The sequence below is a fragment of the Tatumella sp. JGM118 genome (assembly GCF_018257515.1).
GTDB lineage: Bacteria > Pseudomonadota > Gammaproteobacteria > Enterobacterales > Enterobacteriaceae > Tatumella > Tatumella terrea.
Genome location: NZ_JAERJR010000008.1, coordinates 1 through 57,671, shown reverse-complemented (window position 1 = coordinate 57,671; position 57,671 = coordinate 1). Strand labels below are relative to the sequence as shown.

Here is a 57,671-nt window from a genome sequence, read left to right as displayed (position 1 = left end):
ACGATCACTTTTGCTGGCATCACTGTTGAGGCCATTTGCCTGCATCGGTTTGACCCGCACGCTGGCCTCCGGAAAAATTTTATGCACCCGGCGGGTCAGTTCTTCCAGGATAATCTCTTTCGCGTTTTCTAAACCTTCGACATTGCGCTTATCGTATACTAATTCCACAAACATGATCACTGCATCCGCTTACTGGTTATATAACCAGTAATTTAGCAGGAAATAGCAGCGTTAGCAGCTTTTTTATCCGTGCGGGCGGAAATAAAGACAGAAACGGGGATAGCGCCGGCACGGGAGGCCGGCGTTGGCATATCAGCGGCGGACGTCGCAAAAAAAACATGGGTTTTCGCAGCGACGCCGGTGTCCGCCTGCTGTGCTAAGACCCTGGGCCGTCTGAGGCAACGGCAGTCCGGCGCTATTTCTCAGCAAGTGTTGCCAGAAAATCATAGCGTCTTTGTAAATCTTCTGCCGCGTCTTTCCAAAGCTGTTCAGCGATTTCCGGCTGCTGCTGATTGAGACGCCGGAACCGCTGCTCATTGCCCAGCGTTTCTGCCAGTGCATCTGACGGAGGACGTGAGTCCAGGCTCAGTGGCGGCTTACCGTTTTCACTGCGACGCGGGTCGAAGCGGTACAGGGGCCAGAAGCCGGTGGCTGTCAGTTGACGCATCTGGTCATGGCTCAGTGCCAGATCATAGCCGTGCTCCTCGCAGGGACTGTAAGCGATAACCAGAGACGGTCCCGGATAGGCCTCTGCTTCCTGTATGGCTTTGACTGTCTGATTAAGCTGGGCTCCCAGCGAAATCTGAGCCACATACACATGTCCGTACATCATAATATTGACCCCGAGATCCTTGCGGGCCTTACGCTTGCCGTGCTCTCCGAACTTCGTCACCGCACCCAGCGGTGTCGCTTTTGACGCCTGCCCGCCGGTATTGGAATAACACTGCGTATCCAGTACCAGCACGTTGACGTTCTCATCCATGCTAAGCACATGGTCCAGTCCGCCATAACCGATATCATAGGCCCAGCCATCGCCGCCGATAAGCCAGACAGACTTATCCACCAGCGCATCCGCATCCCGTTGCAGTTCTGCTGCCAGCGGATCCTGCACCCCGTTGAGTGCTGCCTGCAGTGCGGTTATCTGCTCACGCCGCTGTTCTGTGTCCGCCGGTTGCTGTAATGCGGCAAATAATGTCTCCGGGACCAGCTTACGGCACTGGTCAAGTAAGCGTAACACCCGGTTTTTACGGTGATCGGTCGTCAGCCTGAACCCCAGACCAAATTCTGCGTTATCCTCAAACAATGAGTTAGCCCAGGCCGGTCCGCGCCCGTGACGATCGGTGGTATAGGGTGTGGAAGGGAGGTTACCGCCGTAAATTGATGAGCAGCCGGTGGCATTGGCAATCAATAGCCTATCCCCCCACAACTGTGTTAGCAGCTTGATATAAGGGGTTTCGCCACACCCGGAACAGGCTCCGGAATATTCCATCAACGGCGTCAGTAACTGTGACGTGCGTATATCAATCCGCTCCAGTTGCTGGCTCTGCATTTCCGGCAGTTGCAGGAAGAAATCAAAGTTTGTTTTTTCTTCGTCAGCATGTTCAAGGTGCGGTCGCATATTGATGGCTTTAATCTCCGGTTGCTGGCGATCTTTAGCCGGACACACCTCCACGCAGAGATTACAGCCGGTGCAGTCCTCCGGAGCCACCTGCAGAATATATTTCCGGCCACGCATATCCCGGGACTTAACATCCAGTGATTGCAGGGAGACCGGGGCCTCATCCAGCGCTTCCGGTGCGACCACTTTGGCCCTGATCGCCGCATGAGGGCAGGCAGCGACGCAGTGATTACACTGAGTACAGAGGTCTGGCTTCCAGATGGGAATGTCGCTGGCAATGTTCCGTTTTTCCCACTGCGTGGTGCCGGAAGGCCAGGTACCGTCGGGGGGTAGGGCGGAAACCGGCAGTTTATCCCCCAGACCGGCAAGCATGGCGGCAGTCACGGTTTTGACAAAGTCAGGCGCGGCATCAGAGACCACCGGCGGACGTGGCCTGCCTGCGTCAGAGACCGGCTGCAACGGAATTTCATGCAACGATCCCCGTGCCAGAGCGAGTGCCTGCCAGTTTTTTTCGACCAGTTCCTGCCCTTTGCTGCGATAACTGCGTTCGAGGGCCGCTTCCAGAGCCTGGCTGGCCTGCTCCTGCGGGATAACCCGGGTCAGACTGAAAAATGCCATCTGCATGACCGTATTAATACGCGCCCCCAGCCCGCACTGCCGGGCTATTTTCGCTGCATTAATGGTAAAGAACCTGGCCTGCCGTTCGTTCAGCACACTCTGAACTTCCCGGGGCAGGGTCTGCCAGACGCTTTCCGGGGGATGCGGTGTGTTCAAAAGAAAAATCCCGCCGGGGCTGAGGTGCTCCGCCATCGGATATTTATTCAGAAACTGAGGCTGATGGCAGCCGACAAAACCGGCCTGACGGATCAGATACGCTGAACGGATAGGATGCTCACTGACCCGTAAATGAGAAACGGTCAGCCCGCCGGCTTTTTTGGAGTCATAAACAAAATACCCCTGGGCATAACTGTCAGTATTTTCGCCGATGATTCGGATATTATTTTTGGTGGCAGAGACACTACCGTCACTGCCCAGCCCGTAGAATAGCGCTTCCATCTGCGCCAGCGAAGGCGGACGTTTTTCAGGTAATGGCAGTGAAAGACGGGTGACATCATCATAAATACCAACGGTAAAACGGGGTTTCGGGGACGCTTTTTCCAGTTCACTGAAGATAGCCAGTACGCATTCCGGGTCAAATTCTTTAGAGGACAGTCCATAGCGGCCCCCGGAAATGCGTGGCAGTACCTGGCGTTCACCACGGCTGACCGCATCTGCCAGCGTGCTGATAACATCCAGACAAAGAGGCTCGGCGGGCGCACCCGGCTCTTTCGTCCTGTCCAGCACGGCAATCGTGCGCACAGTGTGAGGCAGTTTTGCCAGCAGATGTGCGGCAGAGAAGGGACGATATAAGCGGACCTTCAGCACGCCGACTTTCTCTCCCCGGCCCAGTAACAGGTCGGTGACCTCTTCACAGGTACCGCCCGCCGAACCCATGATGATAATGACCCGTTCGGCCTGCGGATGACCATAATAATCGAAGGGCGCGTAGTGGCGGCCGGTGAGTGAGGCAAACTGCTGCATGGTCTCTTCCACATGTCCGCAGACGGCGTCATACCAGGGGTTGGTGGCTTCACGGGACTGGAAGTAGGTGTCCGGGTTGGCGGATGTCCCGCGGATCACCGGCCGCTCAGGGTTAAGACCTCTGGCCCGATGTTCATTTATCGCCTGTTGTGGCAGCAGGGTTTTCAGCGTTTCATCGCTTAGCGGGATAATCTTGTTCAGTTCATGAGAGGTCCGGAATCCGTCGAAAAAGTGGATAAACGGCACCCGACTCTTCAGCGTTGCGGCATGCGAGATAATGGCAAAATCCTGTGCTTCCTGCACACTACCGGCACACAGCATAGCGCAACCGGTTTGCCTGACCGCCATGACATCTGAATGGTCACCAAAGATGGAGAGCGCATGCGTGGCCACCGTTCTGGCCGCCACATGCAATACAAAAGGCATCAGCTGGCCGCCCAGTTTATACAGGGTGGGGATCATCAGTAATAATCCCTGAGAGGACGTAAAGGATGTTGCCAGCCCGCCGGTCTGTAATGCGCCATGAACGGTACCGATGGCTCCGGCTTCTGATTGCATCTCCACCACCCGTGGAATATCTCCCCAGAGATTACGCTTACCGTGACCTGACCAGGCATCTGCCTGTTCTGCCATCGCAGAACTGGGGGTGATCGGGTAAATACCAATAATCTCACTGCATTTAAACGCGACTGCCGCGACCGCGCTGTTGCCATCTGTTGTTATCATTGCTCACCTGAAAATGTGTCATTATTTTTCAGGATCGTATCCCGCGCTCATTAAGACGTGTTTTAAATCGTGCTATCAGTGTGGACTCGGGTGCGATCGTCTTCAAAGAACGGTTGGCGCGTAGCCAGCTGGCCGGTATCACATAATGCACAGGGACAGGGACAGGGACAGGGACAGGGACAGGGACAGGGGCAGGGGCAGGGGAGGATTCGGGTAATGGCGGGGGATATCCGTGACGTTTCGGCGACAGGTTACGGTCGGAGACTTGTGAGCCTGGCTGCGGGAGCTCCGTACTCTTTGTAACGCGTCCGGATGTCATCGCTGGTTTCGTGGATCGCCGGCTCACGGGCAGACATCTTTCACAGTGCGACCGGCTTCAACAGACTGCAGAACAGTGATCAATGGGGGTTCAGTCAATCGGGCTTCACGCTTAGCGATCTCCTGCGGGGGATATCGGTAAGATGTCAGAAGACTTTAGCCACCCGAAGGGGCAGTGAAGAAAAACGGCTGGCAATCCGGTGAATATCAGAGGAGACATGACTTCGCCATGTATTACCTCCAGCTTCGTTGTCCGGGTTCTGTCTGATGGAATCCTCACTTTTTTACCCTCGCATTCCGGATAGATCCTGCCTTAAGCTGCTATTATTAATGAATTTTTCAGTCACTGGCTATCTGATTCAGGCGTTATTCTGGCTGTCTCTGTTTCGCCAGACGTCGAACCTTATTTCGAAAATTAGCCACAGTTAATGGCACCCCTGCTGCACTGTTCAGATACGGGGGACCGGTGGTGGCCTGTTTAAGAAGGGGGGAATCTGGCTGTTCTCAAAACGTGAATATTTCGAAAAACAGCCACAGCTGTTGACTGGTTCTCTGTACTGTTCAGAAACGAGGGACCGGCTGCGGCCTGTTTTAAACGGGTGTAAATCGGGTTGCCGGTAAATGTGAACGTTGCATAGACATCCCCCTGCATCAGGTTGCAGAAAACTCCGCTTAAGAGCGCGCCCCGATTCAGGGGGATGACCTGCGACGTTATCAGATTTTATCGTTTCCTCATAAAACAGGCCGGTACAACGTTATACTACCTTTGGATAAAATGTCCTCGGAGCAGATCTATGCAAATCCATGCCGAAGCATCTTCGCAGGTCATCGTTGCTCAGACTGGCTTTAATAGTATATTTCTGATTTTGCATATATTTTAGATTGGATGCGCTTACCTCGTTTTTAGAATATCCAATCACAGGCCTTCCTAATTCATCCGCAAGTGCCTGTGCAGCTTGTTTTTTCGCATAACAGCTGACTAAATGTACTGGCCCGGATCTTCCACTGCTTGCATATAAATCAACATTGAGATCCCTCTTCATATCTGATGCCAGTCTGGCCGGCGTCATCCACCGGGTATTTCTGGTGTCTGCGAATTTCACCCCCGAAGGTTTTACAGAAACTTTTGTTCCAACGAGTAATCTCCCGTCTTTACTACCATGAATCAGGAACGCATCTTCCCCTGTCCCTCTGAAACTATTGGTATACCCGAGGGGAAACTCATTACCATTGACAAGGTCCACATCTAAAATCATCCTGATGCCTTCGATCCTCTGAGTCTTCACTCTTTTTATCCCCCCTTTAAGCCCGGCCGCCAGCCCGGCCGCCAGTCCGGTCGCGCCCAGCCCCAGTGATACCCATCCTAATATTGCTGATTCCCGGGGGTTTTTATCCTCTACTGCGCCGCTCGCAATACCGGTCACGTCAGCGACAACCCCCGCAGTTCCCAGTGTCAGCGCCATTGCCGACGCTGAACCTATTGCCGCTGTCACCGCATTCGCTGTTGATACTGCCGCCCCGGTCTCAAGTGTTGTCGTCAACGCTAGCGCGATGGATGTCGCCGTCACCGAAAGACCTGCCGTGACCGCTGCCCCCAGTAACCCCAGAATACCCAGGCCTATGCCCAGTCCTCCCATCCAGCTCATATGCCCGGTAGGATCGGTAAAGTTGATGGGATCACCCGCGCAGTAGGCATAGGGGTTAATCCCTCCTGTGTCAAACGGGCTCAGGCTGTCCGGACAGTGGAAGCGCATCAGCACCGGATTATAGGCCCGGTAGCCGTTCCCCAGAGAGTAACAGCCACTCAGCGGATCGATCCGCTCACCATTAAAACCGGTCAGTAAATTGACAGCATCACCGCTACCATAGGGGGACCAGCCGTGCAGTTGTACTTCTTCAGCCCCGCGACGTGACCATACCGGACTATCCTTATGATCCACGGCCGTCAGTGTGGTCCCATGATTGTCGTTTATGCCCAGGCTGGTGTGCCCGTTTTTCAGCAGCCGGATTTCCCGCCCCTGTTCTGTGAGCACTTCATTCACCCGTTCACTTCCCCGGTAATAGAGCTGGCGGGTATCCCCGATGCTGACTTGCTGGCTGATGAGCTTATTCAGCGCATCGTAGCCGTAAGTCCCTGAGCCTTTATCATTATCACTTATCCCGATCAGACGCCCTGTTGCGTCATAGGTCAGCGTTCGTGCCGCCTCGTCTTTTATCATCCGCCCGCAGGCGTCGTATTGCAGATCAATGACCTGCGGATAGGCAGGGTGGGTGTGCGTCACCCGGGAAAGTTGCATCGGATCCCGCTTATTCTGATAATGGAATGTCGCGATATCCGTGGTGCCGTCTGCCAGAGTGGTGACGACTTCGGTCAGATTGTTCAGTGCATCATATTGATAGGTTTGGGCAGCCAGCAGATAGCCGTAAGCATCCGGCGGCGGCATGCTTCCGCTGACGGTATAGCGGGTCAGCCGGTTGCGGCTGTCATAATCATACTGTTCATCTTTCAGTATTGTCCCCGCCTGCCGGGTCAGTCGCGTACTCATCAGCCCGTTCAGCAGCCAGGTCTGCTCCACGGTCAGTGTATTGCCGGCGTCATCCGTCAGTGTGCGTGTAATTTCCTTGTTGAAGTCATCATAGGTCAGTCGGGTAGTCAGAGACGTACCGGCAACAGGGTCACTCACAACCTGAGTGGTCAGCCTTTTCATGGCGTCGTAGTCCAGAGTCACCGTCAGGCTGTCATCGGTTATCCCCGTGATCATGCCATACTCATTGTGTTTATAACGGGTTTGCCTGCCTGTGACATCGGTATAGGCTAACGCCTCTCCGGTTAAGGTGCTTATATAGTCGGCCTGGCGTGGGTTATCCTGCCGGATAAATCGTTCCTGTTTAAGATTTCCTGAGCAGTTCCATATGTTCACATCTTCCGTATCGCCCTCTGTTGCCTTCAGCAAGTCACCGGTCAGGGGATCGTATTCAAATTTTTGTGTGAGTCCTCCGGCCGTCAGACTGGCCACCGCATCACTCAGCTCCGGAATGTAGGTATAAAGCAGGGTCTCTCCTGATGGCAGGGTCACCTTAGATGGCACCTGAGAAGCGTCATTGTAGTCATACGTGGTTATCCGCCCGCCGACAGCTTCCTGCGTGAGGCGGCCCAGACTGTCATATTCCCGCGTGCCCACTGTCCGGGTCTGTGTCTCCCCGGTATCGTCCGGGCCGGTTATCCGGATAAGGGTGACCTGGCTGTCACTGAGATGCGCGGCATACTCCCGTTCGATTATCGTGCCATCGGCTAATTCACGACGGGCTTCCCGGCCGAAGTTATCGTAGTCATACCGGGTGATATTGCCACGCTCATCTTCCTCCTCCCGTAACCGGTTCAGCCCGTCATAGACATACTTCTGCACCCCTTGTTCAGCGCCCGCGGCGTCCTGCATCTCTTTACGTACCGGAAGCTGTGATTGACTGTCCAGGATGGTTATCGTGCTGCCACTGACCGTCTGGTTTTCTGTCGCACCGCCCTGGGAGTACTGTCGGGTAACCAGCTGAACAGGATTTGTTTCCGTGAGTAGTCGGGTGTGGTCTGAGAAGGACAATTGCGACTGGTTCCCCCAATGGTCATATCCGGCGCTGACCTTCACGACGAAATTTTCGGGTGTGTCTGTGCCCGTCGTCTTCCAGTCCTGTCCTGCGCCGGTCTGATATTGCCCCAGTGCATTGTACTGCCTCGAGATAATATCAAACCACCGTTGGGTATTGTCTGTGTCGAATCGTTGCTCGCTGATATCCCGCCCACTGCCATCAAAGTGATACCGTACCTGATTACCGACGGCATCTTTCCCGGTGGTGGCGGGACCGTCTTTATCAATACTATATTCCCAGCGATAGGTATTTTCATAAAGGGTGCCACTGGCCATCGTTCTGGTCAGCGGTCTGCCCAGCAGATCATAGGTATGCACTGTCGTCACACTCTGTGCATCCGTTTCGCTGAACACCAGACCGGATAAGGCAGATTGCGTGCGTCGGGAGGTAGCAGTCAGCCCGTCATGGCCGGTAAACGTTATCGTCTGATCTATCAGACCGTTGCTGACATGGGTCACAAAATCCTGCCGGCGGGTATAGGACTGTTGCTGGTCATAGTTGACGTCAACCAGTGCGGTGATCCGCCCAAATTCACTACTTTTACTGTCCGTATTATAAGCGGTCGTGCGTACTGACAGTTTTACAGCCCCGTTAAAGAGGGCCTGGGAGGTTTGAACAATATAATCCGTATCGCCCAGCAGACCATAGGTAAAGGTCTTTGTTTGTTGCGATGCGTCATCATAATCACTACTGCGGGGCGTGGTTACCGCACTTTTCAGAAAACGTACAAAACCGTTAAGTGCGGGCGGGCAGTTATCCCCGTCACCCTCCGCCGGATAGAACTCATAGACCGTCGTCGTGCCATCAGGGGACTTAAGGCGCACGGGGTTCCCCTGGTCATCAAACTCAGTCAGGGTTATTTCTGAACGGGACTGTTCTCCCTCAGGAAGTGACGTGTCTGTCCAGGTGGTCGTCTGCGTTGCTGGCATCTGAAACTGAGGCGGCTGGGCATCAATGAAGTATCCCTCTTGAGCGTAATATGTCGTCAGAGTCTGATGTATGCTGCTCCCGCGGGTCACGGTTTCCGCGATCTGCAGGTGATAGTTATTGTAGGTTCGCTCGGTGATGACGTGGGTATCGCCATCTGAAAGGGTTTCCGTAGAGCCATACTGGTAGTCCGTTAGCGTGGTATAGATGTAATCGCTGTCCGGATCCCAGTCACCGAAATTTCCGTTATAACCCAGAAAATTTTCGGTTGTATAGGCAAATTGCCGTAGTGTATCTGGCTGACCTGCGCCAGGGCTACGGATATGGGTGATAACCGCCGGCAAACGACCGGTGATGCCGTAGGCCTCCGGGTACATTAAGCCGTTTATCTGACTGTATTGCACCTCATCAGTCATGCCGGTCGGGTAAGTGACTCCGGTCAGCAACAGGTTTTGTGAGCCGTCGACGTTGTCGTAACTAAAATACCAGTCCAGGCTTTCGTCCTCTGAAATCTGGCGGGTCAGAGTGTCAAGCTGTGTGTTATTGAGGAACCCGAGCACGACCCGGTATTCTTCGTCAGTGTCCGGCCAGACGATTATCTCTGTGGTATTGTTATACCCGATACTGCACAGGGGAGTCGTTTCATCGTTGATCTGCGTCAGCAGTGGATACTGACCGCTCCAGCCCCAGTCGAGCGTAAGTGTCCGGCCCAGTGGGGAGATAATCCGGGTCGTAACAAAACTGTTCTCTGCCACAAAGGACAATCGTTCCTGTTTGCCCTCTTTCCAGATAACGGTATAGCCGTCAGCATCGTCCTGTCCGTTGGTGTAGGAAAAGCGAAAGTTTTTGAGCCGCTGATTACGAACGGTGTCTGAACCCGGTGCTACGCGGTATTTTTCGCCATTGCTGAGTTCCAGCAGGTTAGTGCGGTTATCGAACTGCGTTAGTCCGACAGAGAAACCACGGCCAAAACCGTAATTGTTGTTATTCAGGGGAGAATAACTGAGTATCAGGGACACGTCGGGTCCCATCAGATGGTTGCCGGTCAGGGTAGCCACCGGGAAATTCACAGTAAACTGACCTGTACGTACATCAACGTCCGTCTGCAGGGCGCTAATAAAATTTCCGCTCTGCGTGGAGAAATTTTCGTTCATATAAACCTCATTTCTCTTTTGTATAAAGTCGTGGTTACAGACAGGTAAACTAAATCTGTAATGTGAAGTGCACTCTATTAAGTTCAGGCGTTAACATGTAAGGACGGCCAGGAGGAATCGTCGACCGTGATGGAGACAGTTCCCGAATTACCATATTCATCCGTCACATGAACACGGATATCTTTTCCGCTGTCTGACCAGTTCTGCTGATAAGCATCATTTCGCGGGGTGCGGTGATTACAGATACGCACGGTAATCACGCCATCGGGCAAATCTTCTTTCCAGTAATGGCGGGAATCATTCTTGCCTATCGTGTAATAATAATTTTCACCCCCGCATCGGGTATGAATACGGTTATCACCAAGCAGACCATATTCTTTTCTGTTAACAAAGATAAAGGTCGCATCATAATTTCCACCCCCCACTCCCCAGACGGTATCGCATCCGCCACCGGCCAGATTGAAACCGGCACCGACAGTCGGGGATAACACATTCATTTTAATGAATTTAAAATTTTCCTGTGCAGGACTTATTACCGCTGTCGCTTTGCTGCTCGTTCCTTCATAGTTATTGTAAGTAATCCCTGCCCAGTTATTATGAATAACCAGCATATCGCCAACGACGGTATGAAACGATTGAAAAGAGGTCGTATTATTATCTAACCTGACATTTTTACTCAGGCTGTAGTCGATGCTCTCCAGGGCCCTGACATGAACAAATGACGGTGCTTTAAATACCGAACCCCCGTTTCCTCCCGGTGAGTTATGCGTGCTGGTGCCATATTCCGTAGTATTAAATTCACCCACGCCAGGAATATTTATACCCACACCGATATCAAGTCCGGAAGATAACTTGCTGGCCGAAATATAGAAGATCACATTAGAGGAATTATCTTTTGTCGGTGGTTGTGGATTGTTTTTTATATCGTGTTGTGGATCATTTAATGCAGAGCCAAAGTTTACCGGGTCTGAATATCCCTTATCCACCGCGGAGTAAATCCAGGGGGGGTTGTAAGAAGGTTGCGTTCCTCGCCAGTTTAACTTTTCTCCTGTCTGATAATTGATCAGGTGCGTTTTATCCTCGAGTTCATCATAAGGGATATTCAGTGGCTTATTATCCTTACCAATCACAGTGACACGAACAGCAACAGCAACCTGATTATTACCGTTTCCATAAATGGTGGCGTTTTTTGCCGCTGAGTTTTTCTCAAACTTAATTTCGAGGACCGAAAGTCTGTAAAAATCATTCCATACACTCATATAATCACCTTTTCGCGGGAACATGCTTATCACGCCTTTTGCGGAATTGGATACCAGGGTTCCTTAAGGCGCTTCGGTTTAACCCTGCTTCTTCCTGCATCCGGATAAAGTGATAAATGGTGTATGCAGAGGCAGACAAGCTAAAGGTTGTTCAAATACTATCCTTGCTGGTTGAATTTTGAACAGTGGGAATAAGCACCACAATCTACCCGTCTAAACAGGATTGACTGAAACCCGATACCTGTTTTTAGGTGCCGGCAGAGGATAGTGGCACAGTGTGTAAAGGTTGAATTGATCGACATTTCCGGAAGGAAAGGATAGAAATAGCAGGGTGAAAGCATGGGCTATCCCTGCCTGTTGATGCGGCAAACGGAAGTTTCTGCGGGGCGACTCCGCATTCTTCTCTGTCGGGGCAACAGAGTGTTATCGCCTTATCTTTGAAGAGCCACCGTAACACGTCAGACGCTGTCCGGGACGGCAGGGCAGTCGCAGCTGAAGTATCGCTGTCTGCTTCCTTCACGCTGAAATGTTTCCCTGATGTTTATTACTCACAAACCTTGCCAATGAGACAACATTCTCCCCGAACGACTCAACAGCTTCAGCGTTAGCGTTACTCTGTCAGCGACCGGACCGGTAACGGGTCTGCAGTTAATCATACGGCCGATGGCGACCCCGGAATTTTCAGTGCTAATGTCAAAAAGATGCTCTGACATACATCCCCCCGGTATTTACTCAAATACATCTGAATTTTCTGCCATCCAGCGATAAAGAAGGTCATGCTGGAGATCGCGGGTTATACCGTGCCTGTATCATAAATTTACATAATTAATTATTAATTCATGTTTACTTACCCTGAATCAGGTATGAGAATGATAGTAGTTACTATTATCATTTAATGCCATTTGGGCAGGGTATCACTGGTGTTAGCCACTCTTGTCATAGCCTTACGCGAAGGGCTGGAAGCAGCCTTAATCGTCGGTATCATTGCCGCATTCTTACGTAAAAACGGTAAAAGCCTGTACGCCATGTGGGTGGGGGTACTGCTGGCGATAGCCCTCTCATTGCTGGTGGGGGTTGGCCTGAGCCTGACCGAACGTGCTCTGCCGCAGGCCAGCCAGGAAGCGATGGAAGCCGTAATCGGTCTGGTGGCGGTCTTTTTTGTTACCGGTATGGTGATGTGGATGAACAATCATGCCCATGAGATCAAGCGTCATCTGGAAAGTGAAGCGGCTGACGCTATCCGGCAATCCAGTGCACTGGCGCTCGCCGGCATGGCCTTTCTGGCCGTACTTAAAGAAGGGTTCGAAACCAGTGTTTTCCTGCTGGCGACCTTCTCGGTCGCACAGTCAGCAGCCCTGGCAGCGACCGGTGCGGTCCTGGGGCTGATCCTCGCGGTCGCGATTGGCTGGGGCATTTATATCGGCGGAGTCAGACTCAATCTTGGTCGTTTCTTCCGTTATACCGGGTTGTTTCTGATCCTCGTCGCGGCAGGGCTGATTATCAGTGCGTTACGCAGTGGACATGAAGCCGGCTGGCTGAATATCGGTCAGCAACGTGTCGTTAATCTTAGCCCGCTGATCCCGCCGGGGTCTGTCCGCTCGGCATTAATCACCGGGGTGCTCGGTATTCCGACCGATCCACGACTGCTTGAGGTCTGCGGGTGGGGGATTTACATCGTACTGACGGGGGTTCTGGTGTTCTGGCCACGTCATCTGCGTCCCGGGGCAAAACGGCTCAGTAAATTGCTCTTTGTCACGACCGGCGTATTACTGGTTGCCGCCGCCGTCCTGCACTGGCGTACTCCCGACAGCAGCATCCGGCTGCCGGCCACCGCACCCTTGCAGGAAGGGGGAACGGTAACACTGCAGCCTCAGGCGACAGGGGGCTACCGTTTAGCGGTCAATGCCGGGCAACAGGCCCGCGTAACCTATATCCTCGCTGCGGATCAGCAGCAAACGATGGTACAGCAGGGGGTAACATTGCAGCAGTGGAGCCTCAGCACTCAACCGCCGGTCACTGATCTGCCAGCTACCCTGACGCTGGATCAGGTGCTGGCACTGTCCGGTAACCGTATTCCCGTCGGGCTGGGTCCGGCACAACATCCGGGCCCGTATCACGTCAGCTGGCGTGTTAACTGCACACTGGACGCTGAAACCGTCAGTGATGCGCTTTACCGTGCCACCGCCCGGGAAACCACCCTGATGACGCTCTCCGGCGGCGGTTTATTATCACCGCGGACGTTTTCGGTACGCGCAGCGATGCCGCAGACGGGATGTCACTGGCAACTGGCGGAAAGCTGGCACAGCGCGGTAGATAGTGCCTTACAAAAAGCACAACAGACTTATCAGCGTCATCTTTTTCTGGCTATCGAGCTACCGATCATGCTGGTACTGATGGCGTTTATTACCTTTGTGCTGGCATTGCGCCGTCTTGCGGATGCCCGCAAGACAAATGACACACTGCATACCGGTCATCCTTCATTCTCTGAACATAAGTAAAGGGCCTTTTATGATCAACTCCATGTTTAAAAAGAAAGAGTCAGTTCTGGCATCGGCTGTCGTTTCAGCACTGTTGCTGGTTTCGCTGGAAGCCACGGCTGCGGGCGGTGTCGCTCCGGTCGCTAAAGGCGTTTCACAGGTCAATATCACATTAACCGGTGCGGAAGGCGGCACCTGTGTGGTCGACCATACCAGCGCTAAAGCAGGCCCGGTCACGTTTACGGTGGTTAACAAGACAGCGACCGCCATTACTGAACTTGAACTGCTGAGTGATAATCGCATTCTCGGTGAAAAAGAGAACCTGGCGCCGGGACTGCCGGCCGGTAAATTCACCCTGACGCTGGATGGCGGTAAATATCAGATTTATTGCCCTGGCGCAAAACAGGAACTGATCAATTTTACCGTCACCGGTAAAAGTGCGGCGAAAGCGACCGGCAGCACGGCTGACCTGCTGAAGCAGGGGACGGATGGCTATGCGACCTACGTGAACGGCGTGGTGGATGCGATGGTAGTGGCGGTGAATCAGCTGAAAGCCGATATTGATGCCGGTGATCTGGAAAAAGCGAAAGCGCAGTATGCCAAAGCACGCCCGTTCTATGAACGTATTGAATCGGATGTCAGTGGGTTTGTCCTGCCAGGCTTTAAAGCGACGGACAACGCCGGTAACCTCGATTATCTGATCGATATGCGCGCTTCTAACCAGGATCCTAAGGTGGGCTGGCACGGTTTCCACGCCATTGAACGTGATCTGTTCGGCGAGGGTAAAATCACCGATAACACCAAAAAACTGGCGGCAGAACTGCAGCAGAACGTCACCCGGCTGGATAGCCTCACCAAAGGGCTGACCTATAAACCGGAAGATCTGGCTAACGGGGCCGCCGATCTGCTGGAAGAAGTTCAGAGCAACAAAATCAGCGGTGAAGAAGAAGCCTTCAGTCACATTGATCTGGTGGACTTTGCCGGTAACGTCGAAGGCGCACAACAGGCGTTTGAATTCCTGAAACCAGGACTGAATAAAATTGACCCTGATCTGACCCGCAGGGTAGAAGCGCAATTTACTAACGTGAACAAACTGCTGGACAGCTATCGCGATGGTAAAATTGCCGGCGGATACCGTTACTATACCGCGGAAGTGAAGGCGGCAGATGCGGCCAGACTGAGTAAAGCAGTGCAGGCATTGCAGGAACCGCTGTCTAAAATTGCGGAAAAAGTTGCCACAGCCGGAGGCGCGTGAGTGATGAAAGATAAACAGAATACGGAGCGCGACAAGACGAATGTCTCCCGCCGTCATCTGTTAAAAGGGGCGGTGGCCGGTGCGCTGGCCATGCCTGGCCTGGCTACGGCACACAATGCGACGGTTGCGAAAGCCGAACCTGAAGATCAGGTCGATCTTTCGCGGCAACATGCGTTTTATGGTAAGGGCGGACAGGCGGGGGTGACCACCACACCTCAGCGTCATGTGATGTATATGACGTTTGATATGACCAGTCAGAACCCGCGGGACCTGCAGATCCTGCTGGCCCGCTGGTCAGCAGCTATCGCGCAGATGATGGCAGGGGAAATCATTGGTCAGGTAGAGCCTGTCCGGAACAGCGGTATCGGAATGGATACCGGTGAAGCCCTGGATCTGGGGCCGGCGTCACTGACCGTTACCGTCGGGTTGGGACCGGGGATTTTCACGGAGACTTACGGACTGGCAGACAAAAAGCCCGCGCTGATGCGCGAGCTGGTGCAGTTGCCGAGTGATAACCTGCAATCGGCGTTTACCGGAGGCGATCTGTCATTGCAGGCCTGTGCGGATGATCCTCAGGTGGCTTATCACGCCATCCGTAACCTGGCCAGGATAGCGAAAGATACAGGGGCGGCCGCGACACGCTGGTCGGTACTGGGGTTTGGTCGTGCCTCCGCAGGCAAAAATCAGAGCACTCCCCGAAACCTGTTTGGCTTTAAAGATGGTACCCGTAACCTGACCGAACCGACAGATTTTAAGAAATTTGTCTGGATCAACGACGGCGGACCGGCCTGGCAGCAGCAGGGAACCTATCAGGTGGTACGCAAAATTAAAATGCATATTGAAAACTGGGACACGGATCGTGTCAGTGATCAGAATGCCGTGTTTGGCCGCCATAAGGTCTCCGGTGCCCCCCTGAGCGGTGAAAAGGAGTTCGATACGCCGGACTTTCATCAAAAGGACAGTGAGGGTGCGCCGGTGATCCCGGTAACCTCACATATCAGTCTGGCGGCCCACGAGAATAATCAGGGTATCCGCATCCTGCGCCGTTCATATAACTACACTGACGGTATTAATAAACTGGGCATGCTGGATGCCGGACTGTTGTTTATCAGCTATCAAAAAGACCCTGCCAGCTTTGAAGCACTGCAGACCCGCCTCGGGGCGGCGGATGCCCTGAATGAATATATCTCACATATCGGGTCCGGTATCTTTTTCGTCCCGCCGGCCCCCCCTGAAGGTGACTATATTGGTTCACAACTCTTCAGCTAAGTTAACCGCCTGACCGTTTCTGCAAGGTGACGGGTGACAGGCAGGCATAGCCCGGTCAGGGCTGCTTTACAGGGTCTCTGCAATGAGGCCCTGTATTCTCTGTTTACTCCGGGTATTAAGCAGACCAGCATCTGTCAGGCGGCGGCAGGTCAAAACGGATGGCGGGTAACGCGTCTTGCCGGAATAAAGGTGATACAGGGCGCCAGCAGACTTCCACGGGAAGGCACTCTGTGATGACGTTTCTGCTGAAGGCGGGAAAATCATAACAGACCATATTTATTATAATGAGCGACCATGTTTTTTCATAAACCGGTATGCTTTACAGGCTGGTTTTAACGGGATAAAAACATACAGAATTCCAAAGAAAAACAGAAAGGCTATGGAACTGAGAATGGTGTTTTGCTGATTGTTATAGCAGAAACTATAGATCAGTCCCGCAACAGACATCAGGATAATCACCATTGAAATAATAAATCTTATCTTAAGCTGAGATAATAACCAGCAATAGGGATTTCCCTCTTTTTCTGCATGCCGGCGTAGCATGAGTATTTCTTTTCCGGTAAAGCCTTCGTTCCGCAGAAGCTGTTCTGTCTGTAACTTATTCATATCCATGATCCGTGGCAGCATAAATATTTTAGATAATGTTAACCGATAAGCTGTGCAGAGTTTAACCGCGAAACTCAGCTTGCCGGTTATGATATTAACTAAACTTCAATGAGTTACCTTTTTCAGTGTCGGGGTGGTTATTCTGAGTGCAATTCATAGTCTGTCTTATTCCGGTTAAGGATGACTACTGGATTTTTGTCTGAAATATTCGTCATCCAGAAAAAATCCTATTAACAGGATCTATCCTGTTAATTTTCAGGTATAAAATATAATTTTATTACCTCTGTAATAAACCCTCTGGTTCACAGATCAAACAAAGAGTTTTTCTCCTCTGCCATCCTGTGACGCCGATAATCCGGGTTGACACTTATTCAGCGGAATTAACTGCTGAACTTGCGGTGATACTCCCGGTTACCGGAAAACAGAGACTGGTAATGAAAATATGTTCCGGTCTCAGCCCACCGACGCTATATTCTCCCTGACCCTGACCCTGACCCAGACCCTGACCCAGACCCAGACCTTTAACCTCTGATCCCGACGCGAATTCTAATACCCACCCGGATAAGCCCCGCCGGCCATACAACAGAGTACCCGTATTAGAGTCATTGATAACGTGGTGCATTTATCTGTGGCGCAGACTATTTATCGGCGATATTGGCCGGCAGGTCAGACAATTTCTCTTCGGCTTTTGCAATAGGTCACCAGCCGGTTTCAGAAGGGGGACGCAGCTGCCGGGGATACCCGAAAGAGGGAAAACGGCTGAAACCGTGCTTTCATCGCCCCGATAAGGATCAAGGAGAAGGGCGATGACAGCACGCCGCATCGCGGGAAGGGAACCATGGCATCGTGCGGCGAAGGTAGCGGGTCATCCCGGGATCTGCCAGTACAGGGGGGTACCGAATAATGCCAGGTAATAGTCAATCACGGCCCGGATATTTAGCGGAGGGTGACGGGATCCCGGGTAAATGGCGGCAATAGACTGAGGCTCGGTGGCGATCGAGGCGGTAAAACCTGGCAGCAACGCTTTCAGTTCACCGGTCTGCAACTTGTCACCTATCAGCCAGTCCGGAAATAGCACAATGCCCATTCCCTGTAATGCGGATATCAGCAGGGTTTCTGCATTGTTAGAGGTGAGTAACGGCGATACCGGAAAATGGACCCATTCCTCCTCCGGGCGACGAAATAACCAGCGGTTAGGGCCGGAGGAACCCCGATAGAGCAGGCAGTGATGGTCAGTCAGGTCTTCCGGAGATTGCGGCAAGGGGTGATTGCGTAAGTATTCCGGAGAGGCTGCCAGATGAAAGCGTTGAGTGCCGAAAATACGGACATGGCACGAAGAATCAGAGAGGGTTCCGATGCGAAAAATAACATCGGCGGCGTCCCGGTGCGGGTCAATATAATCATCGGTCAGAACAAGCTCAATCTTCAGTCGCGGATACAGGGCTGACAGACCGGCAAGCCCCGGGGCGATATGACGCTGACCGAAAAAGACAGGCGCATTAATACGGACCAGTCCTGAAGGCTCGCGTGTCCTTTCCTCCATGAGCCGTCGTGCATCCTCCAGTTGCTGCAAGGTCTGTCGGACCGATTCAGCAAACAGGCGGCCGTTTTCGGTCGGGATAATGGCACGGGTATTACGGTAAAAAAGTTGCTGCCCCAGACTGTCTTCTAACTGATGGATGATGCGCGACACCTGAGAAGGAGAAATACCGTGCCGTCGGGCGACCTCAGAGAAGTTCAGAGCCTCGCAGACTTCAATAAATAACTTGAACGCACGCAGACTGATGTCGTCGGGATGATTCATTAATGCATATCCTGCACAGGTGTTTATCTCACTATAGCATTTTTCTCACTAACGGCCTGCGGTAACCTGCGGCCTGTCTCTCTAAAACACATAAGACAGGGGTCTCATGAGATTATTATTTCTTTTACTGGTGATTGCCGCGGGGATGGGGCTATCGACGGAAGCCGGATTAATCGGTCCTCTGGGGGAAGAGGTCGGGGAACTGCCGGCCACGCTGAGTATATTCGGGGTGGGTACAGCACTGACCTTCTTACTGATGCTTTTTTGCAGCCCGCGCAATAGCCCGTCTCTTTTTGCACAGCCACCGGAGCAGCTGACCGGCGGAATACTGGGGGCGGCTTACGTCATTATTATGACCGTCGTCACGCCGGTCATCGGGATAGCCGTCACCATGGTGGGTATTCTGGCAGGGCAGATCTTTCAGAGTCTGGTGATCGACCATTACGGTTTATTCGGGACACCACGCCGGAAAATCAATCATAAGCGGGTTATTGCGCTGCTTTTTATTATTGCGGCACTGATACTGATGGCTAGAGGATAAACACCGATGATGACAATACTGATGATGCTGCTGGCCGTTACCGGCGGGGCGATGCTGAGCATCCAGGCGGCTATCAATGGACAACTGGGCAGTCAGATCGGGGTATTTAAAACCGCATTTCTTACCTTTTCGGTCGGCGCACTGATCACGGCATTATTGATCTTGTTTTTTGAACCGCACCATAGCCTCACACTGATGGATGTCCCCAAATGGCAACTGACCGGGGCGATGTTCGGGGTCCCTTATATTGTGATTATGGTACTGGCACTGAGGCGCATCGGTTCAGCGCTGGCGACGGTCGCCGTCATTTTTGGTCAGTTGCTGATGAGTATCATGATCGATAACTTTGGCTGGCTGCATAACCCGACGATTCATTTCACCCTGAACCGACTGGGGGCGCTCCTTTGCCTGGGCATTGCGCTGTTGTTTATCTATTCGGGTAACCGCAAAGAGGATCCGGACGCCTCGCGGGAATAAGAATACGTGCAGATATCGCGCGTACTGCCGGCACAGATGTGATACGCGCGATACTCCAGTCCATACGCTGAAGGTTTCCGGTGTTAACGCACCGGCATAAAAAAAGCAGCCATAACAGGCTGCTTTTTTTAGGGATTTTTGGTCGGCACGAGAGGATTTGAACTTCCGACCCCTGACACCCCATTATAGGTTGTTATAATTCGACTACTTTCTAAAACAGAAGATCTCCTACGAAATCTTTTCCAAGTTCTATATCAATTGGTTCATTACGTATGATTGCAGGTTTATTGTCATAGTAAATTTCAAATACAAACCTGAACTCCTCATCGTTTTTAAAATTTAAAGGCTTTGTGTATACTATATTTTCAAGGCTTTTTATCACGGAGCTTAAAGATTTATAATTTATATTATTACTAAATATATATCTTGGTGTGTATTCAATTTCATTGAATGAAGATTTTATTGTTAATAAGTCATGGTTAAACTCTCCATCAGCGATGATTAATTTTTTTTCAATTATTACTTTTTTTATTTCTTCCTGTGTTTTTTTTAGGAATTTATCAGCATCTTTAAGCTTGAAATACCAAAAGTCATCGTAACCATCAAACTTCGGTTTTGTTGGTAGGCTACTGATTAATGAAGTACAAAAAACGAAGCAGTTGTGATAAAGGCTCCTCATCTTTATAGATGAATCTTCGACAGTAACATATCCGTTAATAAATTGAACATTGCCCCCTTGCATTACTCCTTCCGCACTATTTTTATTCTGAGGGATAGTTAAGCAGTTGTACGGGTAGTATGGAGCTCCACTTGAAAAGACACCGTTATACAAATAGAGAAAAACTTCAATAGGGATCTCTGATTTTTTAATATCAATTCGAAAATCAAAAGTTCCTTCTAGCTCATCTCTTAGTTCCAGGCTTTCTAGCTCCCTGAATCCAAAAAGCGTACCTATCCTAATAGAGTTAGTCGTTTTAAGGTTATGTTCTTTATTACAACTTTTGACGATATACATAAAATTGCCTCTATATTGATTTTAAAAAAGTTATCAAAGCTATGTAACATTTAAGATCGTTCAATAAATTACGTATCTGACATCGACAAGTTTTTAGTGGTATACTAAAGTGAATTTCCTTCAAAAAAAATGAGTAAAGTACTATCAGGTAAGCTACTACTCCGTCATATTTGGTGAGATTTTTGAAAGATAGGGGTGGACACGTTCGGCAGACATAAAAAAACCTCAGACCGAAGTCTTAGGCTTTTTCTTACGCTCGGAGCCGTGGCTCTTTTGCGTATCCTTTCATGTCCCGTTACTGTCTGGTCAGTGTCCGGGTACAGTGCTCAGTTGCTTGATTTCTCTCGCGTTGTCCTGTCACTGTCCAGTCATGATTGGTGGAGCTGGCGGGAGTTGAACCCGCGGACATTTCCTGCATCTGAGAGCTACTTTTACCAGACTTTTACCATCTGGAAATCACAGGCATAAAAAAAGCAGCCATAACAGGCTGCTTTTTTTAGGGATTTTTGGTCGGCACGAGAGGATTTGAACCTCCGACCCCTGACACCCCATGACAGTGCGCTACCAGGCTGCGCTACGTGCCGGACTCTGTGGCAATATACTACGGATAATTTTAAAAATAGCAACATCCGTAAGCGCTAACTGTCTCATTAATAATCAGTTTGCGATGAAGCGTTTTTCTTCCGTCAGTACCTGCAACAGCAATCCAAGTTCCGGACGCTGCTTGCGCAGACGTTTTCCGGCGGCGTCATAAGTGGTGTAATTACCATCATTATTCAGCACCAGAGTCATCTGCGGGGTAGTGATGATCAGCCGGCCGGCATCATTAGTACTGGTAACCCAGTGGTGCTGACGCTGCGGACTGAACAGGTCTTCGCCCTGAGAATAATCTTCCGCCGGGGTCGACACATGCAACAGACGTTGCATCAGGGTCGTCATCACATCCTGTTGCTCGGTCAGCTGCCCGATACGTTGCGACGGAGCCGAAGGCCAGTGAATGACTAACGGCACCTGCAATAAACCACGATTACCGTCATTCTCACCGGCATTATTGAAGCTGATCCCCTGCCCGGCAGTAATGATAACCACGGTGTTTTTCAGCAAATCATTCTGCTGTAATTGTGCGAGGATACGGGTTATTTGCTTATCAGCATTGCCACTACTCTGAGCGTAATTTTTCTCACGGGCGGCCACCGAGTTACCACTGGCATTAATCCCATCCAGTGACACCCATGAGAACCACGGTGCTGAAGTATTCTGTTGTTTCTGCAACCAGGCCTGCCACTGATCGACCGTCTGTCCGTCGTTTTGAGAGGTTGCTGCTGGCAGAGAGTAGTCTGCCAGTAACGCCTGCCGGTACAGCGGCTGACTGAACCCCTCTGACGAGAACAAGCCAAACTGATAGCCCTGATTATTCAGGGTACTCAGCAGGGCAGAAGGCATCCTGGCCGCCAGAATACCATTCATATAACTGGCCGAAATGCCATAAAACAGACCAAACAACCCGCTCTCACTGTTACTGCCGGAGCTGAAGTGTTGCGTAAACTGTATATTGTTGTCGGCAAACTGGCTGAGTGCCGGGAAGCTGGTCGCCAGATGAGAGGCATCCGCCCCATTAAGGGTGATCAGCATCAGATTATAGTGGCTGCCGCTCTGACTGAAATTGATATCACTGAGCGGATAGGCCACGGAAACCGCATCCGGGTCTCCCTGCTGAATAAGACGTCGCTGATATTCCTGCGGGTCCAGCAGACCATGTTTTTCAAGAAAACGCCGTGCAGTCATCGGATAGGATAACGGCAGGTTCGCTTTCTGCATGGTGATTGGCCGGTAAAAATTGGCATCTGCCCAGATATAGAGCAGATGGCTGGATAAAAATGCCACGATAAACAGCACGGCCAGTGGCTTACCAAAACGTCGGCGGTTGAGGCTGCGCAGTTTCTGCCAGCTCCAGGTGGCAAACAGCATTTCCACCAGGAAAATGACCGGCACTGAAATAAACATCAGTTGCCAGTCACGTGACATGTCGCTCTGTTGCGGATTGACCATCAAATCCCAGACCACAGGATTCAGATGCAGATGGAAACGATCAAAAACCTCGCTATCCATTAACAGCAGGGTCAAACCGCTGGTGGCGAGAATTGAGGAGATCACCCTGAGCAATCGTTGTGACATCACAACGAAGGTCAGCGGGAAGATCACCAGCAGATAGGCGGCAAAGACCAGGAAGCTGAAATGACCGATCCAGCTACAGTAAGCATAAATTCTGCCCGCCAGCGAGGCTGGCCAGTCAGTCACCAGCAGATAACGGCTGCCCAGGATGAGCGCGAAAAAAATATTAAACAGGGCGAACCAGTGCCCCCAGCTTATCATCCGGGACACTTTTTCCCTGTAGCTCTGCTGGCTGTTTACCATAGGGTTCAGATCACATCATCAATGTGCATGGTCTTCGCGGACAGAAGCCTGCAATGCTTCAGCGAAGGAACGTGCCAGAGTATGACGTTGCGCAGGCGCAACGCTGGCGTTAATCAGATTCGTCACCATATTGCCCAATACCATCAGGGAAAGGTCAGTAGGTGCATGATCTTTTTCGAGTACTTCAACAAGTTCAGCGAGCAAATGTTCAACACGCTCGTCACTATATCGGGATGATTGTGGCATATTATCAGTTAGCTAAGTCGTAAAAGGCGACTATTCTACTGCAAACATGACTTTTTTTCTGCAATTTTATTGTCTGTTTAGCCTCAGGATAGCGGCTGTTTTGTTAATGACTGTTGTAGCCTATTGTGGCTGATCTTGCACCGTTTTTCATCTGCGGGCGGCTGAGATTTTGAATATTCTGAATAATTCCCGGCTTCAGTGGGGCTCCGGCAGGAAATAAGATTGAAAGACGTTCGGGGCAATGGTTGAATACGCATCTGCATAAGAAGGGGAGTCTGCCATGAGTCTGGATATTGACCAGATTGTCGTCCATCAGTTAATCAAACGTGATGAAGATCAGCTGGAGCTGGTGTTACGTGACTCTTTGCTGACGGCCAGCGAAGCTGTCGAAGAGATGCTGGAAGAGTTACATCGGGTCTACAGTGCCAAAAATAAGGCCTATGGATTATTCAACCAGGAAAGTGAACTGGCCGACGCCCTGCGCCAGTGCCGTCGCGGTGAACAGGATTTTTTAGCCTTCAGTCGTGCCGCCACCGGCCGTCTGCGGGATGAGCTGGCGAAATACCCGTTCGCGGAAGGCGGAGTGGTGTTATTTGCCCGCTATCGCTACCTCGCTACCGAATATCTGCTGATCTCTGTGCTGAATAGCCAGGCCAGTATGCGGGTGAATGAAAGTCTGGATATCAGCACCACCCATTATCTGGATATCAACCACGCTGATATTGTGGCACGGATTGATCTTACCGAATGGGAAACACAACCGGAGTCGCTGCGGTATCTGACCTTCCTGCGCGGTCGGGTAGGGCGCAAAGTGGCCGATTTCTTTATGGACTTTCTCGGGGCCAGTGTCGGTCTGGATACCAAAGCCCAGAACCGCAGCCTGTTACAGGCGGTCGATGATTACTGCGATGAGGCCAGTCTCGATAAAAAAGAGCGGCAGGAGTATCGTCAGCAGGTCTATACCTACTGTAACCAGCAGTTGCAGGCCGGTGAGGAGATCACGGTGCGTGAACTGTCTGGTGAATTACCGGAAGTGGGTGAGAAGAGTTTCAGTGACTTTACCAGTGAGCAGGAGTATTCGCTGGAAGAGAGCTTCCCGGCGGATCGCAGTACCCTGCGTCAGCTGACCAAATTTTCCGGCAGCGGTGGCGGGCTGACCCTGAACTTTGATGCGATGTTACTGGGTGAACGTATTTTTTGGGACCCGGCGACAGATACCTTAACCATTAAAGGTACCCCCCCTAATCTGCGGGATCAGTTGCAGCGCCGGACCAGCAGTAAATCGTAGCCGGACTGCATAAAAAAACGCCGCATTAAGCGGCGTTTTTTTTAAACCAATTCAGCGATTAAGCACGAACGAAGTCGATGTGCTGAATTTTTGGTTTGAACGGGTGACGCTGTACGGCCTGAACTTTAACGTTAGTTTCTTTACCGTCAACAACCAGGGTCAGAACCGCAGAGTAAAACTCCGGGTTAGCCTGCATGTTGATTAAAGAATCGTGGTCCAGTTCGATAGAAACAGCTGCTTCATTTCCGCCATAGATGATAGCCGGGAATTTTTTAGCTGCACGCAGGCGGCGGCTCGCACCCTTACCCTGCACTTTACGTTCTTCTGCTTTGATAGTGAACATTCTTATTTCTCTTGGTAATTCTGTTACAGGCGACCCAGCAACAGAAGGTTATTCATAAGCACTCTTACCGGATGTAAAAGCGCGCGGCATTATAACGGCTTCACTGACGCCGGGCAAATAAAATCACCCGCCGGGCGCTTCACCGCAACTGGTGAGCTTTACGGAAACGCCCCTGGTAATCAAAGACCTTATGCCGTATCTGCCAGAAATGACCTTTTTTGCGGGCGACAATAAAGTCCGGATAACGGAAATGCTCACTCAGTGCCGCCAGATCCGTCGCCGTTTGCCAGTGAAGCGGTGTGGCCGGGGCCTTATGATGTTGCCTTAAAAACAGCGTCTCAAAAATATGACGCTGTCCCGGCGTCTGCAGCCGGAAAAGTTCGCTGACTTCCGTGGCTTCTTCATCGTAATAGGTGATCTTCAGGCTTTCACCCCGGCTGTCTTTACCCGGTTGCAGAGTCATTCCTGCACAACGTAACACCAGGGCATCTTTCAGTTTTAGTGCGGCCTTCAGCATATCGTCGGGGTCGGTGAGAATGCACTGACACTGATGACAGACACGGGCCGCGATATCATTTTCCGCATTACACTGTGGGCAGGATTTAAAGCGGAACCGGAAATCACATTGCTCACGGGGGGCGTCCGGGAAGTCAATAATCCCCTGGCAACGCCGGCCAAAATGCTCGGTGATAGTACCGTCGGCGGTGGTTTTTCCCCAGAACGTATTGGCAAACCCGCAGGCCGGACAGAAAACCTGCACCGGCTTATTATCACTGGCCCCTTTCGGCGTACCGATTTCCGGACTGAACAGGTCATGAGGGTTACCGGCATAGTCGAGGATCAGACAATCCGTTTTACCGGGGGACAGACGCAGCCCCCGGCCGACAATCTGCTGATACAGGCTGACGGATTCGGTAGGGCGCAGGATAGCGATAACATCCACGTGCGGCGCATCGAATCCGGTCGTCAGCACAGAGACATTCACCAAATATTTAATTTTCTGTAGCTTAAACGTGGCCAGGATTTCGTCCCGCTGGCGTGCAGGCGTTTCACCGCTGATCAGCGCACTCTCCGGAGGCAGCAGACCAAGAATTTCCCGGGCATGCATGACGGTGGCCGCAAAAATCATCACGCCGTGCCGGCCTTCTGAAAGTTCAATCACCTGGCGGATGATTTCCGGTGTCACACGCCGTTGTTTGCTGAGCTGATCATTCAGATCCCGCTCGCTGAACAGCCCCTGCTGTGAGGCAAACAGGGCAGAGAAATCATAGTGGACCACCGGCATATCGATCCGCTGAGGTTCGGTCAGATAACCATTTTTAATCATATAGCGCAGTGGCAGTTCATAGATACATTCATAGAACAGCGCATCCGCGTCGCCGCGGACCATACCGTGATAGTGCAGATGATAGATCCAGCCTTTCCCTAACCTGAAGGGGGTTGCCGTCAGCCCCAGCAGCCGGAGTTCCGGGCGTCGCTGGCGCAGATAAGTAAATATGGTCTGATACTGGCTCTCTTTGTCGTCGGCAATCCGGTGACATTCGTCGACGATAATCAGTGAAAACGCGTCGTCAAAGGCCTCCAGGTTGCGGGCCACGGATTGCACGCTACCGAATACCACTTTACGGTGGCTCTGCTTTTGCTGTAAACCGGCAGAAAAAATATCTGCGCTGAGCCCCAGCGCTTCATATTTTGCATGGTTCTGAGCGACCAGTTCTTTCACATGGGCCAGAACCAGTACCCGGCCCCGCGCTTTGCGGGCCAGTTCGGCAATCACCAGGCTTTTACCGGCCCCGGTAGGCAGAACAATGACGGCCGGTTGCTGATGCTGACGGAAGTAACTGATGGTGGCATCCACCGCTTCCTGCTGATAAGGGCGTAGCGTAAAAGACATAAAACGTCACTTTTCCGGGACTGACTTAAGGGATCGCATGCCATCACTGACAGTGCAGTACAGATCACGCTATACTGACCGGCTGAAGATGACGGTTAGCGTCATTGTATTTACCCTTCGCTGCTACAGGCAAAAAGAAATTCATGCGACTTGATAAATTCATCTCTCAACAACTGGAAATTAGCCGGGCCATTGCATCCCGTGAAATTCGTGCTCAGAAAGTCACCGTCGATGGTGAGATAGTGAAAGACAGCGCCTTCAAGGTGTCTGCGGAGCATGAGGTTGCCTACGAAGGTAACCGGTTGCAACAGATCACCGGCCCACGCTATTTTATGCTGAATAAGCCGCAGGGATATGTGTGTGCGACGGAGGATGAAGAATACCCGACGATTTTATACTTCCTCGAAGAACCGATGGCCTGGAAACTTCATTCCGCAGGGCGCCTGGATATTGATACTACCGGACTGGTGCTGCTGACCGATGACGGACAATGGTCACACCGCATCACGTCGCCACGCCATCATTGCGAAAAAACCTATCATGTCACGCTGGACTCTCCGCTGGATGAGCAGGTCGCCGAACAGTTCGCCAAAGGTGTGGCACTGCGCGGGGATGACGAGGCGACAAAACCTGCCGTGCTGGAGGTGATCACCCCGACCGAAGTGCTGCTGACCATCAGTGAAGGGCGCTACCATCAGGTCAAACGGATGTTTGCCGCCGTGGGTAACCATGTTGTGGCCCTCCATCGTCAGCAGATCGGCGATATTGTGCTGGATGAGACCCTGGAGCCTGGCGAATACCGTGAACTGACCCGCGAGGAAATCGACAGTGTCGGTCTGCCTGTCGAGTTGCAACAAAAAGCAGCGCGCCGTAAATAGCCTGTCACCCGGAGAAAAAAAATTGAGGCTTATCGTTATCCTGGGCTTGCTGGCAATGCTGATGCCACTGTCTATCGACATGTATCTGCCGGCCATGCCTCAAATTGCCAGCGAGTTTATGGTATCCAGCGGTAAGGTTCAGATGACGCTGAACATCTATATTCTGGGGTTTGCTGTCGGCCAGCTCTTTTATGGCCCGCTGTCCGATAGCCTGGGGCGGAAGGCGGTATTGTTGCCGGGGATTGGGATCTTTATTGCAGCGGCGGCCGGCTGTGCGCTCTCCGGGAGTATTGACCACCTTATCTGGATGCGGCTGGTTCATGGCCTGGCCGCAGCGTCTGCCGGGGTGGTCATCAATGCTATCATCCGCGATTCCTATGCCAGCGCTGAGTTCTCACGCATGATGTCGATAATGATGCTGATCACCACCCTGGCGCCGCTGCTGGCACCGATTTTCGGGGGCTGGTTGCTGCTCGCCGGCGACTGGCAATCCGTGTTCTGGACCCTGGCGGTGGCAGCGCTTGCGGGGTTTCTGCTGGTGACGTTTTTTGTGAAAGAATCGTTGCCTGTCACAAAACGTCAGCCTCTGCACCTGCGCACTATCCTGAACAACTTTATTATTCTGTTCCGTAATAAAACGGTATTTGCGCTGATGATGGCCAGCGGATTCTCGTTTGCCGGTTTATTTGCGTTTCTGAATGCCGGGCCGTTTATTTATATCCGGCTTTTTCATATTTCGCCGCAGCATTTCGGCTATTATTTTTCGTTGAATATCGTCTTTCTGTTCACGATGACCTTGATTAATACCCGACTGGTGCGCAAAACAGGGCCGTTGTTCCTGTTTCGTATGGCGCTGATGATACAGTTCGTGGCGGGTGTCGCGTTGTTGCTGGTCTGTGCATTAGGATGGGGATTGTATCCTCTGGTGCTGAGTATAGCTGTCTTTATTGGTTGTGTGTCGATGGTCTCCTCCAATGGCATGGCGGTGATTCTGGATGAGTTTCCGCATATTGCCGGGACGGTCTCTTCACTGGCGGGCACGTTACGCTTCGGCATTGGCGCACTGACGGGGGCGTTATTATCACTGTTCAGTTTTAACACGGCCTGGCCGATGGCCGGTATGATTGCTGCCTGCGCCACACTTTCTGTCTTACTGTTTCGTTACGCCTCCCGCAGCCAGCGTCTGGCCCGGGCGGCAAAATAAAATTCCGCAGCCTCAGGCCGGGCATGCCCCGGTACCGGGCCGGTCTGCGGGCGGTCGTTGCCTGCCGGGAAAGAGTGTGTTTTGAAACCCATAGCGGTGAAATATCAGCATAAAAAAACGCTGCCCGGGGGCAGCGTTTTTTTTATTGTCTGGCTAAAGACTTTAAAGGCCTGATGACATTAACTGTTGACGTTAGTTAAAACCCGACGTGCTTCGCGATAGCGATTTTTCCAGTAACTGTCATTAAGACTTGAAATCATTACGCCGCTGCTGGTGGATGCATGAACAAAATTATTATTGCCCAGATAGATCCCCACATGACGACCGGTCGAGCCAGAGTGGAACAGTACAAGATCACCGGGACGCAATTTGTTACGTGAGACCTTTAATCCTGCATCCTGCTGTTCAGAGGTCGAACGCGGTAAATCCAGGCCAAACTGCTCGCGAAACGTTCGCTGAACGAAAGCGGAACAATCGATACCCCGTTTGGTATCACCGCCCATCCGGTAACGTACACCTTTCCAGTCAGCATACTGATCCATAATCCGTGACTTGATGTCCACGTTCTTAACCATCTGTTCAAATTCAGCCTGAGACGCCTGAAGTAAAAAACCATTATGGTTGTTAACTTCATGCTTCTCTACCCGGGCAGTGGTTTGTGCGGGGGTGGTGCTACAGGCCGAAAGTAATGTTGCTAAAGCAATTGCGGGCACGACCCGCCAGATATATCTCAGGGTAGGTTGAGATTTGACCATTATACGTAGTTCCCTTCAAAGTCCTTACGACAAATTGCCGCTAGCCAGATAACAAGAAATAAAGAGAATAACCGGACGGGTACGCTGAAAGACGCCGATTATAAGAACACGCGGATAAAATGCAGTGAACAGATAATACGTTAGCGCTTGTATCAGAACATATGCCGATATAAAGGCAGATTACCGTATAAAATGCCAACTGGCGAGAGCTTTTAGGGAAATTTTTGATTTAGATTAATTCAATAAAATTGCTTACCATTTTACCCGTAATCCGTGAAATCTGTTTCAGGATGAAAAATCCTTATCCCTCCCTGAGAATCTGCGTCTTTCCTCCGGGTACTGACGCATCTGAACCCCGATATCCGGCGGGAATTCTGCCGATCCTGACGAGATGTGGGTCACCGGATTTTCTGCAAACTCTGCTGCCAGAGCCCGTCATTACTGGTCCCGGCGTGTTACTGATCTCTTTAGTGGCTAGGCCTGATGATAGCTTTGCCCCGTTCGGGTGCAATGACCGGCTGACTGCGCTAAAACAGTGCATCATCTTCAGATTATCAGCGTTGGCATCCGGCCTGTGGCTCAGGTAAGTGAACAGGCGGGTGCGAGACCCCGCAGCAGCAGGAAATAACCCGGATTTATCTTATCTGCAGGCAGTTTGTATTTCTGGCACGCAAAATGCTTATCTGAGAGGTAAGGAAATAAAAACTAAGACGATATGACGAAGTTTCAGTCGCAGCACAACATGATGAGGTCTTTATGGCAAAGGGTGCATTTAAACAGAAACTAGGGCTGGTTGATCTCAGCCTGTTAGGAATAGGCTCGATGATCGGGTCCGGCTGGCTTTATGCCGCATTAACCAGCTCCGGCTACGCCGGTGCCCAGACCGGTTGGGCATGGATCCTGGGCGCTATCATTGTATTAATGATAGGTTTAGTGTTCGCTGAACTCTCAGCAGCGATTCCGCGTGCGGGGGGATTTGTTCGTTATCCTAACTTTTCTCACGGTAACGTCGTGGGATTTGTCATCGGTGTCAGCTCGCTGCTGGCTTATACCAGTACTGCCGGGGTTGAGGTTGAGGCCGTGCGTCAGTATGCACAATACTGGTGGCCGGGGCTCAGCCATACGGATGGCAGTCCGACAGCCGCGGGTTTTCTGATCCAGATCCTGTTGCTGGTTGGCTTTTTCCTGCTGAACTACTGGAGTGTCAGTGTCTTTGGCCGGGTGAATACCCTGATCACCACGTTCAAGTTTGTGGTGCCGTTACTGACCATTGTTACGCTGTTTATGTATTACCACGGCGCTAACCTGGATGTGCCACCACCGCCACCGGGCGGGGCACACGGTATCTTCACTTCCCTGACCGGCGCGGGCATTGTGTTTGCCTACCTCGGTTTTCGTCAGGCGGTCGACTTTGCCAGTGAGGCGAAAAACCCTCAGCGCAATGTTCCGTTGTCCATCATGATTGCGATTGCCGTAAGCTTTGTTATTTACATTGCGCTGCAGTATGCCTTTATGGGCGCAGTTCCTTCAGAAGCGCTGACGGCGCATGGCTGGGATGGACTGAAACAGATCTTCCAGTCACCGTATGCGGACCTGGCACGTAGTCTGGGTATTACCTGGCTGATTAACCTGATTCTGGTCGATGCGGTCATTTCACCCGCCGGTACCGGGAATATCTATCTGGCTGGTGCCAGCCGTGTTCTGTTTGCCTGGGCACGTAACGGACATTTATTCAAAATCTTTGGTGAGGTGGATCCTAAGTCCGGTGTACCGCGCGGTGCGCTGTGGTTATCGCTGATCCTGTCAATTGCCTGGACATTACCTTCTGAATTCCAGGTCTGGGGCGGGCTGATTGGTGCGGTGACTTCCGCCACCGTCTTCACCTATATGCCTGGTCCGGTTACGCTGGGGGCCTTCCGTCGTCACCTGCCGGGTATGGCGCGTCCATTCCGTCTGCCACTGGCATCGGTGCTAAGTCCGTTAGCCTTTGTTGCAAGTACACTGCTGATCTACTGGAGTGGCTGGTCTGTTAATGAACTGCTGATCCCGGTCTTTATTCTGGCCTGGCTGGGTTATGCCATCTTTGCGAAAAAGACAGCGACTTCTGCCCGTGACCTGAAATGCAGCTGGTGGTTACTGGTTTACTACGTACTGATTCTGGCTATCTCTTACCTGGGAACGTTTGGCGGAATCAATGCGATTGGTTCACCGACCGATATGATTCTGGCTGCCGTCGCAGCACTGGTCTGCTACTACTGGGGCGTAGCCACCAGTCTGCCAGTCCCGGAAATTAAAGATCATGAAGAACTGGCTGACTGAGTATTACCGACGTTAATCAGAACTGATTAAACATAAGGCGCCTTCTCAGGCGCCTTTTTTTATCCTTGCTTGTGAGGGGCTTATGACCTTCACTGCCTGACTGCCTGACTGCCACATTAATATCACTTAAGACCAGACTATGCTCCGAAGAAGTCGCCGTCGTTCGGGAAATGCCCGCCGGTGGAGGCAGGGGCATCGGTGTGACAATGTGGATGTGACATGATGGGTATCACCCGCAGAACCTGGTGTTGTATCTGCGTCCGTCTGGCAGAGCGACCCGGCTTTCAGGCTATGCCGTCCGCGGGAACGGTGGCTTCTGCGCCGGTATCACCCCGGGGTGAACAGAACCTGATGTCAAAAGGGCGCGCTCAGGCCCCGGCGGTCACAGGATCCGAAGATAAGACAGGGACAATAACGAGGCGAAACAGGTCAACACTGCGATGGGGAGACAGATTCAAAAGCCGTCAGTGCAGTCACACCGACGGCAGGCCCGGAGGGGCTTAACGTTATTTTTTCCTGCGGGGCAGCTTTTTATCCAGGTAGTTCACCAGCATGTCGCTGCCCGGGGTTAACAGCCACCAGCTCATCCCGACCAGAACGACAGACAGTGAGCCGACAGCGATATCGGTAAACCAGTGTGCACCCGCCATCACACGAGGCATCGCAAAGACGAAGAAGATAATCAGCGCCTTAATAAAGGCGCGACCACCAAAATAACGCCACATAAAACAGGCGAAAATCATCAGCATCATCCCGTGATCTCCCGGGAAGCTGTCCCCCGACGCATCTTTTGTCGGGATACCGGTCAGTTCGCCTGCACGGTGAGCATTATGGAAGAACAGCGTCGGGCTGCTATGAACCACCGGGATACGATGACCTAACTGATTCAGCACGACCGCACTGATCAGCATGGTCACACCGATAGCCAGCATACGATGATGACCCGCCGCATCACTCTTTCGCCAGTAGGAATAGTAGAGCAGTCCCATCGCTATCAGGGAAACCAGGTCAAAGCCCCGGAAGTTGGTGATGGCAACAAAGATAGCGAACGCGTGATGCGTCACCATCTGGTTATTGAAGCCAAAGAAAATGGTTTTATCGAGGCCGAACCAGAAACCGTGATGTTCCGGCAGATACCACGAAAAAAAGAGTGCGATGCCCAGGGCATTCAGCAACAGGATAGTGATCAGACGTGAAAGGCGCATTTTATAAACTCAATTTTTTAATAACGGTGTAGGGTACTATATAAATATAAACGAACGTTCAACCTTCCTTAATGAAGGTCTGTGACCGGCCGGTTATCCACTCTTCTTCCTGCCAGGAACGTGTGAAAAAACGCGCTTATTATACAGATTATTAAGTAAGTAAATTTGACAAATCACGTGATAAAGTAACCAGCTGTGGCGGCGTCTTTTCAGGAACGATACCCAATATCCGCCAGCGGCGGGGCCTGAAAGAGCGGCCGCAGGCAGAGTCCGGTTATCCGCGATGCGGGGTGTGTCGGGGAGTGGACGCGTTACCCGCAGGGAACAAAAGGGAGCGGCCTCCCGGGAGTGAGCAGAAAATGCCAGGCTACCGGTGATAATATCAGGGAGAACGATACGCCGGAGATGCCGGTCATGGCTGCGGGGCAGCAAGGCTGATGCGGATGTCATACGGGGCGGTTGCCGGGGAAGGCATCCCGGCAAGGGAGTCCGGACGACCGATGCGGCCGTCCTGGGGTATTAATCTGCGCGGCCCATATAGCGACGCTCAGGGATATGGATGCGGATTTTATCCCCGTTGCTCAGATACTCAGGCACCTGAACGACCAGCCCGGTACTCATGCCGGCCGGCTTGGTGCGGGCGCTGGCAGAGGCCCCTTTAATACCGGGGGAAGTATCGGTAATTTCCATATCGACGGTCTGGGGTAATTCCAGAGCCAGAATCTGCCCGTCCATGGTCAGGACATGCATCCCCGGAATACCGCCTTCAGGAATGAACAGTAACTCTTCCTCAATCTGTTTCTGGTTGAAGTGATAAGGGGTGTAATCCTCATCATCCATAAAGACGTATTCTTCACCGTCAATGTAAGAAAAACTGACGGCGCGGCGGCTGAGCGAGATAGTGTCGAGGATATCATCACCTTTAAAGCGTTCTTCTACCTTCAGTCCGGTGCGGATGTCAGTAAAACGCATTTTATACAGCGTCGCGGCACCCCGGGCACTGGGGCTCTGCACATCAATATCTTTTACCAGCAGCAGTTTTCCGTTCCAGCTCAGGGCCATGCCACGTTTAATTTCATTCGCCTTCGGCATCGGTTTTCTCACTATGTCAGCAATACAGGGAATTATGCGCGCAAAGTTACTCGCGCAATGCGTGGCAGGCAAGAGAAAGAAGATAAATTATTTAGCATCTGATGTTGAACGCCCGGATAAATGATAGAGTGCCGCTCCTGCCCGCACATATTTGTGCCGGGTTCCCCCTCTGCCTGTTCAAAGAAGGTGCCTGATGGAGTGTCGTACCGGCTGTGGTGCCTGTTGTATCGCACCGTCAATTTCCAGTCCCATACCCGGTATGCCCGGGGGCAAGCCCGCCAACGTCAGGTGCGTACAGTTATCGGATGATAATTTATGTAAGATCTTTGGTTCAGATCTGCGGCCAGCCGTTTGCGGCGGGCTTAAAGCCTCATTTGAGATGTGTTCAACGCACCGCGATACGGCGATGACCTATCTGATACGCCTGGAAGCCAGTACCGCCCCGTGAGACGTCATCTTTTGCCGGAGCGCATTCTCTGACAGCGACGGCCTGCAGGCCGCTATCGGGCCACGATAGCTGAAATTTGCTGAAGCACTGAGCGGAATCTGATTTGCGTCAATTGAAATTCAGCGCTATACCGTAGAATTATCAGATAAATGTCATGAAGTGTGCGTAGCCTCAAAAAATCGCCATAAGAATTTTGTTATTTGTTGCAGCAGAATTTTTTTGGCGCGTATATTACTGATACGTTTCAGCTCTGCCTGTGTTCCCTGTTGTCAGTCCCGGACACTTTTTTTTATCTCTGTTAGCTGAAACGATTCAACTGAAGATAGTGAGGAGTTCTATGTTCCAGCTCGATGTACAGGCGATACATACTGGTGCCAGCGCCAGTGAAAAAAACGAAGCGATACGTCAGGTCGCATCTGCCCTGACTTCTGCCGGGAATGTGACGGAAGGGTATGTCGAGGGGATGCTGGCTCGTGAACAGCAGACCTCAACGTTTCTGGGCAATGGTATTGCTATCCCTCATGGTACGACCGACACCCGTGATCAGGTACTCAACACCGGGGTCCAGGTCTTTCAGTATCCGCAGGGCATTCAATGGGGAGAAGATCAGGTCGCGTATGTGGTTATCGGCATTGCCGCCAAATCCGACGAGCACCTGGCGTTACTACGGCAGTTAACTCATGTGCTGAGTGATGACAGTGTGGCTGAAACACTGAAAACCGCGTCAGCTGAAGATTTACGTGCCTTGCTGATGGGTGAAAAACAGGCGGCCGAATTTCGTTTTGACACCTCCATGATCGCCACCCGGGTTGAGGCGACTGACCTGATGACGTTACAGGCACTGAACGCCGGGCGTTTACAGGCCGCGGGGGCGGTGGACAGCCGTTTTGTCAGCCAGGTGATCTCTCATCCGCCTTTCCATCTTGGCCACGGGATTTGGCTGAACGACAGTGCTGAGGGCAATCTGTTCAGCGCCATTGCGGTCAGTCGTGCGGCAACGGCCTTCACGACGGCAGATAATGAGCCGGTGTCCTTGTTAATGACGGTTGCCGCTATTGATGATCAGCCGCTGAGTGCACTGGGGTATCTGCACCGTTTACTGACCGGGGGGCATGCATCAGCGCTGGACAGTGCCGATCCCGCGGGGATCCTCGCCTTGCTGACCAGCGATTATGTTGAAGCAGATGAAGTGATCACCGCGGAATTTGTGATCCGCAACGAACATGGTCTGCATGCCCGTCCGGGCACGGCACTGGTCACCACCATTAAAAATTTCAAAAGCGATATTACGGTCACTAACCTGGATGGCAGCGGCAAACCTGCAAACGGACGCAGCCTGATGAAAGTGGTCGCGCTGGGGGTGAAGAAAGGCCACCGCCTGCGCTTTACGGCCAGCGGAGAAGATGCCGCCGCCGCGATCACCGCGATCGGCGAAGCCATTGAGAGTGGTCTTGGTGAGGGGGCAGCATGAGCAGACGTGTCGCAACCATTACCCTGAACCCGGCTTATGATCTGGTGGGCTTTACCCCGGAAATTGAGCGGGGTGAAGTCAACCTGGTGAAAACCACCGGTCTGCATGCCGCCGGCAAAGGGATTAATGTCGCTAAGGTACTGAAAGACCTTGGGATTGATGTCACTGTCGGCGGTTTTCTGGGTAAGGATAACCAGGACGGATTTCAGCAGCTCTTCAGCGAACTGGGGATTGCTAACCGTTTCCAGATTGTCGGCGGAAGAACGCGCATCAATGTCAAACTGACCGAGCAGGACGGCGAAGTGACCGATCTTAACTTTTCCGGTTTTGCTGTGACCGCCAAAGACTGGGAACGTTTTACGACCGATTCACTGAGCTGGCTGGGCCAGTTCGATATGGTCTGCGTCAGCGGCAGTTTACCGGAAGGGGTCTCTCCGGAAGCGTTTACCGCATGGATGAAATCCCTGCGTGCGCTATGCCCGTGCATTATCTTTGACAGCAGCCGCAGTGCGCTGGAAGCCGGGCTGAAAGCCGCTCCCTGGCTGGTAAAACCTAACCGTCGCGAGCTGGAAACCTGGGCCGGAAAACCGTTACCGGACTTACAGGACGTCATTGATGCCGCGCATAAACTGCGGGAAGAAGGGATTGCCCATGTGGTGATTTCGCTCGGCGCCGAAGGGGCGTTATGGGTGAATGCCTCCGGGGAATGGCTGGCAAAACCTCCGGCCTGTGAGGTGGTCAGCACCGTAGGGGCAGGGGATTCCATGGTAGGCGGCCTGATTTATGGGTTACTGATGCGTGAGTCCAGCGAACATACCCTGAGACTGGCAACGGCAGTCGCCGCGCTGGCGGTAAGTCAAAGTAATGTAGGCGTCGCTGACCGGACACAACTGGCGGCAATGATGGCACGTGTCGATTTACAGCCCGTGCACTGACAGCAGAAGAGGAATAAATGATGAAAACGCTGCTGATAACTGATGCGTCACTGGGAAAAGCCAGTGCATATATGGCCGAAAAAGCGGCCGAAACGGCTGCTGAAAAATGCGGACTGACCTTAACCCGTTCCGCAGCAGACGCTGAACTGGTCGTGGTCGCCGGCAAAAACGCGCCTATCGATCCGGCCCTGAGCGGTAAACCGTGCTGGCAGGGCGATCTGCAGGCACTGCTGAATGATGCGGTGGCTTTTCTGACCACCGCACGTGAACAGGCCACTCCCTGGCAGGCACCGGTGAGTGCTCAGCCGGTGGTGGCTGAGACCAGTGGAGCCAAACGTATTGTGGCGGTCACCGCCTGTCCGACCGGCGTCGCTCATACCTTTATGGCGGCAGAAGCCATCGAGGCAGAGGCTAAAAAACGTGGCTGGTGGGCTAAAGTGGAAACCCGCGGTTCTGTCGGTGCCGGTAATCCGGTCAGCGCTGAGGACATCGCGGCCGCCGATCTGGTGATTATCGCCGCCGATATCGAGGTCGACCTGGCAAAATTTGCCGGTAAACCCATGTATCGCACCTCGACCGGACTGGCACTGAAGAAAACCGCGCAGGAGTTTGATAAAGCACTGGCGGAAGCTAAACCTTACCACGCTGCCGGCGCGAAGTCTGAAGCGAGCGCCAGCGAGGGCAGTAAAGAAAAGGCCGGGGCATACCGGCACCTGCTTACCGGTGTCTCTTACATGCTGCCGATGGTGGTCGCAGGCGGCCTGAGTATCGCGTTATCCTTCGCCTTCGGGATCACGGCCTTCCATCAGGAAGGGTCGCTGGCCGCCGCGCTGATGCAGATTGGCGGGGGCAGTGCTTTTGCATTAATGGTGCCGGTGCTGGCGGGTTACATTGCCTTCTCGATTGCTGACCGTCCTGGTCTGACGCCGGGGCTGATTGGCGGTATGCTGGCGACCAGTACTAATGCCGGCTTCCTGGGCGGGATCATTGCCGGTTTCATTGCCGGTTATGTGGCGAAATTTATCAGTACACGGCTGAAACTTCCGCAGAGTATGGAAGCCCTGAAACCTATCCTGATTATTCCGCTGCTGGCGAGCCTGATCACCGGTCTGCTGATGATTTATGTGGTCGGTAAACCGGTCGCCGCTATCATGGAATGGCTGACGCACTGGCTGGGTAACATGGGGACGGCGAATGCGGTACTGCTGGGTGCGGTGCTGGGCGGTATGATGTGTACCGATATGGGAGGCCCGGTCAATAAAGTGGCTTATGCCTTTGGTGTCGGTTTACTGAGCAGTAAAACTTATGCGCCGATGGCGGCGATTATGGCTGCCGGGATGGTACCTCCGCTGGCGATGGGGCTTGCGACCTTACTGGCAAAACGGAAATTTAATAAAGGACAGCAGGAAGGCGGTAAAGCCGCACTGGTGCTGGGTCTGTGCTTTATTTCTGAAGGGGCCATTCCGTTTGCGGCCCGTGACCCGATGCGGGTGATCCCTTGCTGTATCGTGGGTGGCGCGGTGACCGGCGCTATCTCTATGGCGATCGGCGCCCAACTGATGGCACCTCACGGCGGCTTGTTTGTTCTGTTGATCCCGGGGGCGATCACCCCGGTACTGGGTTATCTGTTATCCATTATTATCGGAACGGCGCTGGCGGGTATTGCTTATGCCTTCCTGAAAAAACCGGAACCAGTCACCGCCTGAGGCCGGTGTGATAAGAAAAACAGGGCGCATCGCGCCCTGTTTTTTTATGCAGTCTGTTGGGCTTTCAGCCAGGCAATTTCATCTTTCCAGATATCCGGATTGACGGTTTCCAGAATTAACGGAATACCGTCAAAGCGGGGATCTTTCATCAGCCAGCTGAACACCGTATTGCCGATATTTCCTTCGCCCAGACTGTGGTGGCGGTCGACCCGGCTGCCGAATTCACTCTTGGCATCATTCAGATGCATGCCCCGCAGGTAGTCAAAGCCGACAATCCGCCCGAATTCCCGGAAAGTATTTTCACACTCTTCGACCGTACGCAGGTCGTAACCGGCGGCAAAGGCGTGACAGGTATCGATGCAGACGCCAACCCGGCTTTTATCTTCAACGTGATGGATGATTTCGGCCAGGTGCTCAAAACGAAACCCCAGGTTACTGCCCTGACCGGCGGTGTTTTCGATCACCGCCGTGACACCCTGCGTCTGATCCAGCGCGATATTGATCGATTCTGCAATCCGCTTCAGACAGTCTTCTTCAGCAATCTGTTGCAGGTGGCTGCCCGGATGGAAGTTAAGTAAGGACAGGCCGAGTAATTCTGCCCGTTGCATCTCATCAATAAAGGCCAGTCGTGATTTTTCCAGTGCTTCACTGACCGGATGACCGAGATTGATCAGGTAACTGTCATGGGGCAGAATTTGTCCTGAGCTGAAGTTATATTTTTCGCAGGCCTGACGGAAAGCGCTGATACTTTCCTCTGTTAATGCCGCAGCACGCCACTGGCGCTGATTTTTGGTAAACAGTGCAAAGGCCGTGGCTTCCAGTTCGTGTGCACGAAGGACCGCGTTTTCCACGCCCCCTGCGGCGCTGACATGCGCACCGATAAACTTCATTACTTTCTCCTTACTTCCCGGTATTTGCTGAATGTCACACATAATACCTGAGGATTTACTGCATAACATGCCATACCAGCAGATTGACGCCTGCGCCGCCGATAATCAGCCAGAGAAAAACGACAGCTCCCAGCAGTAAGGGTTTCAGCCCGGCGGTTTTCAGCTGAGAAAGGCGGGTACTCAGGCCCAGCGCGGCCATCGCCATCGCCAGAAGAATATTATCACTGCGGCGGATCCATGAAAGCCAGGTATCAGACAGCAAACCGAACGAGTTAAGGACGGCGACCAGAATAAAGATCAGGGCAAACCAGGGGAAGGTGATTTTGCCGGGGCCGGCATTCTCTGCAGGCTGACGGGTGCGGTTAACCCACTGTCCCAGCAGCAGCAGGAACGGTGCCAGCATCATGACCCGTAGCATTTTGGCAATCACCGCGGTATCTTCGGCTTGCGGACTGATAGCATGACCGGCCGCCACCACCTGAGCCACTTCATGGACGGTCGAACCCGTATAAATGCCGAACTGCTCAGCACTGAGACCCGGCAGCCAGGGGTGGATAACCTCCCACATTAACGGATAGATAAAAATGGCCGCGGTACCGAAGATAACCACTGTTGCCACCGCCACCGCCACTTTTCCGGCATCGGCTCTGATGACCGGGGCTGTCGCCAGTACCGCCGCCGCGCCGCAGATACTGCTGCCGGCACCAATCAGCCATACGGTCTGTTTATCCGGTTTTATCCAGTACAGTCCGGCCAGGCAGGTCACCAGAAATGTGCTGCTCAGCATAATCATGTCGGTGACCAGCCCGCGGTAACCGATATGGCCGATTTGCTGAAAGGTGAGATTAAAGCCATACAGAATAATCCCCAGCCGCAGCAGATAATGTTTACTGAAGGCGATCCCTTGCTCGCAGCGGACATGAACCGTCGCGGGTAACAGATTACCGGTAATAATTCCGGCCAGGATCGAAAGGGTCAGTGTCCCCAGCCCCAGCCGGGCTACCAGGGGAATCTGGATCAGGGGGATCACGCCTGCGGCAATCATACCGCTGAGCAGAAGACCACGGAGTAAGGGGAGGCGGGGCAGAGGCGCCCGCAGTTGCTGATGCAGAGTCATCATGTCATTCCTTGCTGAGTCAATGACCCTTATCCTGCCGGGGTTTTGCTTAAAAGAGAAATTGATTATATATTTATAATTAACCACTATAACTGGTTAACGTGCGGAGGCTTCCGTTATCCGTCAGGGCATCCGTGAGGAGACAGTGTGCATATCACCCTAAGACAGCTGGAAGTATTCAGTGAAATTGTAAAGAGCGGGTCGACGACCCGGGCAGCGCAGCAACTGGCGCTATCGCAGTCGGCCGTTAGTGCGGCGCTGGCTGATCTTGAACATCAGTTAGCGGTAAAACTGTTCGATCGCTCCGGCAAGCGACTGATTGTGAATGAACATGGCCGCTTGCTCTATCCGAAAGCCGTCTCGTTACTGGAACAGGCGAAAGAGACCGAACAACTTTTCCGTGAAGATCATGGTGCCATCCGGATCGCCGCCAGCAGTACTATCGGCAACTATCTGCTGCCTGCCATGATGGCAGAGTACCGGCGTGATTTTCCGCAGGCTCCGCTGGACCTGACGGTCGGGAACAGTCAGGACGTGATCCAGGCGGTCAGTGATTTTCGCGTGGATGTGGGGCTGATCGAAGGGCCTTGTCATATCACCGGGATCGTCAGTGAAAACTGGCTGCAGGATGAACTGGTGGTTTTTGCTGCACCACAGTCGGCCATTTTCCGCGAAGCCGTCACGCTGGAAAAACTGGCAGACTCCCCCTGGATCCTGCGCGAACGCGGGTCAGGGACCCGGGAAATCGTGGACTATCTGCTGCTTTCTCATCTCCCCCGGTTCAGAATAGCGATGGAGCTGGGGAATTCAGAGGCGATCAAGCATGCGGTACGTTATGGAATGGGGATCAGTTGCCTGTCACGCCGGGTGATCGCAGACCAGCTTGAAAATGGCAGCCTGCGCCAGGTCCCGCTGCCACTGCCGCCGCTGACCAGAACGTTATATCGCATCCACCATCAGCAGAAACACCTGTCCCGAACGCTGATCCGTTTTCTTTCTTATTGCCATGAACAGGACATTGCCTGACCCGGTCCGCCCGGGGTTGCTAATAATCGGCGGGGGATTATGAAGGTAACTTATAACGCGGTGGTAATGCTATACAGGTTACGGTGAGCTGGTACAATCGCGCCTCATTTTTATCCAGCATAGTGTTTACTGATGAATAATAATACAAAAACAACAGATAAGCCTGGCCTGAAGCGTGTATTAAAAGCCCGTCATCTGACGATGATTGCGATTGGCGGGTCTATCGGCACCGGGCTGTTTGTCGCCTCCGGGGCCAGCATTTCTCAGGCGGGACCCGGTGGTGCACTTCTTTCTTATGCCATTATCGGGCTGATGGTCTATTTCCTGATGACAAGCCTCGGTGAACTGGCGGCGTATATGCCGGTCTCCGGTTCGTTTGCGACCTACGGTGCAAAATACGTCGAAGAAGGCTTTGGTTTCGCTCTGGGGTGGAATTACTGGTACAACTGGGCCGTCACGATCGCCGTCGATTTGGTAGCCGCACAACTGGTGATGGGCTACTGGTTCCCGGAAGTCCCGGGCTGGGTCTGGAGCTGCCTCTTCCTGGCGGTGATTTTCCTGCTGAACGTGATTTCGGTGAAAGGGTTTGGTGAAGCGGAATACTGGTTCTCGCTGATCAAAGTGGTGACCGTGGTGATCTTTATTATCGTCGGTCTGATGATGGTCACCGGCATTCTGCGGGGTGCCGGAGACGGTGGCTGGCATAACTGGACGACGGGCGGTGCGCCGTTTGCGGGCGGATTTTCTGCGATGATCGGCGTGGCAATGATTGTCGGTTTCTCTTTCCAGGGGACGGAGCTTATCGGGATTGCGGCCGGCGAATCAGAGAACCCGGGCAAAAATATCCCGCGTGCGATGCGTCAGGTTTTCTGGCGGATCCTGCTGTTTTATGTGCTGGCTATCCTGATCATCAGCCTGTTACTGCCGTACACCGATCCGCGTCTGCTGCATAATGATGTGAAAGACATCAGCGTCAGTCCTTTCACTCTGGTTTTCCAGAATGCCGGGCTGCTCTCTGCCGCCGCAGTAATGAATGCGGTGATCCTGACCGCGGTGCTCTCCGCCGGTAACTCAGGAATGTATGCTTCCACACGGATGCTGTTTACGCTGGCACAGGAAGGGAAAGCACCTAAAATCTTTGCCCGTCTGACCGCCAACGGCGTACCGCGTAATGCACTGATTGCGACCACAGTGATTGCAGCGCTTTGCTTCCTGTCATCAAAGTTTGGTAATCAGACCGTCTATATGTGGTTGCTGAATACTTCAGGAATGACCGGCTTTATCGCCTGGCTGGGGATCGCCATCAGCCATTACCGCTTCCGTCGCGGCTATGTGGCGAAGGGGCATAACCTGGCGGATCTGCCTTACCGTGCCGGACTTTTCCCGCTCGGGCCGGTATTTGCTTTTGTGCTCTGCCTGCTTATCACCCTGGGTCAGAACTACCAGGCCTTTATGGCCGATACCATTGACTGGTATGGCGTGGCAGCCACCTATATCGGTATCCCGTTATTCCTGGTGATCTGGCTGGGCTATAAATGGACGCGCGGAACCCGCTTTGTGAAATACCACGAGATGGAATTCCCGGGCATCACCAAAAGTGACAATTAACAGGTCAGTCCGGTGAGTTAAATAAAAACCCATGCATCGCATGGGTTTTTTTATGGCTGACGCTGCCTCAGGCAGTCAGCAGGTGGCGGGCGTGGAAACGAAGATGATCTTCAATAACACTGGTAATAAAATAGTAGCTGTGGTCATAGCCTTCCTGCCAGCGCAGGGTCAAATCAAACTGATGCTCACGGGCGGCTGTTTCCAGCACTTCCGGTTGCAGTTGCAGCGGGTAAAAATTATCAGCAAGCCCCTGGTCAATCAGCATCGGCAACCGGTGCGTGGCTTCAGCCATCAGCAGGCTGGCATCATACTGACGCCATGCCTCACGATCCTCTCCCAGATAGGCGGTAAAGGCTTTCCCGCCCCAGGGGACCGAGGACGGATTGACGATCGGGGCGAAGGCGGAGACCGAGGTAAACCGACCTGCCTCACGCAGGGCCAGCACCAGTGCACCGTGGCCGCCCATCGAGTGTCCCATAATGGCCTGACGATCGCTGAAGCTGAAGTGTTCCGCCAGCAGTGCCGGCAACTCCAGTGTCAGGTAATCGTACATCCGGTAATGCCGGTCCCAGGGGGCACGGGTAGCATTAAGATAAAATCCGGCCCCCTGGCCGAGGTCGTACTGCTCATCGTCGGGAACCTCGCTGCCACGCGGACTGGTATCGGGCATAATCAGCGCAATGCCCTGACCGGCGGCCAGCCGTTGTGCCCCGGATTTCACAGAAAAATTCTCATCAGTACAGGTCAGTCCTGCCAGGCACCAGAGCAGCGGAACCGGCTGAGCGGCCGCTGCCGGGGGCAGGAAGAGACTGAATTTCATCTCACATCCCAGCGTTGCTGAGGTATGTTGCCAGCGTTGCTGGCGACCGCCAAACATCAGATGCTCTTCGCAGAGAGTGAGTCCGGACATATAACGCTCCTGTTATTATCTGTATACAGGGCTGCTGCAGGTGCGGCAGCCGGTAAAAAAAATCAGGGAGATACGGCAGTCCCCTGTGCATGATCAGCGTTTTCCGCGTCGATGCCCGCAGAGGCCTCCCGGGTAAAGAAGCTGATCATCAGCGCTTTCAGTGCTTCGACATTCGGGGTGAACGCATCACGTCGCCAGATAAGACAGGTCGAGACCTGGCTGTATTTTTCCGGCAGATGATGCACACGGATACGCGCCCGGTCGCTCATTTGCGCCAGCACGGAAAACGGAATAATCGCGAGCCCGGCCCCTCCCGCCACACAGGCGATCATCGCATGGTAGGAATGAATTTCCATAATACTGCCGGGCTGTGCGTCACCTTCGCGAAACCACTCCTCCAGCTTCAGCCGGTAAGAACAACTGTTACGGAAGGCAAAGAAAGTCTCGCCCTGAACATCCCGCGGGCAGGTGACCGGCAGGTGTTCACTGCTGGTGATCAGCACTAACTCTTCACGAAAAGCCTCACAACTGTGCAGTTCGTCATAGCCTTCCGGACTGTCGGCGAGGGCAGCGGCCACCGTTCCTTCGCGGACATGGTCGATAATCTCACCGGACGTCCCGGTGATCAGTGACAGAGACACCGACGGATAACGCTGGTGATACGCCGCCAGCAGACCCGGCAGGCGGGTAGCCGCCGTACTTTCCATGGTGCCGAGCGCAAAATTCCCCGCCGGTTCCCCCTGGCGGGTCATGCTGATGGCTTCTTCGCTTAAGGCCAGGATACGTTGCGCATAACCGAGAAAGTTATGCCCGACCGGGGATAACCGTACCCGCTGTTTTTCGCGGATCAGTAAGTCGGTTCCCAGTTCTTCTTCCAGTTGCTTCAGACGGGTCGTCAGGTTAGAGGGCACCCGGTGAAGTAATTCTGCCGCCCGGGCGACCGAGCCGGTATCGGCAACGGCACAAAACATCCGTAGCTGAACCAAATCCATAATTATTCTCTTTATGAAAGGAAGTTAGTGTGATTTATTCATAATCATTGCGATTGTAGTCGCTGCGGTGGTGTCAGGCAAGCCTGAACCTGCGGGCCATCGTGTGAAATATTTTTTGCTACTGATGAAAGATGATCACCGTAAGCTACTGGATAATCCCGACGGACTGATTCACAATAAGCAATAATTATGATTCGCCGCCCGTTGCCAGGGCTGAGAATTCACCTGCCGGAGAAAAGTAGATGTCCCTTTTAAGTCAGGAAGCGGCACTGGTACATGAAGCACTGGTGGCCCGCGGTCTGGAAACCCCGTTACGTAAGCCTGCGCGCGAGCTGGATAACACCACACGTAAGGCGCTGATTGCCGGTCATATGACCGAAATTATGCAATTACTGAATCTCGATCTGGACGATGACAGTCTGACCGAGACACCGCACCGTATTGCGAAAATGTATGTCGATGAAATCTTTTCGGGGCTGGATTATGCCAACTTCCCGAAGATTACGGTCATCGAGAATAAAATGAAGGTCGATGAGATGGTCACCGTGCGTGATATCTCCCTGACCAGTACCTGTGAACATCACTTTGTGACGATCGACGGTAAAGCCACCGTGGCGTATATCCCGAAAGATAAAGTGATCGGTCTGTCAAAAATTAACCGTATTGTGCAATTCTTTGCACAGCGTCCTCAGGTACAGGAACGTCTGACCCAGCAGGTGCTGGTGGCGTTACAGACGCTGCTCGGGACCAATAATGTGGCGGTTTGCATCGATGCGGTCCATTACTGTGTCAAAGCCCGTGGGGTTCAGGATGCGACCAGTGCGACCACCACCACGTCACTGGGCGGACTGTTTAAGTCGAGCCAGAATACCCGTCAGGAATTCCTGCGCGCAGTCAGACACAACTGATTTCCCCGTTACCAGGCCATATCTTTCCGGATATGGCTTTTTCATTCCTGTCAGGGTTGTCACATGCCGCGTTATCCCCAGCTTGATTTTATCCGTGGTGCCGCCATCGCCGGCATACTGCTGCTGAATATCGTCAGTTTCGGTTTACCCGCCGCCGCCTATCTGAATCCGGCCTGGCAGGGCTTTATTACGCGCCCGGATGCCATCAGCTGGGCGGTCCTCGAACTCTTTGCACGGCTGAAGTTTCTTAACCTTTTCGCGATATTATTCGGTGCCGGACTGGTATTTCAGTTGCCGAAAGGCGGGGGCTGGATACAGTCGCGTTTAGGCTGGCTATTGCTGTTCGGCGTGCTGCATGCCGTGCTGCTATGGGAGGGAGACATTCTGGTGGCCTGGTCGCTGGCCGGAATGCTGACCTGGCGGATGATCCGCGATGCAGATTCCCCGGGGGTACTGATGCGCACCGGCATACTGTTTTATGCGGTCGGATGCCTGATGCTGCTGTTGTTCGGGGCGATATCCTCCGGTCATGCGGGCAGTGACTGGCTGCCCGGGACCGCAGAGATCTTTCTGGAACAACAACGGGTATTGCACCCCGGCATGGCGGCGATCGATTACCGTACCGGACATCTGGAATCGATGCTGGTGGCTTTTTTCGGACAGTATGGCTGGGAGCTGACCGGACTGATGCTCATAGGCGCGGCACTGGTGCATAATGGCTGGCTGCTGGGTAACCGGCCCCCGGCCGACTATCTTCGTACGGCGGTATTTCTGCTGGTTCCCGGCGTTCTGCTGGAAGGCGCCGGAATTACGGCTCAATGGCTGACCGGCTGGTCGTTCCGCTGGAGTGGCTTTTATCTGCAAATTCCCGGCGAAGTTGCCAGTCCGCTGATAAGCCTGGGGTATACCGCACTGGTACTGGCCGGCTGGAGGAAAATTTCGGCGATGCGGGTCGGCTATCTGTTTTGCTGTATTGGCCGGATGGCGCTGAGTAATTACCTGCTGCAAACCCTGGTCTGTACCTTAATTTTTTCCACCGCCGGTCTCTTTCTGCATTTTCAGCGCTGGCAGTTATTATTGATCGTGCCCTTTGTCTGGGTGATCAATGGGCTGTTTTCACTGTGCTGGTTACGGTATTTCCCGCGCGGTCCGATGGAGCAGCTCTGGCGCACGCTGACCCGGAAAACCGCCGGGCCGGCCGGAAGATAAGCCGCCGGCCGCCGGCCGCCGGTTTCCGTCCGGCCGGAGAGGGGCTGACGGGGTTAGCGCACCGCGGATGACAGGCCTGCAGGCCCGGAGGCCGCTTGCGGGGGCAGGGCGGGTGGGCGGACAGGTATCTGTGCGGCCTCTGCCGGGCAGACGATCTTCCCGGGAAGTGTCAGGCGGTCATTCCGATCACGGTGACCGGCTGTATTACCTGCTGCCTCGTTAATCACTGACGGCACATACGGCGGTCTGACCGGCAAATTGCCGGAAACGGGTGAGACCCGTGGGTTACCGGCAAAGGCGGCCAGCAATGCACAGTCTGCGGCCAGAGCATGATGTCCGTCGGCGGCAGCGGGTTTCACCTGGCGGACCGCGGCAGGCTGGCCTGACAGCGCCTGTAATTGTTGCGGGGTGACGGCCGGATAGCCCGGGGCCTTATCCGGAATTTCGCTGACCGGCGGGATAGGGATCAGCGGACCAAGATAACGGGGTTCACTTTTAAAAATATACAAATCCGCCAGCGCCGCCATACGGGCGGCAATTTCACGGAGACGGATCCCCAGCATATTCTTAGGGGACGGCACGGCAAAGCACTGCGCCTCTATGCCCTGATGCATAGCGATAAACAGCGCGCGTTCACAGTGAAAGCGCTGAGTAATAATCGTGAAGTCGTTAGTATCAAACACCTTGCGGGTACGGACAATGGAATCCAGCGTCCGGAAACCGGCATAATCCAGCACAATATCGGCCGGGTCGACCCCGGCTCGGATAAGGTCTTTGCGCATTGTCCGTGGCTCATTATAACTCTGCAGCGCATTGTCGCCGCTGAGCAGCAGATAATTCACCTTGCCACTGTTATAGGCATTCAGCGCCCCCTGAATACGGTACAGGTAATACTGATTCCGTTCACCGGTCCGGTAATATTTTGAGGTTCCCAATACCACACCGACTTCACGGTGGGGCAGCTGACTGACGTTTTCATAAATATAGGGGGCAGTTTTCCAGCTGATCCAACGGTCAAGCCCTAATGCAGTCATCCCTGCCAGTACGATCAGGCAACAGATAAGGATAAAGAGACGTTTGAGCATGCGGCCGGATCACTCATCTTGATAATTAAAAAGTGACTCAAGGGTACTTGAGCCACTCCGGTCAGGCAAGCGCAGACATTCCCGCTGCGCTGCCGGTGGAAGGTTCGTCTGTCCGGCACTCTCAGATTGAGGTACGGCGATAATGGCGATAAGCCGGGGTCCAGAAGTTATCCTCTACCGCCTGCGCCAGTGCTTCTTCAGAACTCTCCGCGGCGACCCCCGCAAGCCGGGCGGCACGGGCCACTTCAATCGCGATCTGCCGGGAAACCTGCTGGATATCCCCCAGCTCCGGCAAGACCGGGCCGGTCGGGTCAGTGGCGAGCGGTGAGCAATCGGCCAGCGCCCGGCTGGCACTCATCAGCATAGAGTCGGTCACGCGGCGCGCCCCGGAGGCGATAATACCCAGCCCGATGCCGGGGAAAATATAGGCATTATTGCACTGGGCAATCGGATAAACCTTCTCTTTCCAGGTGACCGGAGCAAACGGGCTTCCCGTTGCGATCAGAGCGGCGCCATCGGTCCAGCTGATAAGATCCGCCGGGGTGGCCTCAACGCGGGATGTCGGGTTGGATAAAGGCATGATGATGGGGCGCGGGCAGTGGCGGTGCATTTCACGAATAATTTCTTCGGTAAACAGCCCGGGCTGACCGGAGACACCTATCAGAACCGTCGGTCGGGCATGACGGACAACATCCAGCAGAGAAACCGAATCACTGCCGGTCTCCCAGCCGGCGATAGCCTCTGACGGCTGCACCAGACGGGCCTGGAAAGGTAACAGGTTAGTCAGTTTATCGGTCAGCAGGCCATACCGGTCGACCATCATCACCCGGCGACGGGCTTCGGCATCGCTCAGACCTTCAGACATCATTTCGTTAATAATCTGCTCTGCGATACCACAGCCTGCGGAACCGGCCCCAAGGAAAACAATGGTTTGTTCTGAGAGCGGGCTGCCTGCGGCCCGGCTGGCGGCGATCAGCGTGCCGACGGCCACGGCGGCGGTGCCCTGAATATCGTCATTGAAGCAGCAGAGTTTATCGCGGTATTTTTCAAGGAGCGGAGTCGCATTTTTCTGTGCGAAATCTTCAAATTGCAGTAACGCATGCGGCCAGCGCCGTTTCACAGCGCTGATAAATTCCTCAACAAAAGCATTATACTCTTCCTCACCAATACGGGGATGTCGCCAGCCCATATAGAGCGGGTCATTCAGCAATTGCTGATTATTGGTGCCGACATCCAGCACGATAGGTAAGGTGTACGCCGGGCTGATGCCGCCACAGGCGGTATATAATGACAGCTTGCCGATGGGGATCCCCATGCCTCCGATCCCCAAATCCCCGAGACCGAGAATGCGTTCGCCATCTGTCACGACGATCACCTTCACATTCTGTTTGGTGGCATTCTGTAACATATCTTCGATATGTTCGCGATTCGGGTAGGAGATAAACACACCCCGGGCACGACGGTAGATGTCTGAAAATTGCTCACAGGCCGTCCCGACAGTCGGGGTATAGATGATGGGCATCACTTCCTGAAGATGGTCTGCCAGCACCCGATAGAACAGCGTCTCGTTGGTGTCCTGGATATTACGCAGAAAGACATGTTTATCGATATTATTTTTGAACTCCTGGTATTGCTGCCAGGCCCTTTCGGCCTGTTCTTCGATGGTTTCAACGGTTTCCGGCAGCAGGCCATTGAGGTTAAATTCGTTACGTTCTTCGCGGGAAAAGGCACTGCCTTTATTGAGCAACGGAAATTCCAGCAGGATCGGGCCGGCATAAGGAATATATAGCGGTCGTTTACTCTCGTAATCCAGTTCCATCATTGATACTCCGTAGTAAAGCCCGGTAACCGATCGGGGCCACCGGAAGGGTTCAGTTGTCAGCACGTTACGTCTTTCCGGACGTTTTTTAAAGGGAATGCCCGCCGGAAATTTGTCAGATTTCCGGCTGATTCATCTCAGCTTATGTACGGGTAAGACGGACAGAGTCCAGATGCTGGCAGCCGAGCGCAGCCAGCGTGGTCTGAGTCGCACTGTGCTGAAGCAGAGCGGCATCGTCAGATTCGGCCAGCACGGCGCGCTGAATGTCGGTGCAATCCCCGCCTCTGATATTGAGCAGGATCAGCGCCGATTGCAGTGGCGGTAACGACGGATTATACGCAGCATTTTCCGCATAGCGGCCGGCATAAATTTTGCCATCACGGGTTTGTAAGGCAACGCCGCTATAAGCCGCACTGTAAGGTGCATAACTGAGGCTGGCGGCACGTATCGCCGCCTGTGTCAGCGGGTCACCCTGCGGAACAAACTGCTGGTCATTGATATCCATCAGCACGCTGTGAATATTCAGGTCTGCCGGGCCAAAGGCCGCCGGCAGATAGTCAGCCAGGGTCCGCGGGGGATGGTCCGGCAGGCAAACCGTCAGAGACAGACCGCTGTTCAGCTCATTCATAAATTGCCGGCAGTGACCACAGGGCGTGTAGTTAACGGTGATCGCCGCCAGTTTTTCCTCGCCAGAGAGCCAGGCGTGGGTAATGGCGCTCTGTTCAGCATGCACCGTCTGTTGCATGGTGGCCCCACTGAACTCCATATTCGCGCCGAAGTACCAACGACCGCTGACACCGCGGGCGATGGCACCGACGTTAAAATGTGAAATCGGTGTGACGGCACAACTGGCCGCCAGCGGGAGCAGCGCCAGGGCCAGGGCATCCCCGTCAAGGCCGGTCGCAGTCATCAGATGCTGCAATGTTTCCGGCTGCAGAATGGCCGTAAAATTCGGATCATCCAGCACGGGTTTCAGTGCCTGTTGCAAAGAGTTATCGAGGGTGGCAAATGCCGTGGTAAAACGTGGATGCATATCAAGCCTCATCGGGTGAGCCGGTTGTCCCTGATTTTTATAGGTGATCCCGGCCAGGGACACAATGTAATCTGTCCTGCTATTGCAGTTCTGTGTGATAAACCGCAAAGTTTACAAAAAGGGCAGCAGAGAGATGTCCGGCAGCAGAGGAAAAAAAAGCCGGTTTGCACCGGCTTCACGAAAGAGTTTGTCAGGATTAACGTACCGGCATACCGGGTTGGGCACCGCTGTCAGCAGACAGAATAAACAGGTCTTCACCCCCGTTACCGGCTGACAGCACCATCCCTTCAGAGACACCGAAACGCATCTTACGCGGGGCCAGGTTTGCGACGATGATCGTCAGGCGGCCGACCAGCACGGCAGGGTCCGGGTATGCGGCACGGATACCGGAGAAGATCTGGCGCTTTTCGCCGCCCACATCCAGCATCAGACGCAACAGTTTATCGGAACCTTCGACCAGTTCTGCCTGTTCAATCAGCGCGACACGCATATCGACTTTGGCAAAGTCATCGATGGTGATGACACCCTCCACAGAGGACTCTTCTTTTTTTGCCGGTTTCGCTGCGGTCGCCGGCTTCTGTGCAGCGGCAGGTGCTGCCTGTGCAGCATCGTCTTTCGAGGCTTCCACCAGCGCATTGACCTTGCTCATATCAATCCGCTGATAAAGTGCTTTGAAAGGTGCCACGGTATGGCCGGTCAGCGGTTGCGCAATGCTATCCCAGCTCAGCTCGCTGTTAAGGAAGGCTTCACTGCGGGCAGAGAGTTCCGGCAGGACCGGTTTCAGCCAGGTCATCAGTACGCGGAACAGATGGATCCCCATCGAACAGATAGCCTGCAGGTCAGCATCACGGCCTTCCTCTTTAGCGACCACCCAGGGAGCCTGCTCATCCACATAACGGTTAGCCAGGTCTGCCAGTGCCATAATTTCGCGGATAGCACGACCAAACTCGCGGCTGGCCCAGGCGTCACCGATTTTCTCACTGGCATCGACAAAGGTCTGGTACAGCGCCGGGTCAGCAAGCGACTCAGAGAGCTTGCCATTGAAACGTTTAGTGATGAAACCGGCATTGCGGGATGCCAGGTTAACCACCTTGTTCACGACGTCGGCATTGACCCGCTGTACAAAGTCTTCCAGATTCAGGTCGATATCATCGATACGGGAAGAGAGTTTAGCCGCGTAGTAATAGCGCAGGCTGTCGGCATCCAGGTGTTCAAGCCAGGTACTGGCCTTGATAAAGGTACCGCGTGATTTGGACATTTTGGCACCGTTAACCGTGACATACCCGTGGACAAACAGGTTATCCGGCTTACGGTAGTTACTGCCTTCCAGCATGGCCGGCCAGAACAAACTATGGAAATAGACGATATCTTTACCGATGAAGTGGTACAACTCGGTGGTGGAGTCTTTTTTCCAGTACTCATCGAAGTCCAGATCACCGCGTTTATCACACAGGTTTTTAAATGAGCCCATGTAACCGATAGGCGCATCCAGCCAGACGTAAAAATATTTGCCCGGCGCGTCCGGGATTTCAAAACCAAAATACGGCGCATCGCGGGAGATATCCCACTGCTGCAGGCCGGATTCGAACCATTCCTGCATCTTGTTCGCCACCTGTTCCTGCAGCGCGCCGGAACGGGTCCAGCTCTGCAGCATGTCAGAGAAGGAAGGCAGGTCGAAGAAATAGTGTTCGGAGTCACGCATCACCGGTGTGGCACCGGAAATCACGGATTTCGGCTCGACCAGTTCGGTCGGGCTGTAGGTGGCCCCGCAGACTTCACAGTTATCACCGTATTGATCGGCAGCCTTACATTTCGGGCAGGTGCCTTTCACAAAGCGATCCGGCAGGAACATGCCTTTCTCCGGATCGAACAGCTGTGAAATGGTCCGGTTTTTAATAAAACCGTTATTTTTCAGACTGCCGTAAATTTTTTCAGAAAGGACGCGGTTTTCATCACTGTGGGTAGAGTGATAGTTATCATAACTGATATTAAAACCGGCGAAATCCTGCTGATGTTCCTGGCTCATCTCTTCAATCATTTTTTCCGGGCTGATACCCAGCTGCTGTGCTTTCAGCATGATCGGTGTGCCATGGGCATCATCGGCACAGATGAACCAGACAGTATTGCCACGCATTCGCTGGTAACGCACCCAGATATCCGCCTGGATGTGTTCCAGCATATGCCCGAGATGGATAGATCCGTTAGCGTACGGCAGGGCGCACGTTACCATTATTTTCTTTGCGACTTGAGTCATAGTTTGCGTAGCTTTCTGTTATTTGGAAAAGAGTCTGAATGGTAACCGAAGGCACCCTTAACGTAAACAAGTGCCGGGCGATAAAGGCAGGATCGCTGATCTGCCGGTCAATCTGCTACTATAAGCGAAGAAAAATTGTTTACCGGACGGGCCGTGGGTCACGTCCCAGTAAGAAGGAGAAGGGAGAATGCCGGCACTCACCCCGGAAGAATTACATGCACAGGTCAGTGCGGTAGTTGCCGCGTTTCAGCATCCGACCCTGCAACAGGATCTTATTCACCTCCATGCCCTGCACCATGTGGCAATGCTGGATAATGTTTTACACATTGAACTGATCCTGCCGTTTGCCTGGCAGTCGGGCTTTGTGTCATTGCAGGAACAAACGACCGGTACTCTTTGCCGGCTCACCGGTGCCGACCGTGTGGAATGGCGACTGACTCATGATATCGCCACCCTGAAACGTGCCAAAAATTTGCCAGGCGCGAAGGGCGTAAAAAATATTATCGCGGTCAGTTCCGGGAAAGGGGGCGTCGGCAAATCGTCCACGGCCATTAACCTGGCCCTTGCGCTGCAGGCCGAAGGGGCGACCGTAGGGGTGCTGGATGCGGATATTTACGGACCTTCTGTGCCGATGATGCTGGGCTGTGAGGGCGAACGTCCCTCATCACCGGACGGCAAGCACATGGCCCCGGTAATGGCTCACGGGCTGGCAACCAATTCGATAGGATATCTGGTCACCGACGATAACGCGATGGTCTGGCGCGGACCGATGGCCAGCAAGGCTCTGATGCAGTTGCTGAATGAGACCCTGTGGCCGGATCTGGATTACCTGATTGTCGATATGCCCCCCGGCACCGGCGATATCCAGCTTACGCTGGCGCAGAATATCCCGGTAACGGCGGCCCTGGTGGTGACGACACCTCAGGATGTTGCGTTGCTGGACGCGAGAAAAGGCATTGTGATGTTCAATAAAGTCTCGGTCCCGGTGCTGGGGATTATCGAAAATATGAGTATGCATATCTGCAGCCAGTGCGGGCATGCGGAAGCCATTTTTGGTACCGGAGGGGCGGAAGCGCTGACGGAAGAGTACGGGATCCCTCTGGCCGGCAAGATCCCGTTGCATATTTCGCTGCGTGAAGACCTGGATGCCGGGCTGCCTACGGTCAGTCGCTGGCCCGACGGTGACTTTACCCGACTGTATCGCGATATTGCGGGGGCGATAGCGGCCCGACTGTACTGGGATGGCGAGGTCGTTCCGCCCGATATCGCTATCCGTATCCTGTAACCGGGCGGGAGGTCATCCCCCCCTGCGCCGTGGGCCCCCCGCGGCGCATTACCGGTGACTCCTCCGGACTATCCCGGGACCAGGATACCCGCCGTCTGTTTGCCACCGGGCTTCGCACACACATCTTTTAGCCGGACCCGTGATTCGTGTGGTTAGCCGGTGAGCGGTGTGGGTTGCGCCACCGGACTATCCCGGCAGCACCAGATACCGTGGAAGTTTAATAGGTTTCGGTGATTTCATTGATAATGACAGTGTATTAGCCGGTGTTTCCCCTGGCGGGTATTCTGTAACTCAACTTTTCATGGAGGGCAACTCATGTCAATTATCAATACCCAGATTAAACCGTTCAAAAACAGTGCATTCAAAGATGGCCAGTTTGTTGAACTGACAGAAAAAGATGTAGCAGGTAAGTGGAGTGTCTTCTTCTTTTACCCGGCGGATTTTACCTTTGTCTGCCCGACTGAGCTGGGCGACGTTGCTGACCACTATGACGAATTTCAGAAACTGGGTGTCGATATCTACTCAGTCTCTACCGATACCCACTTTACCCATAAAGCATGGCACGGCAGCTCAGACACCATCGCTAAAATCCGTTATGCCATGATCGGTGACCCGACCGGTGCGCTGACCCGTAATTTTGACATCATGCGTGAAGACCAGGGGCTGGCTGACCGTGGCACCTTTATCGTAGACCCGGAAGGTATTATTCAGGCGGTAGAAATCACTGCTGAAGGTATCGGCCGTGATGCTTCTGACCTGCTGCGTAAAGTGAAAGCGGCTCAGTACGTGGCTACCCACCCGGGAGAAGTATGCCCGGCGAAATGGAAAGAAGGTGAAGCAACACTGGCTCCTTCACTGGATCTGGTCGGCAAAATCTAATACACCGCACCAGTCGACGTATTTTCACGGGTGCTCTGGCACCCGTTTTTTTTGTCAGGGGAAATGACCATGCTCGATACAACGTTAAAAAACCAGCTCAGCAGTTATCTCGAAAAGCTGACCCGTCCGGTAGAACTCATTGCCAGCCTGGATGACAGCAAAGCTTCAGCAGAGGTGGGTGAGCTACTGGAACAAATTACCGGTCTGTCAGATAAAATCTCACTGCGCCGCGAAGACGCCCTGTTCAGCCGGCAGCCTTCATTTATGATTGCGCAGGCAGGGCAGACGCACGGACCAGTATTCTCTGGCTCTCCCCTGGGACACGAATTTACGTCACTGGTATTGGCACTGTTACAGACCGGCGGACATCCATCGAAAGAGAGCCAGCAGTTACTGTCCCAGGTGGCAGAACTCGACAGTGATCTGCATTTCGAAACCTATTATTCGTTGTCCTGCCATAACTGCCCCGATGTTGTTCAGGCGCTGAACCTGATGGCGATCCTGAACCCGAAAGTCACCCATACCGCGATCGATGGCGGTGTTTTCCGTGAAGAAGTGGAGCAGCGCCAGGTGATGGGCGTGCCGGCCGTGTTCCTGAACGGTCAGAGTTTTGCACAGGGCAGACTGTCGCTGAGCGAGATTGTCAGCAAAGTAGATACTAATGCCGGTAAAAAAGCAGCGGAAGCACTGAACCAGCGTCAGCCTTATGACGTGCTGATTGTCGGCAGCGGGCCTGCCGGCGTTGCCGCTGCGGTCTATGCTGCCCGGAAAGGGATCCGCACCGGACTTATCGGCGAACGTTTCGGGGGGCAGGTCCTGGATACCGTCGATATCGAAAACTATATTTCAGTCCCCAAAACCGAAGGTGGCCGTCTGGCAGGTGCTTTACGTCAGCACGTTGACGACTACCAGATCGATGTGATTGAAGCACAATCGGTAAGCCGTCTGTCGCCTGCCGAAAACACCGGCGGACTGCACAGCCTGACGACGGGATCCGGCGCGACACTCAGTGCCAAATCCGTGATCCTGGCCACCGGTGCCCGCTGGAGAAATATGAATGTGCCCGGTGAAGAAGAATACCGTACCCGTGGTGTCACCTATTGTCCGCACTGTGACGGTCCTCTGTTTAAAGGTAAACGCGTTGCGGTCATCGGCGGGGGTAACTCCGGGGCCGAGGCTGCCATTGATTTAGCGGGTCTGACTGAGCATGTGACTCTGCTTGAATTCGCGCCCGAAATGAAAGCCGATAAAGTCCTGCGCGATAAGCTGCACAGTCTGCCGAATGTCGAGGTGATCCTCAATGCGCAGACCCGTGAAGTGGTCGGCGATGGTCAGCAGGTGACCGGCCTGCAATATCAGGACAGACTCAGTGGTGAGCTGCATAACGTGGCATTATCCGGCATCTTTGTGCAGATAGGCTTATTACCTAATACCGGGTGGTTAACGGATACCTTGTCGCTGAACCGGTTTGGTGAAATCGAGATCGACAGCAAGTGTGAAACCAGCCACAAAGGAATTTTTGCGGCAGGGGACTGTACCACGGTGCCCTATAAGCAGATTATTGTGGCCTGCGGGGAGGGCGCAAAAGCATCTCTGTCGGCATTTGACTATCTGATCAGAACACCTTCTCTGAACGGATAAACACTCGTCAGGTCTTCTTCAGCCATCTGTTGTTAATCATCCCTGCGGTTATCAGTGATAACCGCAGGGATTTTTATTGTCACCCCTAAACCACCTCCTAGGGAGGTGGTGATTGATCCTGTAAGGCTATAGCCTGAAGAATGCCCA

At 53.2% G+C, this 57,671-nt stretch carries 41 protein-coding genes, 1 tRNA gene and 1 pseudogene (1 of these 43 running past the window's edge); 20 read left to right on the top strand and 23 right to left on the bottom strand.

Going from position 1 to position 57,671, the window contains the following annotated elements; all coding sequences use genetic code 11:
* From JK223_RS09675 to JK223_RS09660, 4 genes are all read right to left on the bottom strand, one after another.
* A protein-coding gene (locus JK223_RS09675; protein WP_025903367.1) for a DinI family protein crosses the window boundary here: on the bottom strand, positions 1-174 show its 5' portion. It extends 69 nt beyond the left edge of the window; the window shows 174 of its 243 coding nt (coding positions 1-174); the start codon lies at positions 172-174; the stop codon falls past the left edge of the window.
* A gap of 241 nt (positions 175-415) precedes the next feature.
* Positions 416-3,925: a pyruvate:ferredoxin (flavodoxin) oxidoreductase gene (nifJ, locus tag JK223_RS09670; RefSeq protein WP_212713977.1), complete on the bottom strand. Its 3,510-nt coding sequence runs from the start codon at positions 3,923-3,925 to the stop codon at positions 416-418.
* Between the two features lie 1,073 nt (positions 3,926-4,998).
* The gene (locus tag JK223_RS09665; protein WP_212713976.1) at positions 4,999-9,966 is read right to left on the bottom strand and encodes an RHS repeat domain-containing protein; all 4,968 of its coding nucleotides are present in this window, start codon (positions 9,964-9,966) and stop codon (positions 4,999-5,001) included.
* Between the two features lie 83 nt (positions 9,967-10,049).
* Positions 10,050-11,225 (bottom strand): hypothetical protein, encoded by a 1,176-nt coding sequence (locus JK223_RS09660; protein WP_212713975.1) that lies wholly within the window; start codon positions 11,223-11,225, stop codon positions 10,050-10,052.
* 920 nt (positions 11,226-12,145) lie between these two features.
* Between JK223_RS09660 and efeU the strand changes: the two genes are divergently transcribed.
* From efeU to efeB, 3 genes are read left to right on the top strand one after another with little or no spacing between them, the layout of a single operon-like run.
* A complete protein-coding gene (efeU, locus tag JK223_RS09655; protein ID WP_212713974.1) occupies positions 12,146-13,723 on the top strand; it encodes an iron uptake transporter permease EfeU in 1,578 nt (525 codons plus the stop codon).
* Between the two features lie 10 nt (positions 13,724-13,733).
* Positions 13,734-14,957 carry an iron uptake system protein EfeO gene (gene efeO, locus JK223_RS09650; protein WP_212713973.1) on the top strand — a complete coding sequence of 408 codons (1,224 nt, stop codon included), beginning with the start codon at positions 13,734-13,736 and terminating at the stop codon, positions 14,955-14,957.
* Between the two features lie 3 nt (positions 14,958-14,960).
* Positions 14,961-16,226, top strand: coding sequence for an iron uptake transporter deferrochelatase/peroxidase subunit (gene efeB / locus JK223_RS09645; RefSeq protein WP_212713972.1), 1,266 nt, complete (start codon positions 14,961-14,963; stop codon positions 16,224-16,226).
* A 279-nt stretch (positions 16,227-16,505) separates the two neighbouring features.
* Here efeB and JK223_RS09640 read toward each other — a convergent pair whose 3' ends face one another.
* Positions 16,506-16,832: a hypothetical protein gene (locus JK223_RS09640; RefSeq protein ID WP_212713971.1), complete on the bottom strand. Its 327-nt coding sequence runs from the start codon at positions 16,830-16,832 to the stop codon at positions 16,506-16,508.
* Positions 16,833-17,697: 865 nt separating this feature from the next.
* Positions 17,698-18,636 (bottom strand): LysR family transcriptional regulator, encoded by a 939-nt coding sequence (locus tag JK223_RS09635; RefSeq protein ID WP_212713970.1) that lies wholly within the window; start codon positions 18,634-18,636, stop codon positions 17,698-17,700.
* A 106-nt stretch (positions 18,637-18,742) separates the two neighbouring features.
* Here JK223_RS09635 and JK223_RS09630 point away from each other — a divergent pair, with 106 nt between their 5' ends.
* Together JK223_RS09630 and JK223_RS09625 are read left to right on the top strand one after the other, a co-directional pair.
* Positions 18,743-19,177 (top strand): DMT family transporter, encoded by a 435-nt coding sequence (locus JK223_RS09630; protein WP_212713969.1) that lies wholly within the window; start codon positions 18,743-18,745, stop codon positions 19,175-19,177.
* Between the two features lie 9 nt (positions 19,178-19,186).
* A complete protein-coding gene (locus tag JK223_RS09625) occupies positions 19,187-19,654 on the top strand; it encodes a DMT family transporter (protein ID WP_212714050.1) in 468 nt (155 codons plus the stop codon).
* Positions 19,655-19,865: 211 nt separating this feature from the next.
* Here the strand turns inward: JK223_RS09625 and JK223_RS09620 are convergent, their stop codons facing one another.
* The 4 genes from JK223_RS09620 to JK223_RS09605 form a co-directional block, all read right to left on the bottom strand.
* Positions 19,866-20,669, bottom strand: a complete 804-nt coding sequence (locus JK223_RS09620; protein WP_212713968.1) for a hypothetical protein — start codon at positions 20,667-20,669, stop codon at positions 19,866-19,868.
* A gap of 507 nt (positions 20,670-21,176) precedes the next feature.
* Positions 21,177-21,253 (bottom strand) — tRNA-Pro (locus JK223_RS09615).
* Positions 21,254-21,326: 73 nt separating this feature from the next.
* A complete protein-coding gene (gene yejM, locus JK223_RS09610; RefSeq protein ID WP_212713967.1) occupies positions 21,327-23,084 on the bottom strand; it encodes an LPS biosynthesis-modulating metalloenzyme YejM in 1,758 nt (585 codons plus the stop codon).
* A gap of 18 nt (positions 23,085-23,102) precedes the next feature.
* On the bottom strand, positions 23,103-23,330 hold the full coding sequence (locus JK223_RS09605; RefSeq protein WP_212713966.1) for a YejL family protein: 228 nt from the start codon (positions 23,328-23,330) through the stop codon (positions 23,103-23,105).
* Positions 23,331-23,610: 280 nt separating this feature from the next.
* Here JK223_RS09605 and yejK point away from each other — a divergent pair, with 280 nt between their 5' ends.
* The gene (gene yejK / locus JK223_RS09600; protein WP_212713965.1) at positions 23,611-24,618 is read left to right on the top strand and encodes a nucleoid-associated protein YejK; all 1,008 of its coding nucleotides are present in this window, start codon (positions 23,611-23,613) and stop codon (positions 24,616-24,618) included.
* Between the two features lie 58 nt (positions 24,619-24,676).
* Here the strand turns inward: yejK and rplY are convergent, their stop codons facing one another.
* A complete protein-coding gene (rplY, locus tag JK223_RS09595) occupies positions 24,677-24,961 on the bottom strand; it encodes a 50S ribosomal protein L25 (RefSeq protein ID WP_212713964.1) in 285 nt (94 codons plus the stop codon).
* Between the two features lie 139 nt (positions 24,962-25,100).
* On the bottom strand, positions 25,101-26,855 hold the full coding sequence (locus JK223_RS09590; RefSeq protein ID WP_212713963.1) for a DEAD/DEAH box helicase: 1,755 nt from the start codon (positions 26,853-26,855) through the stop codon (positions 25,101-25,103).
* Between the two features lie 143 nt (positions 26,856-26,998).
* Between JK223_RS09590 and rsuA the strand changes: the two genes are divergently transcribed.
* Entirely contained in the window at positions 26,999-27,733 is a 735-nt protein-coding gene (rsuA, locus tag JK223_RS09585) for a 16S rRNA pseudouridine(516) synthase RsuA (RefSeq protein WP_212713962.1), read from the top strand.
* 22 nt (positions 27,734-27,755) lie between these two features.
* Positions 27,756-28,937 (top strand): Bcr/CflA family multidrug efflux MFS transporter, encoded by a 1,182-nt coding sequence (locus JK223_RS09580; protein WP_212713961.1) that lies wholly within the window; start codon positions 27,756-27,758, stop codon positions 28,935-28,937.
* Between the two features lie 179 nt (positions 28,938-29,116).
* On the opposite strand, the gene mepS is transcribed toward JK223_RS09580, so the two are convergent.
* Positions 29,117-29,692 carry a bifunctional murein DD-endopeptidase/murein LD-carboxypeptidase gene (gene mepS, locus JK223_RS09575; protein ID WP_212713960.1) on the bottom strand — a complete coding sequence of 192 codons (576 nt, stop codon included), beginning with the start codon at positions 29,690-29,692 and terminating at the stop codon, positions 29,117-29,119.
* A gap of 756 nt (positions 29,693-30,448) precedes the next feature.
* On the opposite strand from mepS, the gene JK223_RS09570 reads away from it, so the two are divergent.
* Positions 30,449-32,011 carry an APC family permease gene (locus JK223_RS09570; RefSeq protein WP_212713959.1) on the top strand — a complete coding sequence of 521 codons (1,563 nt, stop codon included), beginning with the start codon at positions 30,449-30,451 and terminating at the stop codon, positions 32,009-32,011.
* Positions 32,012-32,517: 506 nt separating this feature from the next.
* On the opposite strand, the gene JK223_RS09565 is transcribed toward JK223_RS09570, so the two are convergent.
* Both JK223_RS09565 and yeiP read right to left on the bottom strand, forming a co-directional pair.
* Positions 32,518-33,216: a phosphatase PAP2 family protein gene (locus JK223_RS09565; RefSeq protein ID WP_212713958.1), complete on the bottom strand. Its 699-nt coding sequence runs from the start codon at positions 33,214-33,216 to the stop codon at positions 32,518-32,520.
* A 519-nt stretch (positions 33,217-33,735) separates the two neighbouring features.
* Positions 33,736-34,308: an elongation factor P-like protein YeiP gene (yeiP, locus tag JK223_RS09560; RefSeq protein ID WP_025903383.1), complete on the bottom strand. Its 573-nt coding sequence runs from the start codon at positions 34,306-34,308 to the stop codon at positions 33,736-33,738.
* A gap of 193 nt (positions 34,309-34,501) precedes the next feature.
* On the opposite strand from yeiP, the gene JK223_RS09555 reads away from it, so the two are divergent.
* From JK223_RS09555 to fruA, 4 genes are all read left to right on the top strand, one after another.
* Positions 34,502-34,756, top strand: coding sequence for a YkgJ family cysteine cluster protein (locus JK223_RS09555; protein WP_212713957.1), 255 nt, complete (start codon positions 34,502-34,504; stop codon positions 34,754-34,756).
* Positions 34,757-35,093: 337 nt separating this feature from the next.
* A complete protein-coding gene (gene fruB, locus JK223_RS09550; RefSeq protein WP_212713956.1) occupies positions 35,094-36,227 on the top strand; it encodes a fused PTS fructose transporter subunit IIA/HPr protein in 1,134 nt (377 codons plus the stop codon).
* Entirely contained in the window at positions 36,224-37,162 is a 939-nt protein-coding gene (gene fruK / locus JK223_RS09545) for a 1-phosphofructokinase (protein ID WP_212713955.1), read from the top strand. The genes fruB and fruK overlap by 4 nt, the downstream gene beginning before the upstream one ends.
* A gap of 20 nt (positions 37,163-37,182) precedes the next feature.
* Complete coding sequence (gene fruA, locus JK223_RS09540) at positions 37,183-38,868, top strand: PTS fructose transporter subunit IIBC (RefSeq protein ID WP_212714049.1); 1,686 nt, start codon at positions 37,183-37,185, stop codon at positions 38,866-38,868.
* A 44-nt stretch (positions 38,869-38,912) separates the two neighbouring features.
* Here fruA and nfo read toward each other — a convergent pair whose 3' ends face one another.
* Both nfo and JK223_RS09530 read right to left on the bottom strand, forming a co-directional pair.
* Entirely contained in the window at positions 38,913-39,758 is an 846-nt protein-coding gene (gene nfo / locus JK223_RS09535) for a deoxyribonuclease IV (RefSeq protein WP_212713954.1), read from the bottom strand.
* A gap of 55 nt (positions 39,759-39,813) precedes the next feature.
* On the bottom strand, positions 39,814-40,875 hold the full coding sequence (locus JK223_RS09530) for a YeiH family protein (protein WP_212714048.1): 1,062 nt from the start codon (positions 40,873-40,875) through the stop codon (positions 39,814-39,816).
* Between the two features lie 147 nt (positions 40,876-41,022).
* Between JK223_RS09530 and yieE the strand changes: the two genes are divergently transcribed.
* Positions 41,023-41,901 (top strand): DNA-binding transcriptional regulator YeiE, encoded by an 879-nt coding sequence (gene yieE, locus JK223_RS09525; protein WP_212713953.1) that lies wholly within the window; start codon positions 41,023-41,025, stop codon positions 41,899-41,901.
* Between the two features lie 132 nt (positions 41,902-42,033).
* Complete coding sequence (locus tag JK223_RS09520; RefSeq protein WP_212713952.1) at positions 42,034-43,509, top strand: amino acid permease; 1,476 nt, start codon at positions 42,034-42,036, stop codon at positions 43,507-43,509.
* 67 nt (positions 43,510-43,576) lie between these two features.
* On the opposite strand, the gene fghA is transcribed toward JK223_RS09520, so the two are convergent.
* A complete protein-coding gene (fghA, locus tag JK223_RS09515; protein ID WP_212713951.1) occupies positions 43,577-44,419 on the bottom strand; it encodes an S-formylglutathione hydrolase in 843 nt (280 codons plus the stop codon).
* 62 nt (positions 44,420-44,481) lie between these two features.
* Positions 44,482-45,411, bottom strand: a complete 930-nt coding sequence (locus JK223_RS09510; RefSeq protein WP_212713950.1) for a LysR family transcriptional regulator — start codon at positions 45,409-45,411, stop codon at positions 44,482-44,484.
* Between the two features lie 242 nt (positions 45,412-45,653).
* Here JK223_RS09510 and folE point away from each other — a divergent pair, with 242 nt between their 5' ends.
* Positions 45,654-46,319 (top strand): GTP cyclohydrolase I FolE, encoded by a 666-nt coding sequence (gene folE, locus JK223_RS09505; RefSeq protein WP_025903393.1) that lies wholly within the window; start codon positions 45,654-45,656, stop codon positions 46,317-46,319.
* Between the two features lie 63 nt (positions 46,320-46,382).
* Positions 46,383-47,528, top strand: coding sequence for a DUF418 domain-containing protein YeiB (gene yeiB / locus JK223_RS09500; RefSeq protein ID WP_212713949.1), 1,146 nt, complete (start codon positions 46,383-46,385; stop codon positions 47,526-47,528).
* Between the two features lie 386 nt (positions 47,529-47,914).
* On the opposite strand, the pseudogene sanA reads toward yeiB, so the two are convergent.
* The 4 genes and pseudogenes from sanA to metG all read right to left on the bottom strand — a co-directional run.
* A pseudogene (gene sanA / locus JK223_RS09495) lies at positions 47,915-48,613 on the bottom strand (outer membrane permeability protein SanA); the annotation flags it as partial.
* 121 nt (positions 48,614-48,734) lie between these two features.
* On the bottom strand, positions 48,735-50,432 hold the full coding sequence (locus JK223_RS09490) for an NAD-dependent malic enzyme (RefSeq protein ID WP_212714047.1): 1,698 nt from the start codon (positions 50,430-50,432) through the stop codon (positions 48,735-48,737).
* A 142-nt stretch (positions 50,433-50,574) separates the two neighbouring features.
* Positions 50,575-51,465 carry a cytidine deaminase gene (cdd, locus tag JK223_RS09485; RefSeq protein WP_212713948.1) on the bottom strand — a complete coding sequence of 297 codons (891 nt, stop codon included), beginning with the start codon at positions 51,463-51,465 and terminating at the stop codon, positions 50,575-50,577.
* Positions 51,466-51,661: 196 nt separating this feature from the next.
* Positions 51,662-53,719, bottom strand: a complete 2,058-nt coding sequence (metG, locus tag JK223_RS09480; protein ID WP_212713947.1) for a methionine--tRNA ligase — start codon at positions 53,717-53,719, stop codon at positions 51,662-51,664.
* Between the two features lie 187 nt (positions 53,720-53,906).
* Here metG and apbC point away from each other — a divergent pair, with 187 nt between their 5' ends.
* The 3 genes from apbC to ahpF all read left to right on the top strand — a co-directional run bounded on the left by apbC (position 53,907) and on the right by ahpF (position 57,524).
* The gene (gene apbC / locus JK223_RS09475) at positions 53,907-55,004 is read left to right on the top strand and encodes an iron-sulfur cluster carrier protein ApbC (protein WP_212713946.1); all 1,098 of its coding nucleotides are present in this window, start codon (positions 53,907-53,909) and stop codon (positions 55,002-55,004) included.
* A 315-nt stretch (positions 55,005-55,319) separates the two neighbouring features.
* Positions 55,320-55,883 carry an alkyl hydroperoxide reductase subunit C gene (gene ahpC / locus JK223_RS09470; protein ID WP_212713945.1) on the top strand — a complete coding sequence of 188 codons (564 nt, stop codon included), beginning with the start codon at positions 55,320-55,322 and terminating at the stop codon, positions 55,881-55,883.
* A gap of 69 nt (positions 55,884-55,952) precedes the next feature.
* Positions 55,953-57,524 (top strand): alkyl hydroperoxide reductase subunit F, encoded by a 1,572-nt coding sequence (gene ahpF / locus JK223_RS09465; protein ID WP_212713944.1) that lies wholly within the window; start codon positions 55,953-55,955, stop codon positions 57,522-57,524.
* Positions 57,525-57,671: the final 147 nt, after the last annotated feature.

Excerpts from the sequence above, each read along its gene's own strand:
- nifJ (WP_212713977.1), bottom strand. The coding sequence starts at position 3,925 with ATGATAACAACAGATGGCAACAGCGCGGTCGCGGCAGTCGCGTTTAAA.
- JK223_RS09665 (WP_212713976.1), bottom strand. The coding sequence starts at position 9,966 with ATGAACGAAAATTTCTCCACGCAGAGCGGAAATTTTATTAGCGCCCTG.
- JK223_RS09660 (WP_212713975.1), bottom strand. The coding sequence starts at position 11,225 with ATGAGTGTATGGAATGATTTTTACAGACTTTCGGTCCTCGAAATTAAG.
- efeO (WP_212713973.1), top strand. The coding sequence starts at position 13,734 with ATGATCAACTCCATGTTTAAAAAGAAAGAGTCAGTTCTGGCATCGGCT.
- efeB (WP_212713972.1), top strand. The coding sequence starts at position 14,961 with ATGAAAGATAAACAGAATACGGAGCGCGACAAGACGAATGTCTCCCGC.
- JK223_RS09640 (WP_212713971.1), bottom strand. The coding sequence starts at position 16,832 with ATGAATAAGTTACAGACAGAACAGCTTCTGCGGAACGAAGGCTTTACC.
- JK223_RS09635 (WP_212713970.1), bottom strand. The coding sequence starts at position 18,636 with ATGAATCATCCCGACGACATCAGTCTGCGTGCGTTCAAGTTATTTATT.
- JK223_RS09630 (WP_212713969.1), top strand. The coding sequence starts at position 18,743 with ATGAGATTATTATTTCTTTTACTGGTGATTGCCGCGGGGATGGGGCTA.
- JK223_RS09625 (WP_212714050.1), top strand. The coding sequence starts at position 19,187 with ATGACAATACTGATGATGCTGCTGGCCGTTACCGGCGGGGCGATGCTG.
- JK223_RS09620 (WP_212713968.1), bottom strand. The coding sequence starts at position 20,669 with ATGTATATCGTCAAAAGTTGTAATAAAGAACATAACCTTAAAACGACT.
- yejM (WP_212713967.1), bottom strand. The coding sequence starts at position 23,084 with ATGGTAAACAGCCAGCAGAGCTACAGGGAAAAAGTGTCCCGGATGATA.
- JK223_RS09605 (WP_212713966.1), bottom strand. The coding sequence starts at position 23,330 with ATGCCACAATCATCCCGATATAGTGACGAGCGTGTTGAACATTTGCTC.
- yejK (WP_212713965.1), top strand. The coding sequence starts at position 23,611 with ATGAGTCTGGATATTGACCAGATTGTCGTCCATCAGTTAATCAAACGT.
- rplY (WP_212713964.1), bottom strand. The coding sequence starts at position 24,961 with ATGTTCACTATCAAAGCAGAAGAACGTAAAGTGCAGGGTAAGGGTGCG.
- JK223_RS09590 (WP_212713963.1), bottom strand. The coding sequence starts at position 26,855 with ATGTCTTTTACGCTACGCCCTTATCAGCAGGAAGCGGTGGATGCCACC.
- rsuA (WP_212713962.1), top strand. The coding sequence starts at position 26,999 with ATGCGACTTGATAAATTCATCTCTCAACAACTGGAAATTAGCCGGGCC.
- mepS (WP_212713960.1), bottom strand. The coding sequence starts at position 29,692 with ATGGTCAAATCTCAACCTACCCTGAGATATATCTGGCGGGTCGTGCCC.
- JK223_RS09570 (WP_212713959.1), top strand. The coding sequence starts at position 30,449 with ATGGCAAAGGGTGCATTTAAACAGAAACTAGGGCTGGTTGATCTCAGC.
- JK223_RS09565 (WP_212713958.1), bottom strand. The coding sequence starts at position 33,216 with ATGCGCCTTTCACGTCTGATCACTATCCTGTTGCTGAATGCCCTGGGC.
- yeiP (WP_025903383.1), bottom strand. The coding sequence starts at position 34,308 with ATGCCGAAGGCGAATGAAATTAAACGTGGCATGGCCCTGAGCTGGAAC.
- JK223_RS09555 (WP_212713957.1), top strand. The coding sequence starts at position 34,502 with ATGGAGTGTCGTACCGGCTGTGGTGCCTGTTGTATCGCACCGTCAATT.
- fruB (WP_212713956.1), top strand. The coding sequence starts at position 35,094 with ATGTTCCAGCTCGATGTACAGGCGATACATACTGGTGCCAGCGCCAGT.
- fruK (WP_212713955.1), top strand. The coding sequence starts at position 36,224 with ATGAGCAGACGTGTCGCAACCATTACCCTGAACCCGGCTTATGATCTG.
- fruA (WP_212714049.1), top strand. The coding sequence starts at position 37,183 with ATGAAAACGCTGCTGATAACTGATGCGTCACTGGGAAAAGCCAGTGCA.
- nfo (WP_212713954.1), bottom strand. The coding sequence starts at position 39,758 with ATGAAGTTTATCGGTGCGCATGTCAGCGCCGCAGGGGGCGTGGAAAAC.
- JK223_RS09530 (WP_212714048.1), bottom strand. The coding sequence starts at position 40,875 with ATGACTCTGCATCAGCAACTGCGGGCGCCTCTGCCCCGCCTCCCCTTA.
- JK223_RS09520 (WP_212713952.1), top strand. The coding sequence starts at position 42,034 with ATGAATAATAATACAAAAACAACAGATAAGCCTGGCCTGAAGCGTGTA.
- fghA (WP_212713951.1), bottom strand. The coding sequence starts at position 44,419 with ATGTCCGGACTCACTCTCTGCGAAGAGCATCTGATGTTTGGCGGTCGC.
- JK223_RS09510 (WP_212713950.1), bottom strand. The coding sequence starts at position 45,411 with ATGGATTTGGTTCAGCTACGGATGTTTTGTGCCGTTGCCGATACCGGC.
- folE (WP_025903393.1), top strand. The coding sequence starts at position 45,654 with ATGTCCCTTTTAAGTCAGGAAGCGGCACTGGTACATGAAGCACTGGTG.
- yeiB (WP_212713949.1), top strand. The coding sequence starts at position 46,383 with ATGCCGCGTTATCCCCAGCTTGATTTTATCCGTGGTGCCGCCATCGCC.
- JK223_RS09490 (WP_212714047.1), bottom strand. The coding sequence starts at position 50,432 with ATGGAACTGGATTACGAGAGTAAACGACCGCTATATATTCCTTATGCC.
- cdd (WP_212713948.1), bottom strand. The coding sequence starts at position 51,465 with ATGCATCCACGTTTTACCACGGCATTTGCCACCCTCGATAACTCTTTG.
- metG (WP_212713947.1), bottom strand. The coding sequence starts at position 53,719 with ATGACTCAAGTCGCAAAGAAAATAATGGTAACGTGCGCCCTGCCGTAC.
- apbC (WP_212713946.1), top strand. The coding sequence starts at position 53,907 with ATGCCGGCACTCACCCCGGAAGAATTACATGCACAGGTCAGTGCGGTA.
- ahpC (WP_212713945.1), top strand. The coding sequence starts at position 55,320 with ATGTCAATTATCAATACCCAGATTAAACCGTTCAAAAACAGTGCATTC.
- ahpF (WP_212713944.1), top strand. The coding sequence starts at position 55,953 with ATGCTCGATACAACGTTAAAAAACCAGCTCAGCAGTTATCTCGAAAAG.